The 52,620-nt window shown below is 58.6% G+C and carries 44 protein-coding genes and 3 tRNA genes; 29 read left to right on the top strand and 18 right to left on the bottom strand.

Annotated features, from left to right (window positions below; genetic code table 11):
* The first annotated feature begins 693 nt into the window (after positions 1-693).
* The 4 genes from ACED87_RS08435 to ACED87_RS08420 all read left to right on the top strand — a co-directional run bounded on the left by ACED87_RS08435 (position 694) and on the right by ACED87_RS08420 (position 4,424).
* Entirely contained in the window at positions 694-1,098 is a 405-nt protein-coding gene (locus ACED87_RS08435) for a hypothetical protein (RefSeq protein WP_449089921.1), read from the top strand.
* A gap of 12 nt (positions 1,099-1,110) precedes the next feature.
* On the top strand, positions 1,111-2,382 hold the full coding sequence (locus tag ACED87_RS08430; RefSeq protein WP_449089920.1) for an amidohydrolase: 1,272 nt from the start codon (positions 1,111-1,113) through the stop codon (positions 2,380-2,382).
* Between the two features lie 107 nt (positions 2,383-2,489).
* Positions 2,490-3,575, top strand: a complete 1,086-nt coding sequence (locus ACED87_RS08425) for an enoyl-CoA hydratase/isomerase family protein (protein ID WP_449089919.1) — start codon at positions 2,490-2,492, stop codon at positions 3,573-3,575.
* Positions 3,576-3,644: 69 nt separating this feature from the next.
* On the top strand, positions 3,645-4,424 hold the full coding sequence (locus ACED87_RS08420) for an enoyl-CoA hydratase (protein WP_449089918.1): 780 nt from the start codon (positions 3,645-3,647) through the stop codon (positions 4,422-4,424).
* 85 nt (positions 4,425-4,509) lie between these two features.
* Here the strand turns inward: ACED87_RS08420 and ACED87_RS08415 are convergent, their stop codons facing one another.
* Positions 4,510-5,415 carry a hypothetical protein gene (locus ACED87_RS08415; protein ID WP_449089916.1) on the bottom strand — a complete coding sequence of 302 codons (906 nt, stop codon included), beginning with the start codon at positions 5,413-5,415 and terminating at the stop codon, positions 4,510-4,512.
* A gap of 222 nt (positions 5,416-5,637) precedes the next feature.
* Between ACED87_RS08415 and ACED87_RS08410 the strand changes: the two genes are divergently transcribed.
* Entirely contained in the window at positions 5,638-7,380 is a 1,743-nt protein-coding gene (locus ACED87_RS08410) for a hypothetical protein (RefSeq protein WP_449089914.1), read from the top strand.
* A gap of 138 nt (positions 7,381-7,518) precedes the next feature.
* Here the strand turns inward: ACED87_RS08410 and ACED87_RS08405 are convergent, their stop codons facing one another.
* The 4 genes from ACED87_RS08405 to ACED87_RS08390 all read right to left on the bottom strand — a co-directional run bounded on the left by ACED87_RS08405 (position 7,519) and on the right by ACED87_RS08390 (position 11,147).
* A complete protein-coding gene (locus ACED87_RS08405; protein ID WP_449089913.1) occupies positions 7,519-8,091 on the bottom strand; it encodes a YdhK family protein in 573 nt (190 codons plus the stop codon).
* A gap of 92 nt (positions 8,092-8,183) precedes the next feature.
* Positions 8,184-10,466: a heavy metal translocating P-type ATPase gene (locus tag ACED87_RS08400; protein WP_449089912.1), complete on the bottom strand. Its 2,283-nt coding sequence runs from the start codon at positions 10,464-10,466 to the stop codon at positions 8,184-8,186.
* A 75-nt stretch (positions 10,467-10,541) separates the two neighbouring features.
* On the bottom strand, positions 10,542-10,757 hold the full coding sequence (locus ACED87_RS08395) for a heavy-metal-associated domain-containing protein (protein ID WP_449081446.1): 216 nt from the start codon (positions 10,755-10,757) through the stop codon (positions 10,542-10,544).
* Positions 10,758-10,811: 54 nt separating this feature from the next.
* Positions 10,812-11,147 carry a metal-sensitive transcriptional regulator gene (locus ACED87_RS08390; protein WP_449081444.1) on the bottom strand — a complete coding sequence of 112 codons (336 nt, stop codon included), beginning with the start codon at positions 11,145-11,147 and terminating at the stop codon, positions 10,812-10,814.
* A gap of 158 nt (positions 11,148-11,305) precedes the next feature.
* Between ACED87_RS08390 and ACED87_RS08385 the strand changes: the two genes are divergently transcribed.
* Positions 11,306-13,432 (top strand): glycoside hydrolase family 15 protein, encoded by a 2,127-nt coding sequence (locus ACED87_RS08385; RefSeq protein WP_449089911.1) that lies wholly within the window; start codon positions 11,306-11,308, stop codon positions 13,430-13,432.
* Here the strand turns inward: ACED87_RS08385 and ACED87_RS08380 are convergent.
* The 4 genes from ACED87_RS08380 to pta form a co-directional block, all read right to left on the bottom strand.
* Entirely contained in the window at positions 13,429-14,403 is a 975-nt protein-coding gene (locus ACED87_RS08380) for a bile acid:sodium symporter family protein (protein WP_449089909.1), read from the bottom strand. The two genes, ACED87_RS08385 and ACED87_RS08380, sit on opposite strands and share 4 nt — an antisense overlap.
* A 10-nt stretch (positions 14,404-14,413) precedes the next feature.
* Positions 14,414-15,820 (bottom strand): M48 family metallopeptidase, encoded by a 1,407-nt coding sequence (locus ACED87_RS08375; protein WP_449089908.1) that lies wholly within the window; start codon positions 15,818-15,820, stop codon positions 14,414-14,416.
* A 173-nt stretch (positions 15,821-15,993) separates the two neighbouring features.
* Positions 15,994-17,130: an acetate/propionate family kinase gene (locus ACED87_RS08370; protein ID WP_449081436.1), complete on the bottom strand. Its 1,137-nt coding sequence runs from the start codon at positions 17,128-17,130 to the stop codon at positions 15,994-15,996.
* 21 nt (positions 17,131-17,151) lie between these two features.
* Positions 17,152-19,263: a phosphate acetyltransferase gene (gene pta / locus ACED87_RS08365; RefSeq protein ID WP_449089907.1), complete on the bottom strand. Its 2,112-nt coding sequence runs from the start codon at positions 19,261-19,263 to the stop codon at positions 17,152-17,154.
* A gap of 224 nt (positions 19,264-19,487) precedes the next feature.
* Here pta and ACED87_RS08360 point away from each other — a divergent pair, with 224 nt between their 5' ends.
* The 5 genes from ACED87_RS08360 (at position 19,488) to ypfJ (ending at position 23,796) form a co-directional block, all read left to right on the top strand.
* Complete coding sequence (locus ACED87_RS08360; protein ID WP_449089906.1) at positions 19,488-20,174, top strand: DsbA family protein; 687 nt, start codon at positions 19,488-19,490, stop codon at positions 20,172-20,174.
* Positions 20,175-20,234: 60 nt separating this feature from the next.
* Positions 20,235-21,050, top strand: a complete 816-nt coding sequence (locus ACED87_RS08355; RefSeq protein ID WP_449081430.1) for a carbon-nitrogen hydrolase family protein — start codon at positions 20,235-20,237, stop codon at positions 21,048-21,050.
* Positions 21,051-21,074: 24 nt separating this feature from the next.
* Entirely contained in the window at positions 21,075-21,884 is an 810-nt protein-coding gene (locus ACED87_RS08350) for a spermidine synthase (protein WP_449089905.1), read from the top strand.
* A gap of 141 nt (positions 21,885-22,025) precedes the next feature.
* The gene (locus ACED87_RS08345; RefSeq protein ID WP_449089904.1) at positions 22,026-22,823 is read left to right on the top strand and encodes a di- and tripeptidase; all 798 of its coding nucleotides are present in this window, start codon (positions 22,026-22,028) and stop codon (positions 22,821-22,823) included.
* A 25-nt stretch (positions 22,824-22,848) separates the two neighbouring features.
* Positions 22,849-23,796, top strand: a complete 948-nt coding sequence (ypfJ, locus tag ACED87_RS08340) for a KPN_02809 family neutral zinc metallopeptidase (RefSeq protein ID WP_449089903.1) — start codon at positions 22,849-22,851, stop codon at positions 23,794-23,796.
* A gap of 94 nt (positions 23,797-23,890) precedes the next feature.
* Here ypfJ and ACED87_RS08335 read toward each other — a convergent pair whose 3' ends face one another.
* Positions 23,891-24,967, bottom strand: coding sequence for a hypothetical protein (locus ACED87_RS08335; RefSeq protein ID WP_449089902.1), 1,077 nt, complete (start codon positions 24,965-24,967; stop codon positions 23,891-23,893).
* A gap of 93 nt (positions 24,968-25,060) precedes the next feature.
* Positions 25,061-26,494, bottom strand: a complete 1,434-nt coding sequence (gene purB / locus ACED87_RS08330) for an adenylosuccinate lyase (protein ID WP_449089901.1) — start codon at positions 26,492-26,494, stop codon at positions 25,061-25,063.
* Between the two features lie 265 nt (positions 26,495-26,759).
* Here purB and ACED87_RS08325 point away from each other — a divergent pair, with 265 nt between their 5' ends.
* The 3 genes from ACED87_RS08325 (at position 26,760) to ACED87_RS08315 (ending at position 30,424) form a co-directional block, all read left to right on the top strand.
* Entirely contained in the window at positions 26,760-27,305 is a 546-nt protein-coding gene (locus ACED87_RS08325) for a hypothetical protein (RefSeq protein WP_449089900.1), read from the top strand.
* Between the two features lie 2 nt (positions 27,306-27,307).
* Positions 27,308-29,143, top strand: a complete 1,836-nt coding sequence (locus tag ACED87_RS08320; RefSeq protein WP_449089899.1) for a hypothetical protein — start codon at positions 27,308-27,310, stop codon at positions 29,141-29,143.
* A gap of 363 nt (positions 29,144-29,506) precedes the next feature.
* Positions 29,507-30,424 carry a spermidine synthase gene (locus ACED87_RS08315; protein WP_449089898.1) on the top strand — a complete coding sequence of 306 codons (918 nt, stop codon included), beginning with the start codon at positions 29,507-29,509 and terminating at the stop codon, positions 30,422-30,424.
* A gap of 85 nt (positions 30,425-30,509) precedes the next feature.
* On the opposite strand, the gene ACED87_RS08310 is transcribed toward ACED87_RS08315, so the two are convergent.
* Both ACED87_RS08310 and ACED87_RS08305 read right to left on the bottom strand, forming a co-directional pair.
* A complete protein-coding gene (locus tag ACED87_RS08310; RefSeq protein ID WP_449089897.1) occupies positions 30,510-30,932 on the bottom strand; it encodes a YchJ family protein in 423 nt (140 codons plus the stop codon).
* 166 nt (positions 30,933-31,098) lie between these two features.
* Positions 31,099-32,577: an NCS2 family permease gene (locus ACED87_RS08305; protein WP_449081411.1), complete on the bottom strand. Its 1,479-nt coding sequence runs from the start codon at positions 32,575-32,577 to the stop codon at positions 31,099-31,101.
* A gap of 220 nt (positions 32,578-32,797) precedes the next feature.
* On the opposite strand from ACED87_RS08305, the gene ACED87_RS08300 reads away from it, so the two are divergent.
* Both ACED87_RS08300 and ACED87_RS08295 read left to right on the top strand, forming a co-directional pair.
* The gene (locus tag ACED87_RS08300; protein ID WP_449089896.1) at positions 32,798-33,145 is read left to right on the top strand and encodes a DUF2218 domain-containing protein; all 348 of its coding nucleotides are present in this window, start codon (positions 32,798-32,800) and stop codon (positions 33,143-33,145) included.
* A gap of 438 nt (positions 33,146-33,583) precedes the next feature.
* Positions 33,584-34,990 carry an FAD-dependent oxidoreductase gene (locus ACED87_RS08295; protein ID WP_449089895.1) on the top strand — a complete coding sequence of 469 codons (1,407 nt, stop codon included), beginning with the start codon at positions 33,584-33,586 and terminating at the stop codon, positions 34,988-34,990.
* A gap of 92 nt (positions 34,991-35,082) precedes the next feature.
* On the opposite strand, the gene ACED87_RS08290 is transcribed toward ACED87_RS08295, so the two are convergent.
* Positions 35,083-36,447: a D-arabinono-1,4-lactone oxidase gene (locus ACED87_RS08290; protein WP_449089894.1), complete on the bottom strand. Its 1,365-nt coding sequence runs from the start codon at positions 36,445-36,447 to the stop codon at positions 35,083-35,085.
* A gap of 186 nt (positions 36,448-36,633) precedes the next feature.
* Here ACED87_RS08290 and ACED87_RS08285 point away from each other — a divergent pair, with 186 nt between their 5' ends.
* The 4 genes from ACED87_RS08285 (at position 36,634) to ACED87_RS08270 (ending at position 38,366) form a co-directional block, all read left to right on the top strand.
* Positions 36,634-37,665, top strand: coding sequence for a universal stress protein (locus ACED87_RS08285; protein ID WP_449081394.1), 1,032 nt, complete (start codon positions 36,634-36,636; stop codon positions 37,663-37,665).
* A gap of 367 nt (positions 37,666-38,032) precedes the next feature.
* Positions 38,033-38,105 (top strand) — tRNA-Glu (locus ACED87_RS08280).
* A gap of 51 nt (positions 38,106-38,156) precedes the next feature.
* Positions 38,157-38,230, top strand: a tRNA-Asp gene (locus ACED87_RS08275).
* A gap of 63 nt (positions 38,231-38,293) precedes the next feature.
* Positions 38,294-38,366 (top strand) — tRNA-Phe (locus tag ACED87_RS08270).
* 159 nt (positions 38,367-38,525) lie between these two features.
* On the opposite strand, the gene ACED87_RS08265 is transcribed toward ACED87_RS08270, so the two are convergent.
* Both ACED87_RS08265 and ACED87_RS08260 read right to left on the bottom strand, forming a co-directional pair.
* The gene (locus ACED87_RS08265; protein WP_449089893.1) at positions 38,526-39,329 is read right to left on the bottom strand and encodes an exodeoxyribonuclease III; all 804 of its coding nucleotides are present in this window, start codon (positions 39,327-39,329) and stop codon (positions 38,526-38,528) included.
* Between the two features lie 108 nt (positions 39,330-39,437).
* Complete coding sequence (locus tag ACED87_RS08260) at positions 39,438-40,883, bottom strand: glyceraldehyde-3-phosphate dehydrogenase (RefSeq protein ID WP_449089892.1); 1,446 nt, start codon at positions 40,881-40,883, stop codon at positions 39,438-39,440.
* 224 nt (positions 40,884-41,107) lie between these two features.
* Here ACED87_RS08260 and ACED87_RS08255 point away from each other — a divergent pair, with 224 nt between their 5' ends.
* The 9 genes from ACED87_RS08255 to mnhG all read left to right on the top strand — a co-directional run bounded on the left by ACED87_RS08255 (position 41,108) and on the right by mnhG (position 50,347).
* A complete protein-coding gene (locus tag ACED87_RS08255; RefSeq protein ID WP_449089891.1) occupies positions 41,108-42,052 on the top strand; it encodes a carbohydrate kinase family protein in 945 nt (314 codons plus the stop codon).
* 86 nt (positions 42,053-42,138) lie between these two features.
* Positions 42,139-42,663 (top strand): YbhB/YbcL family Raf kinase inhibitor-like protein, encoded by a 525-nt coding sequence (locus ACED87_RS08250; protein ID WP_449089890.1) that lies wholly within the window; start codon positions 42,139-42,141, stop codon positions 42,661-42,663.
* A gap of 10 nt (positions 42,664-42,673) precedes the next feature.
* Positions 42,674-43,498, top strand: coding sequence for an HAD-IIB family hydrolase (locus ACED87_RS08245; protein WP_449089889.1), 825 nt, complete (start codon positions 42,674-42,676; stop codon positions 43,496-43,498).
* A 218-nt stretch (positions 43,499-43,716) separates the two neighbouring features.
* Positions 43,717-46,851, top strand: a complete 3,135-nt coding sequence (locus ACED87_RS08240; RefSeq protein ID WP_449089888.1) for a Na+/H+ antiporter subunit A — start codon at positions 43,717-43,719, stop codon at positions 46,849-46,851.
* A 3-nt stretch (positions 46,852-46,854) separates the two neighbouring features.
* The gene (locus tag ACED87_RS08235) at positions 46,855-47,367 is read left to right on the top strand and encodes a Na(+)/H(+) antiporter subunit C (protein WP_449081381.1); all 513 of its coding nucleotides are present in this window, start codon (positions 46,855-46,857) and stop codon (positions 47,365-47,367) included.
* A 3-nt stretch (positions 47,368-47,370) separates the two neighbouring features.
* Positions 47,371-48,993, top strand: a complete 1,623-nt coding sequence (locus ACED87_RS08230) for a Na+/H+ antiporter subunit D (protein ID WP_449089887.1) — start codon at positions 47,371-47,373, stop codon at positions 48,991-48,993.
* Positions 48,990-49,574 (top strand): Na+/H+ antiporter subunit E, encoded by a 585-nt coding sequence (locus ACED87_RS08225; protein ID WP_449081377.1) that lies wholly within the window; start codon positions 48,990-48,992, stop codon positions 49,572-49,574. Before ACED87_RS08230 ends, ACED87_RS08225 begins: the two co-directional genes overlap by 4 nt.
* The gene (locus tag ACED87_RS08220) at positions 49,571-49,987 is read left to right on the top strand and encodes a monovalent cation/H+ antiporter complex subunit F (RefSeq protein ID WP_449089886.1); all 417 of its coding nucleotides are present in this window, start codon (positions 49,571-49,573) and stop codon (positions 49,985-49,987) included. The genes ACED87_RS08225 and ACED87_RS08220 overlap by 4 nt, the downstream gene beginning before the upstream one ends.
* 3 nt (positions 49,988-49,990) lie before the next feature.
* On the top strand, positions 49,991-50,347 hold the full coding sequence (mnhG, locus tag ACED87_RS08215) for a monovalent cation/H(+) antiporter subunit G (protein ID WP_449089885.1): 357 nt from the start codon (positions 49,991-49,993) through the stop codon (positions 50,345-50,347).
* On the opposite strand, the gene ACED87_RS08210 is transcribed toward mnhG, so the two are convergent.
* Together ACED87_RS08210 and feoB are read right to left on the bottom strand one after the other, a co-directional pair.
* Complete coding sequence (locus tag ACED87_RS08210) at positions 50,344-50,898, bottom strand: NifU family protein (protein WP_449089884.1); 555 nt, start codon at positions 50,896-50,898, stop codon at positions 50,344-50,346. The two genes, mnhG and ACED87_RS08210, sit on opposite strands and share 4 nt — an antisense overlap.
* A 4-nt stretch (positions 50,899-50,902) precedes the next feature.
* Positions 50,903-52,620: ferrous iron transporter B (gene feoB / locus ACED87_RS08205; RefSeq protein ID WP_449089883.1), on the bottom strand; the 1,718-nt coding region annotated here is incomplete at its 5' end.

Below are 52,620 nucleotides of genomic sequence, written 5' to 3'. Positions count from 1 at the left end.
CATATTTTTGCCGCGGGTGGGGCCGTTGTCTAGTTGGTGGGTGTGGGGTGCGTGTCTACTTTTGAATAAGCCTCAATGGCTATGAGTAATCTGAGGATTTTTCATATCTTTCACGATCTCCTCAGCAATGCTCTTGATTTTTGGGGGATTCAGATCAAACTGATCGCACAGAAAATCATCTGATTATTGCGTGGTTCTTATGGCATCACCACCCTACGATTGCTTTTCAACAGGTAGTAAAGCAGACCCAGGTCTCCGAGCTTGAAGCCCGGGAGCTTATGAGTTTCTTATCGGAGTTAAAGCTGCTTGAACCGATATCTCGGTACGAATGGGGCTGGGGCTCGGCTATGAGGGACTATGTTTTTCTGCCTTCTGGCGATGCTGCGCCTGTCAGTATGGAAACTTGGGTGCATGAAAAGGCAGGAAAGGGTGGAATAACTGCGGCTGAGGTCGCCCAAAAATACGGTGTGGAGCGATATGAGGTTACTTTACTCTTGAGGAAGATGCGAGAACAGCACCTGTTGATGATTGATCCATCTGGGTCTCAGAGGGGGCCGAACACACGATGGGTGCTCCTAAAAAATCATCATTCTTAGTCATATGGGAGAAAATCAGAGAAAGATATGCCACCTGAGCAAATTTGCTACTGAACCCGTAGACTGGTGGGGGAATTGGTTTTCAGGAGGAATGGTCTTGGCACAGAAGAGTGAATCACCCCGTGGCGGGTTTAAGGCCCAGGTGCGCGGCCCGCTGCTGATTGCGGCTGTCTTGGCTCTGGTGGCTTTCGTAGGTGTCATGCTTTTTGCAACCGGCGGTACGAAGAACGCCCCCAATATAGTGCTGGCCCTGACTATTGCAGGGACCGTTTTTGTGGCCACTCTGGTTATGTGTGCAACCCTGATTCTGGTGGAGCGCCCTAACGACCCTGACCTGGGTGAGGGCACCGGTATTAACCGGTCGTCCGCCCAACTCTACGCTGAGGCTCGCGCCCGCCGTGAAGCCGAGACCAAACGCCGTGAAGCTGAAGAGAAGAAGCACCAGGCCCAGTCTGCCCATGCAACTGAGGCACAACAGACCAAGAAAGAACCCGGAGCCTAAGGGGTAAGCGTCATGACTAATAACCTGCCTGCCAGCCTGATTCTGAGCGAGACCGCCATTGCGGATCAGATTCAAGAGTACAAGTACCTGCACCAGAACCCTGAGCTTTCCCACCGGGAGTACAAGACTGCAGACTATATTGAGCAGCAGCTAGCTGAGATGCCTTTAGCCCCTGGTGCTGACCGTCAGGTGCACCGTATCGGAGAAACTGGTGTGGTGGGTGTGCTGAGCCGCGGGGAGGGCGCAACTGTGGCCTTCCGTGCAGATATTGACGGTTTGCCCATCACTGAGAAGTCTGGCCGGGACTACGCTTCACAAGCTACCGCCGAGTACGAGGGTGCTACCAGTGGGGTGATGCACGGGTGCGGTCACGATACCCATATTGCTGCCGCTCTGGGCGCTGCCCGTCTCTTTGCCGCATCTGAGGCCTGGGAAGGGCAGCTGGTCTTTATCATGCAGCCTGCTGAAGAGGTAGCAACCGGCGCGGACGCCCTGCTTGAGGCTGGGCTCTGGGAGAAGGTTCCTCACCCGGTGGTGCTCTTTGGTCAGCATGTTTTCCCTTTACCTGCCGGGCATTTTGAGGTGTCGGCCGGGGAGTTTTTGTCGGCTGCTGATTCCTGGGATGTTACTGTGCGCGGGGTGGGCGGGCACGGCTCCCAGCCTGAGGTTACAGTTGACCCTATCGTGCTCGGTGCGGCCATGATTACCCGCCTACAGACGGTGGTTTCTCGTGAAGTTTCTCCGCTTGACTCGGCCGTGGTGTCTGTGGGTGTCTTCCAGGGAGGTTTGAAGAATAACATCATCCCTGATTCAGCACGCTTTACTCTCAATATCCGCACCTTTAGCCCTGAGACTCGGGAGCGGGTGCTCACCGCCGTAGAGCGCATTATTCGCGGTGAGGCTATGACCGCAGGCGCCCCTGAACCTATCATTGAGACGCAGGCGGGCTTCCCCGCCACTATTAACGATGCGGACGCCACCGCCCGGGTGCAGCGAGTGCTGGCAAGTACCTTTGGGGCTGAGAAAATATTTGCTGATGATACTCAGCGGCGTATGGGCAGCGAAGATTTCAGTAAGTTAGCAACGGCCCTGGGCATACCCTACGTTTTCTGGGGTTTTGGTGGCTATGACTACACCCGGATTGATGATCCAGCTTCCCTGCCGGGTAACCATTCCCCCTTCTTTGCGCCCGACCCAGAAATCACCCTGGCATCAGGCACCCACGCGGCGGTAGCCGTCCTGCTCGATGCCCTAGAGCACTATAAGGCCCCTCGTCAGGGTTAGAGAGGCAGTCAGCTTCACCAGACCCTGCCTAACTAGCCCGCCCCTTCCTAACTAGCCCGCCCCTGCCCGGTAGTTAGCCTGCCCCCGGTAATTTAAGGAGACCCACTATGACCCATACACCCGGCACCCAGCCTGACCAGAGCGTCCTGACCGAAAAACGGGGCACCTTGGGGGTTGTGACCCTGAACCGACCCCGGGCAGTTAATGCTCTCAACTACGAGATGACCCAGCTGCTCAACGCAGCCCTGGATAACTTCGAACAGGACCCTGAGATTACTGCGGTGCTCCTGCGCGGGGCAGGGGAGCGGGGCCTATGCGCCGGGGGCGATGTGGTAGCTATCTATAAGGCCACCGCTGATGAGCCGGCCGCGGGTGAAGAATTCTTCGGCGTGGAATACACCATGAATCTGCGGATTTCCCGCTTCCCTAAACCCTATATTTCACTTATGGATGGCCTGGTGTTAGGCGGCGGGGTGGGCGTCTCAGCGCATGGCTCTCACCGTATTGTCACCGAGCGTACCCGCACCGGCATGCCCGAAACCGTCATTGGTTTTTCCCCTGATGTGGGGGGCCTCAACATTCTGGCCCGCGCCCCGCACCAGCTGGGCACCTTCATGGCAGTGACTGGCTTGCATGTTACCGGGGCGGACGCGCTGGCAGTTGGCCTAGCTGACTACTTCGTCCCCTCTGAGAAACTCGATGAGCTAGCTACCGCCCTAGAAAATGTTGAGGGGGCGGACGCCGCCACCGGCATCATTGAGAGCTTCGCAGCTGATGCTGGGCCCTCCCAGCTCCTAGAGAACGCCTCCTGGATTGAGTGCGCTTTCGCCGCTGATTCTGTAGAAGAAATTCTTGGAAGAGTGCAGGCGGTCGCTGAGTCCGGTGGTGAAGGCTCTGACTATGCTGGGATCGTGCTGGCGGCTTTGCAGAAGAACAGCCCAACCGGTATGAAGGTGGCCCTAGAGGCTGTGCGCCGTGCTGCTCAGCAGACCTTAGCTCAGACCCTGAACCAGGATTTTGTGACCTCCTGTAATGCCCTGATTCAGCACGATATGCGTGAGGGTATCCGCGCCCAGGTGGTCGATAAGGACCGCAACCCACAGTGGTCCCCTGCCACCCTGGCGGAGGTCTCCCGCCAGAGCGTTCTGGCTTTCTTTGAACCAACACAGGCAGGGGAGCTAGGGCTGGCCTAGTTCCTGCCTAGCTCAGTTTCTGTCTAGCCCAGTTTCTGCCCCGCCTCGTTCCTGTTAAGGAGAAACACTATGACTACCTACGACAATATTCTGGTTGAAACCCGCGGCAGGGTAGGGCTGATCACCCTCAACCGCCCTCAGGCGCTCAACGCCCTCAATAACGCCACCATGGGCGAGGTCGTTGCCGCCGCAACCGACTTTGACCGTTCGCCCCAGGTAGGGGCTATCGTCCTAACCGGTAGTGAAAAGGCCTTTGCTGCTGGTGCCGATATTAAGGAAATGTCGTCCCAGACCTATGCCAGCATGCACGCCGCCAACTGGTTTGCCCACTGGGATAACCTCACCGGCCTGCGCACCCCCATCGTGGCGGCCGTCAATGGGTATGCTCTAGGCGGCGGGTGCGAGCTGGCCATGATGGCTGACATGCTGGTAGCAGGGCCTTCTACAAAGTTTGGCCAGCCCGAAATTAACCTGGGTGTTATCCCCGGTATGGGTGGCTCCCAGCGCCTGACCCGAGCCGTGGGTAAGGCTAAAGCCATGGACATGTGCCTAACTGGGCGGTTCATGGGGGCTGAAGAGGCTGAGCGGGCCGGTCTGGTCTCTCGCCTGGTAGAGCAGGATGCGGACGTCCTCCCCACCGCCCTAGCCATGGCAGAAACTATTGCCTCCACCTCAAAGTTCGTTGCCCAGATCTGCAAAGAGGCTGTTAATACTGCCTTTGAAACCACCCTGGCCCAGGGCATCGCCTTTGAGCGACGCACCTTCCACGCACTTTTTGCTACGGAGGATCAAAAAGAGGGCATGGCTGCTTTCATTGAGAAACGAGAGGCTAATTTTAAGCACCGTTAAAATCTCATGTGCTCTCCTTTAAAGAGTGAATCGCCCGTGCAGAGGTCTCTGTACGGGCGATTCTTGTATCTTGTGTGGTTTAAGGCTACTGGTCGCAAATATCAATACCGAAGGTGTGCTTAATCTCGGTGCGGATGTTGTGCCATACACGGCGGGTATCGCTAGGGGTGTTGGCCATGGTGCACTTGATGCCGGGGTAATCAGGGTGAGTGATATAGTCGTGGGTCTTTCCTGCGTGGATGTGGAAGCCGAGGCTCTTGAGGCGCTTTTCCATAGATTTCTTATCCTTGGGCAGGCTGATAGGCTTCTTTGCCTTCTGGCCAGACACCTTGATTTTAGGTGTTGCCGGTTCCGGGGGAACGGGGGCTTCCTGGAGGGTATCTAGCTGCTCGGCCTTAGTGAAGATATCCATGATCTGGTTATTGTTGAAGTCGATGCGGCAGAAGAGCTGATCATCTGCTGAATAGAAGCGTGTGATGCGGCCTAGCACCATGTCTTCTTTGAACTTGTGGGTGCTCAGTGCTTCAAGAATGTAATCCTTGGCCAACCCCAGGTGGTCAAGGTTATTAATGGCCTGCCCGGTGAAGGTGAGGCTGTACCAGCTGAGCTGGTCTTCTGCAGTCTCTTGCAGGTATTTTGGCTTGGTGTAGGTCAGCGGAGGGCGCTTGAGATTTTTGAGGTCAGCCGGTGAAGGAACGGCAGGTTTTTCGGTGCTAGCCTCTGCTTCTTTGCTGGGGGTTTCTACGTCTTCTGTGGTGTCTGTTTGTAGTAGCTCCTGAGAATCTTCTACTACAGCAGGCTGGGGGTGGAGGTTTTGTGGGGTACGCCCTGGGCCGTGAAGTTCAGCAGACAGGTTATCGGAGGCCTTGTTGTTGCTGGTTTGTGGGGGGTCTTTTTCAGGGAACCAGGTTTTGAAGATGAGCTGGCTTGCCGCTTTGAGCGTGTGATGTCGTCGCTGGGCGTATTTCTTGAGGGGGTCAAAGAATGACATTTCTTTCTCCTTCTGGAGTTGTGGGTTATTGATGATTGATGGTGGGGTCTTACGTCCGTGTAAGACTGTGTCTGCTGCCACCGATAAATAGGCTATCTACCGTTTATACATGATGGCAATCCGGTGCAAAAAGAAATATATTTAGGGTAAATATCCTAAATTGTGGTGGGCCTGCCAAGAACCCACCACCAACACCCCCCAGCACACAGAAAGACAAAACCCATGGGCAGACCCAAAGGATCCAGCGACCTCCACTTCTGGGAAGAATTCACCCAATGGCTCCACGAAGTAACAGACACCGAAAAATTCAAACTCAAAGGAGCCGCCACCAACTCCCTCAAAACACACAACAACAAGGCAATCGCCCAAGCCATTGAGAACGTCCTGAACACCTACGACCCCGAAACCTACAACGGCAACCAGCCACCCACAGACCGCCCCACCTACATCAAACCCGAACACATCTACGACTGGTTCAACGGGAAAAGAAAACCCCGCCTCCAGCTGCTCCCCATCCTGGCAGAAGCCCTACGCCACGAGAACCAAAACAAAGTCGAAGCTATCTTCCAGCTCTACCAGCGGCTAGGACTACTCGATGAAAACAGCCACCAAACCATCATCGAACTCATGGAAGAAAACGCCCGCCTGAGCGAACGCAAACGTAAAGAACAAAGAGACCTGCGAAACCTCCAGGTGCGCAAATACGCCATCGCAGCAGCCCTAGAACTACAAACCCTCACCGACGCCGTACTACGCAGCCGCACCTACGCCATGACCATCTGGCCAGCCCACGAAGGCCCCATGGAAGAGAACTACCGCATGACGGTCGCCCACCGGCTAGATTTCAAACGCCTTGACCGCCAAGACTTCGCCCCCCGAGAGCTACGCGAACACGAACTCATGGGGCCAGCCCTAGAAAACTCCCGAGCCATAGCATCAGAACGCCGCCCCCGCTGGTACCTGACCATCAAAAACCACGTTAACTATTTCGACCTGCCCTACACCGGCCTCACTCGCATTATTCCTCCCCATAAACTCAAAGAACCACCCTTCCAGCGCATACTCATTTACAGCCTGACCTCTCAAGGCTGGGTCGATGAAATTGGTGACTTTTTAGGCCGACTCCTAGGCCTACCTTTTACCTCCACCCGCTATCAAACCTATCTTCAAGAAAAAGAACAAACATCAGGAAACCGCATGGACTATATGCGCCGCTACCTGCAAGATAAAGCCCGTAAAAATCGCGATAAAAACACCTCAAACGCCCCACAAAAAGGAAAAATTGTTAGCTACTACGGCGACCTCGACCCAGAGATGGAAGAGCACGTCAGAGAACAATTCGACATGGTGATATGGATGGACGAAGACGACAACATCATGCACCATATCGCCCTCAAAAAACGCGATGATTCACACGACCCCCAAGAAGCCCACAAAGAACAGATCACAACCAAAGGGCAGCGCCTTAAAGAAAAACTCATCGCCAGCAGAAACCGCTATAAAGCCGACACCACCCTCCTCAATAAAAACACCCACCCCATGCCAGTAGAAATACTGCCCAGATATCACAAAAATAAACACGGAGAAGCAGTAGCAAATGTTACCGCCCGCTGGGAACGCGTTTTTAAAACAGTATTTGAAATTACCAGAATCCTCGAAGGCAATAACTACGGTGCTCTCTGTAACCCCTTTATCCGAGCCACCAAAACCATGCCCGCAGAAGAACAAAACACCAGAATCTTCGCCCTCTGGTTAGCTGAACAAATCATCACTGAGGTCACCGACCCCAGCACCAACCTCACACAAGACCAACGCAAAGAAGAACAACGACAACTCAACAACATCCTCTCCCAGCTCTGCACCACAGACATCACAGACTGGTTCAGCACCGACCCCCAGGCCAGAGAAAAGGCCCTCACGGCCCTGCGCTCCCAAGCAGATGCCATCTTCAAAGCAGACCCCTAAACCAGCCCCCTCACCCGTCCGCCCACCCCCAAAAAAACGCAGGCCGCAAGCGACACAAGGGGCTAACCCCTGCTGCCGCTTACGGCCTGCCAGGCTTCACAGCAATCTACCTAAGAGGCAAACTACTCCACCAGGGCCTTACTTAACCCCTTTAATCTCTGACTCAGTAACCCACTTGTGGTTCTTCATGGTCATACCCCCAGCGGTGAAATCAACCATGTACACAGTCTCATCGGTGGAGGACTCTACCGTGCCCTCCGCACCCTTCATACCGTCCATGTGCTCAGCCTCAATCGTCACCGGCGCACCGTCAGCAAGGCGCTCGCTACCGGCGTCCGCCAGTTCTTCCTGCACTACCCACTTGTGGTCAGTGACAGCCTCAGAGCCATCGGTGGGGGTGTAGTTCACCGAGTAAGTGTAGGTCTGGTAGGCACCCACCACGGTAGCGGTGGCTCCTTCCATGCCGCTCATGTGGTCAGCGTCAAGAATAACCTCGGTACCGACCGGGTAGGTGGGATTAGCTGCCTCGACCATGCCAGCGGGGGCAGCCCCACCATCAGCCGGGTGGTGGGCGTGATCTGCGTGCGCCGCAGCAGAAGAAACCGCAGTTTCTGCTTCTTCCTTCAGGTTTGACTGGTCTGCACCGCACGCTGATAGGCCTAGTAGGGCCAGGGTAGTAAGCGCCAGGGCGCGGGTGGGAAAGGTGTTCATTATTGCCTCCTTGAGAGGGGTAGGGGGTGGGTTTTATTTTCTTCAAAGGGGCCCACCATATAAGCGGCCCCCTAGGGTGAAGTTGTAGGGGCTTAGGTGAAGCGCAGGAGTCGGGTGGAATTGAGCACCACGAAAACTGAGCTAAGAGCCATGGCAGCTGCTGCAATCATAGGGTTGAGCAGGCCTGCCGCTGCCACCGGGATAGCAACAGTGTTATACGCAAAAGCCCAGAAGAGGTTGCTCTTAATAAGACGCAGGGTAGCCCGGGAGAGCCGAATTGCTGTGGGCAAGGAGCCCAGGTCACTGCGCACAATGGTCATATCGGCAGCTTCCATAGCCACATCGGTGCCTGAGCCCATAGCAACCCCCACATCGGCCTTAGCTAGGGCGGCGGCGTCATTCACTCCGTCACCCACCATGGCCACTCCGGCCCCGCCCTCTTGCAGGTCGGTGATGGTCGCTAGCTTCTCATCGGGGCTCACGCCTGCATAGACCTTCTCCGGGTCGATGCCCACCTGGGCTGCTACAGCTCGGGCAACCGGCTCAGCGTCCCCGGTCAATAGCACGGGGGTTAGGCCTAGGGACCGTAACTGGGCCAGGGCCTCAGACGCGCCACGCTTAGGTGTATCTTGTAGGGCCAGTAAGCCCGCAGGCTGCCCATCAAGGGCAAGGACGACGGTAGTGCGCCCCGCTTCTTGACCGGCGCGTAGGGCGCGAGCCTGGGCATCATCGAGTGGGATACCTTCGGCGGCAAGGAAGCTGGGCTGGCCTACCAGCACCGTAACCTCCTGGCTCTCACCTGTAGCGTCCTCTTCTCGGAGGGTTGCTCGCACCCCACCGCCGGGGGCGGACTCGAAATCGGTGACCTCCGGCAGGGTCTTTGCCTGCTGGGTCGCTTGCTCTTGTGCCGCCTGGCTAATGGCACGCGCAATGGGGTGCTCAGAGCGGGACTCTGCCGCCCCGGCTAAGGCCAAGAGTCGGTTAGTGTCTTGGTGTTCGACGTCGGTAAAGGGGGTGACCTCAGCCAGGGTGAGGGCCCCGGTGGTGACGGTGCCGGTCTTATCGAGCACCACGGTGGTCAGGTGTTTGGTGGATTCAAGCACCTGGGCTGAGCGAATCAGAATACCTAGCTGGGAGCCGCGTGAGGTGCCCGCCAGCAGGGCGGTGGGGGTAGCTAACCCCAGGGCACAGGGGCAGGCGATGACCAGCACTGAAACAGCGGCGGTGAAGGCGGCATTGAGGTCCCCGCTAACCAGTAGCCAGCCTGCCAGGGTGGCTAAGGCCAGGCAGATAACAATAGGAACAAAGACGGACGATACCCGGTCAGCTAGGCGGGCAATAGGGGCCTTGGTGGACTGGGCCTCAGCAACGGTACGGCTCATCTGAGCCAGCACCGTATCAGAACCCACCCGGGTTGCCTTCACCGTCAAGGAGCCGGAGGTGTTGACGGTCGCCCCCACTACGGCGTCCCCAACCCCCACCTCAACCGGCACGGACTCACCGGTGAGCAGGGAGGCGTCCACGGCCGAGCGTCCCTCAACGACCTGGCCGTCTACCGCAATTTTCTCGCCGGGCCGCACCAGGAAAAGGTCGCCAGGTAGCAGGTCTTTGACAGGAATCTGCACCTCGCGCCCACCGTGAAGAACCGTGGCAGATTTAGCCCCCAGATTCAGCAGGGCCCGTAGGGCCTGGGAGGAGCGTCGGGCGGTGCGGTGCTCAATCTGCCGGCCTGCCAGCAAGAAGAGGGTAATCATCGCGGCCGCATCGAAGTAGAGCATGTGGTCCATGCCGTGCCCACCGGCGGACGCCCCGTGCCCGGCATGGGCGGTCATGGCCGGGTCTATAGCCAACTGCCAGAGCGAAAAAGCGTAGGAGGCAATCACGCCCAAGGAGATGAGGGTGTCCATGGTGAAAGAGCCGTGCCTGAGGTTAATCCAGGCCGGGCGGTGGAAGGGCATGGCCGCCCAGGTCGCTACCGGCAGGGTCAGGGCGGCTACCACCCAGCCCCAGTGAGGGAACTGGAAGGTGGCAAACATAGACATGAGAAAGACCGGCAGGGTAAAAATGAGTGCCACCCACAGGCGGGGGGTGAGCGATTCCTGCTCGGTCTCATCGTCTTGGGTGGTGGCGTTCTGTTTGAGGCTGGCCGTGTACCCGGCTTTCTCGATAGTTTCGATGAGCTGCTGGTCGGTGATAGAGGCAGGTGCCACCACGCGGGCGGTTTCTAGCGGTAGGTTGACTGAGGGCTCTACCCCGATTTTTTTGAGTTTGCGTTCCACACGCCCCACGCAGGACGCGCAGGTCATGCCCCCTACCTTGAGGTTAACGATGCGGGTGTCACCGGTGAACATCTCAGCTGTGGGTTGGCTAGGCATGACTCCTTCTTTCACTTAGTTTGTAGTGTTTGGTGCCTGGCGGGGCGGACGCGTGTCCGCCCCCTGTATCGGTGATTAGCTGACGGGGGTGAACCCGGCTTCTTCGATGGCAGCTGAGACGGCGGCGCTGTCTAGGTCGCCGGTGTGGTTGATGGTGACGGTGGATTCGCCGCCTTTGACCACGTCGATTTCTACGCCGGTGACGTTCTCAATTTCTTCGATTTCTTCGCGTACGCTCATGGCGCAGTGGTTGCAGGTTAGGCCGGTTGCTTTGACGATGGTTGCGGACATGGGTTTTCTCCTTGGGAGTAAGGGGCGCGGACGCCCGTGGTTGGGGTATGGAGGCTAGCTTTTGAGGAGTCTGGTGATAGCTGCCATGGCTTCGCTGATTTTGTCATCGAGTGGGGCGGTGTCGCCGGTGGCTTCAGACTGGGCTGCGGCGTCAACGACGCAGTGGCGCACGTGGTCTTCCAGAAGCTGAACGGAGAGGCTGTGGAGGGCCTTGTTGATGGCGGCGACTTGGGTGAGGATGTCGATGCAGTAGACGTCCTCATCGACCATGCGGGCGATACCGCGTACCTGCCCTTCGATGCGGCGCAAACGTTTGAGGTAGGCCTCTTTGTTGGCGGTGTAGCCGTGGAGGTGCCCGTGCTCGTGGAGGGTGCATCCTGGTGTGCTCATATTTTTAACATATACCCCCTGGGGGTATATCTACAAGGGGTGCTTCATTGAAGGTAACGGAAACTTTCATTAGGTAGCGAAAAAGAAGGTAGCTATGAAAAATTCCCTTACTTTCAGCGTCCCCGGCTGATAGTAAGTGCCCTGTTAGACTGGGGGCTATGGCTTCTTTCATCGAGGACTACGCCCTCCTCTCAGACATGAACACCGGCGCCCTAGTCTCCCGCGCCGGTTCCATTGACTGGTTCTGCGCCCCACGCTTCGACTCCCGCGCAGTATTCACCGCCCTCCTTGGCGAACGAGAGCACGGACGCTGGCTCCTAGCCCCCCTCGAATCGGTCAACCCGGCCCCGCTAGAAGAAATCCGCACCGAGCGCTCCTACCGCGAAAACACTTTCATCCTGCAAACCGTCTGGTTCGTGGGGGAGGCCTCTGTTCGCGTCACCGAGTTCATGCCCCTTTCTGGCGGCACCACCATCGTCCGTAACGTGGAGGGCCTAACCGGCGAGGTCACCATGCACCACGAACTTGCCCTGCGCTTTGACTACGGTAAAACCATCCCCTGGGTCACCCACTACGAAGGGGTAGACGCCACCGGCGCCCCCGACCCCACCGCAGACATGCTAGTAGGCATGGCCGGGCCCCACGCCCTAGTCTTCCGGGGCGACTCCCTGCCCGAAGGAGACCCCGAATCTAAAGCCGAAACCTTCACCGTCTCAGCAGGTCAAAGCTACACGTTCACCCTCTCCTATTTCGCCTCTAACCATAACCCCCCTGCCCCAGTGGACTACCCCACCACCCTGACCTACACCCAGGAACAGTGGCAAGAATGGTCAGACCTTTACGACCCCCAAGACCCTCTCAACACCACTGACCACGAGAACGACAACGAGGACGCCATCCCCGCCCACCTGCCCCCTGAAGGGCAGGTGCCCACCGGCGTCCGCGCAGCTGAACAGGCAGCGGCTGAACAGACAGCAGAGGAACCTCTCTTTGCCATGCGCAAGGTGAGTGAGGCAGAAGAGACGAAAACCTCCTCCATCCTGCTAGAAACCGGGTCTAACACCGCCACCCCCGAGGTCGATGAAGCCACCTACCATGAGCTAGCCCAGACCGCTGCCAGCCAGGTGGTTACCCCCACCGCCCAAAACCAACGGGAAGAAGCCAACGCCCGCTACCGCGAAGCCCGCCTACGGTCCCTACTGGTACTACGCGCCCTCATTTCCCGTGAAACCGGTGCCCTGGTCGCCTCCGCCACCACCTCCCTGCCCGAGGTCATCGGGGGCAAACGTAACTACGACTTCCGCTTCACCTGGCTACGCGACGTCGCCATGGCCATGGATGTGACCCTCACCCACGGGCACGAACGAGAAACCGCCCAGCTACGCAACTGGATCCTGCGGGCCCTAGCTAATAACCCGCGCCGCATCCACGCCGTCTACGGGCTAGCCGGTGAAAAAGACGACATCGAGCGCCGCCTAGCCCTACCGGGCTACGAAGGCTCTCAGCCAGTCAGAAGCGGTAACGGATCAGGTGACCAGTTCCAAGGGGACGCCCTGGGGCAAGTACTGGTCACCTTCGCCAACCTGCGTGAGGCAGGCGTGGCAGAAGACCACCTTTCCTGGCCGATCCAGAAGGCCCTGCTCAATGCTGCCACCGAGCGTATCGGCGATACGGACCGCTCCATGTGGGAAACCTTCGGCGACCCGGCAGTCTACACACACTCCCAGGCCATGCTCTGGGCGGCCTTTGACGCCGGGGTTTCAGCTGTACGCGACTTCGGGCTAGAGGGGGACGCCACCACCTGGGAGCACTGCCGCGACGCCGTTGCCGACGACATTTTGAGCCAAGGCTTCAACACTGACCTGGGCTGCTTCGTCTCAACCTACGGCGGCACCGCCGTGGACGCCTCCTTGCTGCAGCTACCCCAGATTGGGCTTGTAGACTGGGATGACCCCCGCATGCTGGCCACCGTGGAACGTATTGAGGCCACCATCAGCCACCCATCGGGCATGATTTACCGCTACGACAACTCCGACTCCCAAGACGGCTTTGAGGGGCAAGATAACCCCCACTTCATCTCTTCCCTCTGGCTAGCTGAGCAGTACATCCGCTCAGGTAGGGAGGCGGACGGCCGGACCCTACTCGACACCGTCCTCACCTGCGCTAACGACCTGGGACTCATGAGCTCAGAATACGACTTCGACCAGCAGCGCCTGACCGGCAACTTCCCCCAGGCCCTAGCCCACATCTGCCTGATTCGGGCCGTGGAAGCCCTGGGGATTTAGTGCGACGCCTCAGCCTGCCTGCCCCAGCGGGCAGCCTTAGCCGCGCACACCATGAGCTGAACCTGATGAAAGACCATCAGCGGCAGAATCAGGGCACCAACCGCCCCACCCCCAAAAATCACCGCAGCCATCGGCAGGCCCGTCGCCAGCGACTTCTTCGAGCCGCAGAACTGAAGAGCAACCCGATCCCCATCATCAAAACCCAGCTTCTTGGCCATAGCCCCACTGAACCAGAGCAAAAACTCCACCAGGGCAACCGAGAGAAGAACCAGAAACAGAATCTGCCAGGGGCTGATACGAGTCCAGATACCCTGCACAATACCCTCTGAGAAAGCCGCATAAACAACCAGGGCAATAGAAAGCCGATCAACATACCTGGTCAGGCTCTTCCTCGCCAGCTCACCCACCCAGCGGCGCACAAACTGCCCCAACACAAAAGGCAGAAGCAACTGCACCGCAATATCACCAAAAACTGCCCCTGAGACAGTCAAATGATCACTACGCATCAGCAGCATAACCAGAAGGGGAGTAGCAATCACACCCACAATATTTGAGGCGCTGGCTGAGACAATCGCCCCCGCCACATTACCCCGAGCGATAGACGTAAAAGCTACCGAAGACTGCACCGTAGAGGGCACCAGCGTCATAAAGAGCAGCCCCAGGTAAAGCTCCTGACCGATAAGCCCCTGCAGAGGGTAGAGAGCCAACCCTAGCAGGGGGAAAACCAGGTAGGTAAACCCCAAAATAGTGCTGTGCAGCCGCCAGTTCTTCACGCCCTGCACAGCATCGTGGGTTGAGAGCCTGGCCCCGTAGAGGAAGAAGAGCAGACCGATAGCGATTTTGGTAGCTACACTCAACCCTCCTGCGAAGTCCCCCCGCGCCGGGGCAATAATTGCCAGGGCGACGGCGAGCAGAATCAGGGCAATGAGTGGGTCTGGGCGCCAGAGGCGCAATCTTTGGGATAGGGCCATTTAGCCCACTTTACTCCTGGGCGGACGCCGGGCGCTCGCCTGCCTGAGATTGGGTATCTGGGGTGTTGCTGGCGTCCGTACCGTGCTGGGAGGGTGCGGGGGCGGCAGGGGGTGCCTGCGGGGTCGGTGCACCGAAGTTGTTCCAGGAGGTGCGCTGGCGGTACTGCGGGGGCATCCAGCCGGTGTAGAGCATGTCATCTACAGTGCGGTCGCGGTACTGGGCTGGGGGCCGGTAGGTGGTGTTGACTGAGCCCCAGTGCTGGTTTTCGGCACGTTCGGGGTAGGTGGCCAGGTGGTCGGTGGCCTGTAGGGGGTCTGCCCAGGCTTCGGCGGGTTCTGCTGCCGGGATCATGGAGAGCGGGTAGGGCGGGTTGGTCTTGGGTCGCCAGACCAGGTGGCCTGGTTCGGTGCGGTCACGCAGGGCGTGGGCGCGCCAGGTAACTGGCGGGTGGGTGGTGGTGAGGTTGGCGAACCATGTGAAGAAGCCTCGCTCGTAGACGGCGCGGTTGGCTAGTTCGTGGAAGTTCACGTCATTCATCAGGTACTTACCGGCAGCGAGTACGGTGGTGGTGGTTTCGGCGCCGTCGGGGGCGTAGCGGTAGCCGAAGTTGTCGGCGGTGTATTCCTGGGTTCGGGAGAGCAGCTTGCCGAGAATCGGAATCTGTATGAAGAAGCTGGTGAAGACCAGGCGGAAGTAACTGGCATGACCGGCGGCGATGTGCCCGACTTCGTGGCCGATGATGAAGCGCAGGGCTTCGGGGTTGCGGGCTGCTCCACCGATTTCGAAGAGGTCGGAGTAGACGGCGATGAAGCGGCGGTGCCCGTGACCTGAGGCGAAGGCGTTGATTTGGCCGTTGCCCAGTACGACGTAGGCGTCGGGTACACGGCGTAGGCCGGCGGCTCGGGCGGCTTCTACGACCATCTGGTAGGCCTCGGGGAACTGGGTGGGGGTGATGCGTACCCCACTCAGGCGTAGCCCACCGTACATGAGGCCTCGGAGGAAGAAGATGCCCAAGGGGAGGTAAATAGCGATAGCTACTAGCTGCCCTAGCAGGTTGCTGAGCTGGTAGTTGGCGAAGTCATCATTGAGTAGGGCACTGAAGAGTGAGTAGAGCAGGTAGATGCCACCACCGACATACATCACGATGGTCAGCGCGTAGGCTGCGATGACCAGTGGTAGCTCAGCCGGGTGGCGGATGGCGTTGGCGAACTTGAAGGGCAGCAGGGATTGGAAGCCGAAGAGCTTTGGTGCAGGCAGGGGCGAGGTGGGCCGCTGGCGGGTGTCTTCGGGTAGCCAGCCGCCGCTGAGGTCGTTAGGTAGGGGGCTGGTCAGTCCCTGTTCTTGGCCGTGGGCGGACGCCTGCTGGCCAGGCTGCTGGGGGTAGGGTGGGGTGGCACCGGGGCGGTTATCACTCATATATGTTCCTGCTGGTTAGGCGGTGTGTTCTTATTCCACAGTAGCAAGAAATGGTCTGGGGCTGGTGGGTCTTATGGCCATGGCATAAACGAAATGCGGGGTTTCCGCCGAAGGAGCAGTGAGAGAACTGCACTTCGAAGGAAACCCCGCATTGAGCGGAGAGTAGCTAGAACTTAGGCAACCAGTTCTGCGGTAGCCTCAGCGATAGCCTTTTCTTCGTTGGTGGGAACAACCAGAACGGGGAAGGCTGACTCTTCGGTGGAGATCAGGCGGGGCTCGTCGCCGCGTACCTTGTTAGCTTCTGCATCGATGGTCAGGCCCAGGGCGCTCAGACGGTCGATGGTCAGCTGACGGAATACGGGTGAGTTCTCGCCGATACCTGCGGTGAAGATCAGGGCCTTAGCGCCGCCGACTGCTACGTGGTAGCCACCGATGTACTTAGCCAGGCGGTAGGAGGCCATGTCCAGTGCCAGCTGGGCGCGCTTGTCGCCGTTTTCTGCGCCGCTTTCAACTTCGCGCATGTCGCTGCTGCCAGCAATAGCGAGCAGACCTGATTCCTTGTTGAGGATGCGGTCCATCTCTTCGGGGGAGATGTTGCCACGCTGCATGACGTTGGTCAGGACGGAGGGGTCGATGTCGCCGGAGCGGGTACCCATGACCAGGCCAGCGAGGGGGGTGTAGCCCATGGAGGTGTCCAGGCACTTGCCACCTTCAACAGCGGTGACGGAGGCGCCGTTACCCAGGTGGGCGATAACACCGTTGAATTCTGAGCGGTCCATACCCAGGAATTCTGCGGCAACACCGGTGACGTAGTCGTGGCTGGTGCCGTGGAAGCCGTAGCGGCGGACGCTGTACTTCTCAACCAGTTCTTCGGGAACTGCGTAGCGGTAAACGTGCTCGGGCATGGTGCCGTGGAATGCGGTGTCGAAGACAGCAACCATGGGTACGCCGGGGTAGGTTTCCTGTGCAGCCTTCAGACCCAGTACGTGGGCGGGGTTGTGCAGGGGTGCCAGGGGTGAGAGTTCGTCAATCTTAGCGATAACGTCATCGGTGATGAGGACGGGCTCTGAGAAGACGTCGCCACCCTGAACGATACGGTGACCGATAGCGTCGATGGTCTTGCCGTGCAGGGGTTCTACCAGGGCCTTGGCCATGATGTCCAGGGCTTCGGTGTGGGTGGGGATCTCAGCGGAGCCGATGTTCTCGACCAGGCCCTTAGCGACGACCTGGTTCTCTTCGCCGGTAGCGGAGGTGTCGCGCACCTGGTACTTCACAGATGAGGAACCGCAGTTAATAACGAGTACGAGCATGTAAATGTTTTCCTTTGATTTTTAGAGGGTCTGGGCCTGGATTGCGGTGATCGCTACGGTGTTGATGATGTCATCAACGGTAGCGCCGCGGGACAGGTCGTTGACGGGCTTGCGCAGGCCCTGAAGGACGGGGCCAACTGCTACAGCACCGGAGGTCTGCTGAACAGCCTTGTAGGTGTTGTTACCGGTGTTCAGGTCGGGGAAGATGAAGACGGTTGCCTGACCTGCAACCTCTGAGCCGGGTAGCTTGGAGGATGCGATGGACATGTTGGAGGCCGCGTCGAACTGGATGGGGCCTTCAAAAGCGAAGTCGGGGTTGGATTCGCGCAGCTTCTCGGTAGCTTCGATGACCTGCTCAACGTCCGCACCGGAGCCGGAGGAACCGGTGGAGTAGGAGAGCATAGCGACCTTGGGTTCAACACCAAACTGGCGGGCAGTTTCAGCAGATGCCTTAGCGATATCTGCAAGCTGCTCGGGGTTGGGGTTGGGGTTCACGGCGCAGTCACCGAAGACCAGTACGCGGTCTTCCATGAGCATGAGGAAGACGGAAGAAACAACCTTGACGCCTTCACGGGTCTTGATGAATTCCAGGGAAGGACGGATGGTGTTAGCGGTGGTGTTCACAGCGCCGGAAACCATACCATCGACGATGCCCTTGTAGACCAGCATGGTGCCGAAGTAGGAGGGGTCCATCATGCGGTTCTGGGCAGCTTCCAGGGTGATGCCCTTGTGAGCGCGCAGTTCGGCGTAGGTTGCGGCGAAGTCTTCGGCGTATTCGTTGTTCTCCAGGTCGATGATGGTGACGCCGCGCTTACCGTCTGCTGCAACGGGCAGGTCGATGGACTCGCGCTGGCAGATTTCTGCAATCTTTTCGGGGTTACCGATTAGAACCAGGTCGCAGAAGTCACGGCGCACGATGATGGAAGCTGCGCGCAGGATACGGGGGTCGTAGCCTTCAGGCAGGACGATGGAGCGGCGGTTGCTGCGAGCCTTTTCAATCAGGTTGTGCAGGAAGCGCAGCGGAGTCATGGTGGCAGGACGCTCGAGTTCCAGACGCTCGAAGAGCTCGTTTTCGTCGACGTTGCGTGACCATTCGCCCAGGGCGGTTGCAATCTTGCGGGGCTGGCCCAGGGCTAGCTGGCCGCGGACGCGTGAAACAGCGCGACCTGACTTGAAGGTGTCAAGCTGGGTGGAGAAAACAGGGAAGGGTGCTTTCTCAACGAGCTGGCCGATGGCGGTGTCGCCCTTAAGGTCGCTGGCCAGGCCACCGGTCAGGAGCATACCTGAGGGGGCGGGGAAGTTCGGTGCCAGGGCAGAGGCCAGGGTGGCGACCATGATGTCTGAGCGGTCACCGGGGACGATGACGAAGTCACCGTCAGCGAACTGGGTGAGGAAGTTGGAGACGGTCATAGCCGCGATCTTGATGTCGTGAATATCGCGGTCCAGGAAGTCCTGGTCCATGCCGTCACGGTCGAGGTTGAGGTCGTTGACAACTTCAGCAACGGTCGGCAGAGCGATTTCGGGTAGCTCGGGCAGAACGTAGACGGGACGGTTGGAGGGGCTGCGCTTGACGCTCTGCAGAATCTCTTCGCGCTCTTCGGGGTTGGCGCGGTTAATCATGACGGCAAGGACGTCAACCTTGGCTGACTGAAGCTCGGTGCGGGCTACATCAACAGCGTTGACAGCATCTGCAACGGAGGAGTCCTGGGCGCCAATGACAGCGATGACGGGGGTGCCAAGGTCCTTAGCGAACTGGGCGTTGAGGTCGAATTCAACGGTTGCTGCGTTGTGGGCGACCAGGTCGGTGCCATCAACAACGATGACGTCGCACTCTTCAGCCATCTGGGCGTAGGTGGAGACGGCGATGGAAGACATTTCTTCGTGGTTGCCTGAGGCGAGAAGTTCACGGCAACGGCTCAGGGAGACACCACCGCGGGCCTGCTTCTCGGTGAGCTCGTACTTGGAGCGGACAAGGCTGATCAGAGGATCGTTAGCTTCAGTTTCACCATTGAAGACGGGGCGGAAGAAGCCTACACGGTCGGTTTTCTTGACGAGGGAATCAATGAGGCCGATGGCGATGAGGGACTTGCCTGAGCCCTGGTTCATCGCGGAAATGTACATGCCGTTGATCATCTGGGTCTACATCCTTTTGGCTGTGTTTATGGGTTACGGCGGCCCTAGAGCTACCGTAGGTTTACTTCTGAGTTTATTCGTTCGCCTGGGTTTAGGGGCGGTGCGCCGTGTATTTGTGTGCTATCTCATGAGAAGGACGTTTGTTGACAGCCTGTGACCGTAACAAGCGACCTCAAATTGCTAGGGTAAAAGAAGAAATAATCGACCTGAAAGAAGCCTTTCTTATGTCTATGAAAATGACACGCCGCACCCTCGTTAGCCTCCTGCCTGTGGCAGGTCTCGTAGCTTGTGGCACCTCAAAGGAAAATACTGGCGACGCTTCAGCTACTGCCAGCGCTCCCACTACCACCAGCCCTGCTGCTACCGGCGTCCGCACCGATGAGGGCTACCAGCTCAACTCTGTCACAGAGGGCGCCCCCACCGTCACCCTCTACACCGACTTGATGTGCCCCTACTGCGCCAAAGCTGACCCTACCTACCGTGAAGCTGCCTCCAAGCTCGATGGAATCATGAATGTAACAGTGCGTCACTTCCCCTTGCCGAAGCACGCCAACGCTGTGCCCGCAGCCCAGGCTGTGCAGGCTGCTGAAGCCCAGGGCGCCTACGTGCAGATGGCAGAGCACCTCTACACCCACCAGGAAGACTGGAAAGCCATCACTGACACCGACCAGTTCAACACCCTCATGGGCGATTACGCTCAGCAGCTGGGCCTAGACCGCACCCGTTTTGAGCAGGATCTGCCCAACGAAGAATCCCTGACCCTAATTAAGCAGGAATACCAGGAGGGCGTTGACGCCGGCGTTAAGGGCACCCCCAGCTTCGTTATCAACGGCACCGCCCTTGATAACGTCGATTCGGCAACTAGCGTCTCTGACATGGTGGCAGCCTTCAAGAAGGCTGCTGGCCTCTAAAACCCTTGGAAGGGGCGGGCACCTGGTCACAGCCGGGCCCGCCCCTTTAGAGTTAAAAATATGAAGATAGCTTTAGCCCAGATGCTCAGCACCAAAGACGTTGCTCACAACATTGAGATCATCCGTGAGTACACTGCCCTGGCAGCCCAGCGCGGTGCCCGCCTGGTAGTCTTCCCGGAAGCTGCCATGCTCAGCTTCGGCGGGCAGCTCTATGACGATGCGGCCCAGCATGAGCTGACCTTCCGCACCGCCCTAGCTAATATCGCTCGCGAAAACTATGTGACCGTGGTGGCGGGCGGGTTCGCCCCAGTGCAGCTATCTGATGAGTGGAACCTGCGGGTCTATAACAATCTCTACTGCCTAGACCAGAATGGGGTTGAGACGGTCTACACCAAGGTGCACCTCTACGATGCCTTCGGTTTTAAAGAATCTGAGGCGGTGAAGGCTGGCCAGCAGCTGATGACCATCACTGTGGACGGCACCACCATCGGCCTGGCCACCTGCTACGACGTGCGCTTCCCCAAGCTTTTTGCTGACTATTCTCGGGCTGGGGCTAAGGCTACGATTGTGGCCGCTTCGTGGGCTGGGGGAGAGGGCAAGGTAAACCAGTGGCAGATTCTCACCAGTGCCCGCGCCCTGGACTCCAACATGTTTGTGCTGGCCGTTGATCAGGCCTCCCCTGCGAGTGCTGACCCGCGGGCAGATATCACCCAGCCAACCGGTGTGGGCTACTCCCGGGTCGTTTCCCCCTTCGGTGTGACCTTAGCTGAGGCCGGTGAGAAGCCTGAGATTCTAGTGGTTGATCTTGACCTGGCTCAGGTCGATGATGCTCGCGCCAAGCTGCCGGTGCTGAGCAACGCCAGGCTGGGGTACTAGCGGTAAGGCGCTAGGCTAGAGAGCATGTCACGCACCATTCAGCTTTCTTTTTCTGGCCTCAGCGCTTCGGTTGCCCCCGATGGGTTCTCTAAGACCGGCCGTATTCTTGAAATTGGTGGGGCCGAGCAGTCCCACGTGGATTTAGCCCACCCCGACTTCATTTTCTACGAGTACCTTCGCCGTATCGGCAACCTGGTCGATCTTCAGGGCGAGGCAGGTAAGCCTCTGACCGCCGCTCACCTGGGTGCGGGCGCACTGACCCTGGTGCGCTATATTCAAGCCACTCGCCCCGGCTCAGCCCAGGTGGCTGTTGATATTGAGCGGGAACTGCCCGGTTTTGTGATGGAGCAGCTGCCCCTACCTGCTGGCACTAACTGTAAGGTGCTCATTGAGGACGCCGCCGCGGCAGCCCCCCGACTGAAAGAGGAGCTGGGTGCCCCTGCTGGCCTTGACCTGGTGGTCCTGGATATTTTTTCGGGCTGGGAGGCCCCAGCCCACCTGACTACCGCTGAGTTCTACACCGACCTGCGTAACTGCCTGGCCCCAGCCACCGGCGGTAGGGCGGGCGGGCTGCTTGCCGTCAATGTGGGTGATGACGCCGGGCTGAGCTTCTTCGTAGCCCAGGCCCGCACCCTCCTTGAGGTTTTTGAGCATGTTTGGTGTCTGGCGGATACCACCATGCTCAGCGGGCGCCATGCGGGCAACCTGATTCTGGTGGGCTCGCAGACGGCCCTGACGCAGGACGCTGCTACCTGCCTGGTTGCAGCGGGCCCGCACCCGGCGTCCGCTCTGGGCACCGATGAGCTAGTGGAGCTGCTTGACCAACTGGCTTAGGGCTAGCTGTCGGGTGATGCTACTTATTGTAGGAGCAGGTTTGTTCCTGGCAGGGTGAGGGTTGAAAGAACCTGCCACGCCCAGGGCATACACGATAGAAAGTAGACTGTGTTTAAGACGGTTTGTCGGTAAACTAGATGCATGTTCAACTTCAACGCATCAAGCGCCTTTGACGCTAACGGTCAGCCCAAGCCCGCGGTCACCCGCACTGTAGACACCGTGCTGAAGATTCAGCGCCCCCTGATTGTTTCCATGCTCAAAAAGATGCGTGAGAAGCACCCCCACGAAACCCCCGACCAAATCGCTCGCCGCCTTGAAAAGACCTACCTACGCGATGTGACAGTCGGCGGTGGAGCCGTGGGTGCAACCGCTTTCGTACCCGGCCTGGGTACCGCAGCGTCCGTCGGCCTCTCTGTTCTGGCAGTCGGCGGCTACCTCGAACGTACCGCCATCTTCGCCCAGGCCATGGCCGAACTGCACGGCGTGCACATAGAAGACCCCGACAAGGCCCGCCTGATGGTCATGGCCATCATGCTCGGTGAAGACGGCTCCGTGCTCATGAACTCTATCCTGGCCCACACCGGTAAGACCGGTGGTGTCTCCCGCAAGTGGGGCATGATGATGGGCTCTAAGGACTCAGGCAAGATTTTCAGTATTGAGCGCACCCTCCGCAACATGTTCATTAAGCGCTTTCTCACCCGCCAGTCCGGTGCCCTACTGGGCCGCGCCCTACCCTTCGGCGTGGGTGCGGTCGTCGGTGGCGGCGCCAACCTGGCCCTGGGCAAGAACGTGGTCAAGTCTGTAGAGCAGACCTTCGGCGCCTTGCCCCCTGTGTTCCCTGATGAGCTCAACCTGGACCGTGCCCCCAAGTTCCAAGGCGGTAGCGGCGCAGATAGCTCTGAAAGTGCGCAGGGCGAACCCGCCCAGCTTGAACAATAAGACAGAGAAATAAAGCAGGACTGACATGGGCTTTAACGACAACCTGAATAATAACTATTCGCAGCGCGGCTCATCAGGCGGCAACGACCGAGGCAGCGGTGGCGGTGGCGGGGGCATGAACCCGCTCATGATGATGCTAATGAGCAGCGTAGGCCGCAAGTTCGGCATCCCCGGTGTGCTGGTTGTCGCCGCCATCTTCTTCTTTGCCTCAGGTGGCTTAGGGGGCCTGACCGGCGGTGGAAACTCTAACTCCATGTACGGCAATGACGCCCAACAGAAGCAGGTCACCGGTGCCGGGAACTTTGAGCACTGCCAGACCTATGAGGACGCCAACCGCTACGACGACTGCCGTATTCTAGCGACCGGCGTGAGCCTGGGTATGGTGTGGGAAGAAAAACTCCCTGCCGAGGCAGGTATCTCCTACACGGCACCTGATCTGGTGCTGGGGGAGGGGCACATCTCCACAGGGTGCGGTACCGCCAATATCTCGCAGACCGGCCCCTTCTACTGCCCGGCTGACCAGACAGTGTACATGTCGGTTCCCTTCTTCGACCAGCTCAAAGCGATGGGCGGTTCCAATGGTGATTTCGCGGTCATGTACGTGACGGCCCACGAATTCGCCCACCATATCCAGCAGACCATGGGCACCCTAAAATACTCTGACTACCAGGACCCAGGCGCTGATTCTGGTGCTGTGCAGGTTGAGGTTCAGGCTGACTGCTACGCCGGTGTGTGGGCTTCTCAGGCTGATAAGGGCGAGAACGCCCTGCTTAATCCGCTGACTCAGAACCAGATTCAGCAGGCCATTGATACTGCCCGCGCCATTGGTGATGATGCAATTCAGCGTTCATCTGGCCAGCAGGTCAACCCTGATTTGTGGACTCATGGCTCCTCAGAACAGCGCGTCTACTGGTTCACCAGGGGCTACACCGAGGGCACCATGGCTGCCTGCAACCAGCCCTTTAACTCCTAGTCAGAGCTTTTAGCTAGGAGCAGTAGGGACCAGATTCCTCCCCATGTACTTCATGCCCACAGGGCATAGGGGAGGAATCTGGTCCCTCCTTCTTTTAACCCTTAAAACGAGAGTGGGCGCGGACGAAGGCACGGGCAGCTAGGCGGGCACCCTTAGCGCTTGCCCCGTCGGCTGCCGCCAGCTCTGCTTGGGTACTGGGCCGCACCTGGGTTTCGGTCACTACCGGGGCAGGCTCTTCAAGGGCGGACGCTGCCACCGGCTCAGGTGCCTCAATCTGAGAGGGTTCAACAGGTGCAGGCTCTTCCACCTGGGAGGGCTCAACAGGTTCCGGTGCCTCAAGGGCGCTGACCTCTTCAGCAGAGAGTTCTAGCAGGTCAGCATCATCATCCCAGGGTTCTGCCGGGGCAGCGCCCTCCTGGCTGGTGGCACTGTCTGCTGTGCTGGCGTCCTTACTTTCCTCTAAGACTGCGAGAGTGCTCTGAGATAAAAGGCTTGGGGCGGCCCCCAGGTTCTGCTCTACCTGGGCGATAATCTGTTGAGCAAAATCCCGGCGCATCTTCTGACTAGCAAAAACAGCGCCCCCTGCTTTGACCAGCTGTTCGCCGGCTTTGACCAGTAGCAGGGTTTGCGGGTTGCGCAGGCCGATGGCGGCTACGGCTCCTAGAATGTTCATCTGCTGCCCCTGGCGCACTCCGGTGTTGGGAATATTTTCGACCTGGGTGAGTAGCTCGTTGACGTCCTGACCCAAAACGGCCGCTGCTGCCTCGTCGTTGCTCTCAACCTGTAGGCCGTAGAGCAGGGCCATACCGTGCAGATAGGTTTTGATGGCCTGAGCGCTACCCACATGGGCGGTAGTTGTAATGCCGTGATGGGCGGCCCGGCTGTAGCTGGCCATGCCCTGCTGGACCGCCCCTAGATGGGCGGCTGCCTGGGTGAGCCCGGCAATGCGGCGGTTGCGGGTGACGCTACCGAGGACGTTGGGTGTTAGCTCTTGCGCCCCGGCCTGGGCTGAGCCGACCAGGGTGAAGTCGCGCACGAAGATTCCGCCCAGGCTTTCTGCCAGTTCTGCTGGGGTAGCGTGGGGGTGGCGGGCGCGGAGCTTGCGCAGGCGACGCAGGGCCAGCGGGGTTTGTTCGGGCGAGCTGTCTGCGGGGAGGGGGTTCTCGGTCATACCATCTATCCTAAAAGTGAAAACCTCTCGGGGCAGCAGAAAACCCCGCCAGATATGACGGGGTTTCCTTACGTAATCTGTTTGAGCCAGTTTTTAGCGGGTGGCGTGCTCTAGCAGTGAGGGGGCCAGGCCGATGTAGGTTGCCGGGGTGAGCTCTGAAAGTCGAGATTCGGCGTCCTTGCTCAGGCCAAGTTCGGCGACGAATTCCTTGAGGCGGGCAGCGTCGACGCGGTGGCCGCGGGTCAGCTCCTTGAGACGCTCATAGGGGTCTTCCATGCCGGGGGTGCCTGCGATAGCTTCGGCGCGCATGACCATCTGGATGGCTTCAGCTAGAACTTCCCAGTTCTCATCAAGGTCAGCGGCAATGACGTCGCTGGCGATGTCCAGGCGCTCTAGGCCCTTGACCACGTTGGAGATAGCCAAAATGGAGTGGCCGAAGGCGACACCAATATTGCGCTGGGAAGATGAATCGGTCAGATCGCGCTGCCAGCGGGACTGGATGAGGGTGGCGCCCAGGGTGTTGAGCAGGGCGTTGGAGATTTCGAGGTTGGCCTCAGCGTTCTCAAAACGGATGGGGTTGACCTTATGGGGCATGGTGGAGGAGCCGGTGGCACCTGCAACAGGAATCTGGCGGAAGAACCGGATGGAAATGTAGCTCCACACATCGGTGCAGAGGTTGTGCAGCACCTGGTTGAAGTGGGCGATGGAGGAGTAAAGCTCAGCCTGCCAGTCGTGGTTTTCGATCTGGGTGGTCAGGGGGTTCCAGTCTAGGCCCAGGCCGGTGACGAACTCTTCTGAAATTTTCTGCCAGTTGGCGGTCGGAACAGAGACCACGTGGGCGGAGTAGGTGCCGGTTGCACCGTTGATTTTGCCCAGGAACTCAGCCTGTTCAACGTGCTTAATCTGGCGGTTCAATCGGTAGGCGAAGACAGCTAGCTCTTTACCCAGGGTTGAGGGGGTGGCGGGCTGGCCGTGGGTGCGAGAGAGCATGGGCACCTCGCGGGCCTCTTCGGCTAGCTTCATGATCTGCTCGACCAGGCCACGGGCGGCAGGCAGCCAGACGTTGGTGACGGCGTCCTTAATACCTAGGGCGTAGGAGAGGTTGTTGATGTCTTCACTGGTGCAACCAAAGTGGACCAGGGGCTTGAGCTTCTCTAGGCCCAGGGGCTCGAGACGGCGGGCGATGAAGTATTCTACGGCCTTCACATCGTGGACGGTGACGGCTTCGATTTCTGCCAGTTCAGCGGCAGATTCTTCGGTGAAATCGGTGACGATGGCGCGCAGACCGGCACGCTGATCGTCAGTGAGGGGTTCGAGGCCAGGCAGTACCTGGTGGTCGCAGAGGTAGATGAACCATTCAACTTCAACGTGGATGCGGTCGCGGTTGAGGGCGGCCTCTGAGAGGTAGTCGACGAGGGGTTCGGTGGCGGCCTTGTAACGTCCGTCGAGGGCGCCAAGGGCCAGGCCTGCGCCGGTGAGGGAGTGACGGCCAGAGGGCAAAGTGGTGGAGTTTTCACGATGAGACATGACACTAGTTTCTCACGGCGAGGCGGACGGTGCACGTTTTGCGGGGTATGAGATGGGCTTTTATGGCAGCAGGTGGCCACCGTCAAGGGCTGTGGACTGCCTACGTCATCTTTGCGTCATAGCTGCACCGTTTGTGCGGTGGTTTAGACCAGATGCTGTGGCGGGTGCTTATCCACAGGCGGGTGTGGGCTGGTAGGTGGCAGGGCGTCGCTTTTAGGGTGTGTGCTAAGGAATCGTCGGTTTAGAGATGCAAGGAGAGAACGCAGTGCCTTCGGTCTATGAACTTACTGCCGCCGCAGGTAGGGCAGGTCTGGGGAGTCAGGGTGCAGCAGGGGCCTCGGCAGGTGCCCTGGGCCTGGCCCAGCGGGTACGAGAATGGTCAGCTGCTCTGGCGCAAGAGGTGCTGGGGCAGGCGGACGCCATCGGGCAAGCTGCCGGGCAGGCCCTTGCCGCCGGGCAGATAGAGTGGGAGTCTACCGCTGGCCGCGCCTTTCACAGTGCCCTAGCGGCAGAAGAGGCCACAGCTAGGGGCATGCGCGGGGAACTAGAGGCCAGCGCCCAGGAGGTGCGCCTAGCCGGTGAAGCTGTCGCCGCTGAACTTGAAGTGGTAGCTTCTGCTATTGGTCTTGCCGGGGCAGCTGTCGACACCGCCCTAGCCAGTATGGCCGTGCTGGAAGACATCGACCTTGATGACTTTATTGTGCACGCTGAACAAGCTAACCTCCCTGCCCTACACGGGGCCCTAACCTCCGCTATGAACAACCCCTTACTTACTCGCGTGAGTACCGCTTTAGCTACAGAGGGGTGGTAGACATGGCAGGCGCATATCTTCCTGCTACCGTAGGTGCCGCCCCCTCTAACGGCCGCATCTCGGTAGAATTCGCTGAACTTGAGCCCTTAGCCCAGCAACTCTCGGCTGTAGCAGGACGCTACGAAGAAAGTAGCCACGCGCTCGGTGGCCTCACTGCCCGCCTGGCCCTTCTGGCCTCCCTCGACTTTACAGGGGCAGGGGCCCGGGCCCTGGCGTCCTTAGGTACCAGTACCCTGACGCTCACCACCCTGGTCAGTGGCATGCACAACCTTGCCAGGGGGGTGCGCACCGCCGCTGAGAACTACCAGCAGGCCGAAGCCTTCGCCAACCACGTAATAACCCAGGCCGAACAAGCCCAGGCACGGGGCAAGGCGACGGTACTAGGTATCCAGTCAGCCTTTGGCTACCAGTTCGACCAGCTCAAACTAGTTGTTTCACAAGCAGCAGTGACCGTGGTTTCCCCCGCCAAGGACGCTTTTTTGCTGGCTCGTAGAACCCCTGAAGGGCGGCAAGAAATACGAAAATTCACCAATGGCATCAATAAACTGTCGCAGATTGCGGGGGCTAATGGGCGGCTACGTGCCACCCGCGACATGACTAACGAAATCAACCCCACCCAGGGCCAGTCGCAAGAACTGCCGCTCACTACCCGCGGAATCGCCGAGCACTTCCATCGCATGGAAGGCATCGAAAATCGGGGCGATGAGCTCTTTGAATCTGCCAACTACCAAGGTGCCTGGGACCACGTCATGGTTCAAACCCTTTACAACCCAGAAACCGGCCAAACCCAGTACCTCATCACAATCCCCGGTACCGATGGCGACCCCGAAAGAAACGGCTTCTTTCAACTCTGGCGCGGAGGCACCAACTCCTGGGCTGGTGCAGCTGGAAGCGCCGCTTCTGGCTACAACCCCGACCTCACCCCAGAACAGTACACCGCCCTGATGACCCAAGTAGAACGCACCTTGGAAGAAGCTGGCGCACCTGAGGGCAGCGAAATAATTCTAGCTGGCTTTAGCCAAGGTGGGCTGACCGCTGCTGCCCTGGCATCCAACACATCGTTTGGGTCCCGCTACAAGGTCAAGGGCCTCCTCACCCAGGCCAGCCCGGTAGATGACATTAAGGTCCCGGACTCTGTGATACACGTTGACGTCCGCTATGAGGCAGACCCTGTGCCTTACCTACAAGGCGACCGGGACGATTATGCCCCCGATGTGGCTACAGTGCTGCCCCATCGACCTGACGATGTAGGATTCCACGGCGCCGAAGAATATACGAAGATAGCGGCCGCAAACCCCGGCACAGATGAAGTAATACCCGAACTGGAAGAGCTCATGGGCGGCTACACCCTTGCAGACACCACCATTATCGCCGGGACAACCCAAAGACCCGGTATTACCCGCACCGAACAGGAACAGATGGCCCTACTAGGGGTCAGCAACGCCACCCACGCTGGGATCCAGAAAATAGGGGGCGGTCATCGCTTGATCCACAGTGCAAGCATCAACCCCTCAGAGCTCTACCAAGATACTGACTCAGTCCTGCGCACCATCGATACTGAAATCATCCAAAAAAGTGACCGCTGGCTCGATACACAGCTACGCAAGGTCAAAATCGGTGACCTACAACTGCATAACCCCACTTTCACCCCTCCCAGCTTTGGGGAAAAACCACCGGCACCCCTGCTAGATAGCAGCATCCAGGTCTACCAACCTACCGCCAAGCACCATGCCCGTAACCTCACCAACCTGGCAGGGGTAGGGGACCTCATCAGTGATGAAACCATTGACGAGGGGGTAAGTGTCTTTCTGCCTGAGAGCGCGAACTCACCCGGGTAAAAAGGGAGGCAGGGCCCATCGCCGGTGCCCAACTTCCATCAGCCACTGCCGGTACCCACCGGCGTCCGCCCGCCCCACCTTCCCTACTAAGACGGCAAAGGCAGCCCGTGAAACATGCGGGCTGTCCTCGCCGGGTACCAAGCACCACCGCACTGTACAGCCAACCCCTCAACCTCAAAACCCCGAGGCCGATAAAAACCTACCGCCCGATCATTGCCCACGATATACCAGAGATAAGCAGGCTCCTGCGGGTAAAGCACAGCATCAAAAAGAGCTTCCCCCAGCCCCGTCCTTTCACTCACTGTCACTGCCCTCTCACCCTAACAAGCCACACTGAGCCCGCCGACCCACTAGGCTAGAGAGGTGGCAAAACGCAGACGAACCCCCAAAAAACAAGTAGAAACCCCCACGGCCCTAGCCGAAGGAACCTACCCCATCGACACCGGCCTAGCCGAACTCATTGAAGACGACTACACCCCCGGCGGCTGGGTACTCGAAATCAACGGCATGGAATCCTCCCATATCGTGCTCGGCCAACCCCGCGAACTCGACTTTGAATACATGCGCTGGCTAGCAGCCGTCATCGAACCCTTCATCGACACCCACCTGAACCCCACCAAACTCCGCATCACCCACCTAGGCGGCGGAGCCTGCTCCATGGCCCGCTACCTAGCAGACCTCTACCCGGCCAGCCACAACACCGTGGTCGAACTCGACGGAAAACTCGCCAGCTACGTGCGCCAATGGTTCGACCTGCCCAAGGCCCCCACCATCAAAATCAGGGTAGGAGAAGCCAGAACCGTCACCGAAGGCTTCGCCGCTGCATCACGCGATGTCATTATCCGCGACGTCTTCGCAGGCTACATCACCCCCGAACCGCTCACCACGCTCGAATTCACCCAACTGGCCGAGCGCTCGCTAGCCCCTAATGGGCTCTACATCATTAACTGTGGGGACGACCGCTCCCTGGCCGGTGCCCGGGCTGAAGCTGCTGCCATTGCAGAGGTTTTTGAGCATACGTGTATTGTGGCTGACCCGGCCATGCTCAAGGGCCGACGTAAGGGTAACGTCATTATTGCCGGTTCGCATGCGCCCCTGCCGGTGGCTGGGGAGCTACTCACCGCTGCTATCACTAAGCGCCTGCTAGGTGGCGGCGTCCCCGCCCAATATAAGGACGATAGCTGGGTGCGCGATTTTGCCCGTTCAACTACCCCGCGCCGCGACGCCCAACCGGAAGTAGATCTGGCCCAGCTAGACGCTCAGCTTCGTGCCGGCCAATAAAATATCGCCCTATTCCTTTTCTCATAGCCCTAGAGATTATCTCGGGGTGAAGAGAGAAGGAGTAGGGCGAAAATGTTTGTTGGGGTTAGTTGACCTCACCGTCAACGTAGTACCAGGCCCCGTTTTCTTTGGTGAAGCGGGAGACTTCGGTTTGCACTCCGCGTACTTTTTCGGTGTCGGGTGTGCCAGGTTGTGACCGGTAGTAGGCGGCGAATTCTACCCCGCCGGTGGTGTCGAAGGGGCCGCCTGCTGCGCTGAGAATATCTAGGCGGTACCAGCGCAGGATGGGGTCAAGGTCTAAGGACGCTGGCCGGGTGCTGGGGTGCCAGGTGGCTAGTAGGTAGTCGGGTAGGCCGATTGCAAAGGCTGTGAAGCGTGAGCGCATGAGCGCCTCGGGGGTGGGCGCAATGAGGCTGCCGGTCTGGGCAAACTGGCAGTGGTAGCGTCCGCAGCAGGCGCTGTAGGTTTCGCCGGTGCCGCAGGGGCAACGGGTGTCGGGTTCAAGCATGTTTCTATTAAAACAGGTGGGAGGGCAGCTTGCCGGTGGGGGAGGGGGCTGGTGTCTGCCTGCTGGTGTCTGCTCTGGTGGTGCGTGTTAAAGGCAAATACCCCAGTTGTGGTGGTGCCCCGTCTAAGGGGCGCACTACAACTGGGGTAGTTGGAAGGGGTGTGGGTTAGGGGTGCATCCAGCCTTCGATGACGCCCATGCCGAAGAAGATAAGGAAGGCAGCGGAGACGATGTACATGATGGGGTGTACTTCTTTGCCGCGGCCCTGTACCAGGCGGATGAAGGTGAAGGCGATGAAGCCGGCACCGATACCGTCAGCGATGGAGTAGGTGAAGGGCATCATGATGATGGTCAGGAAGGCGGGGATGCCTAGGCCCCAGTCGGTCCAGCCGATGTGAACGGCCTGACGGACCATGAGGAAGCCGACGACAACCAGTGCGGGGGCGACAGCTTCGAAGGGCACGATGGAAACGAGCGGGGAGATGAAGACGGCCAGCAGGAAGAGGGCACCGGTGACGATGTTGGCGAAGCCGGTGCGGGCGCCTTCACCGATGCCGGTGGCTGATTCTACGAAGATTTGGTGGGCGGAGCTTGATGAGCCACCGCCGATGACGGAGCCTGCGGCGTCGATGAGGAGTACCCGGTCGATGTTCTCAATTTTGCCGTTTTTGTCGATAGTTCCTGCTTCGGTGGCTAGGCCTACGGAGGTGCCCATGACGTCGAAGAAGACTGCTAGCAGGATGGCGAACATGAGCATGGTGGCCCCTAGGGTGCCGATGGATGAGGCGGAGAACGCCCCGATCATGTCGACTGAGCCGATGAGGGAGAGGTCGGGGTGGCCGATCCATTGGGAGGGGATGCCGGGGATCATGAGTGACCAGCCGGTGGCTGAGTCTAGGGAGGAACCTGAGGGCCAGAGGGTTTCTAGGACGATTGCCAGGATGGTTGAGGCGACTACACCAATCAGAATCGCCCCGCGCACGTTGCGGATGAAGAGGGCGATGGTGAGGAAGAGGCCGAAGAGGAAGACGAAGATGGGCCAGCCTTGGAGGTGGCCGCCTGCGCCGAAGGAGACGGGTACGGTGGTGCCTGCTGCGTCGGGCATGCGGCGGACGATTCCGGCGTTGACCAGGCCGATGAGGGAGATGAAGAGGCCGATGCCTACGACGATAGCGGTTTTGAGTGATTCGGGGACGGCTTCGAAGACGGCGCGGCGGAAGCCGGTGAGTACCAGGATGGCCATGACGATACCGGCCCAGATGACGAGGCCCATGATTTGGGGCCAGGTGAGGTTGGGGGTGGTGGCGATGGTGGAGGCCAGCAGGGCGTTGACGCCCAGACCCGCTGCCATGGCGAAGGGCTGCTTGGCCCACAGGCCCATGATGATGGTCAGGACGCCTGCTACTAGGGCGGTTGCGGCTGCGACGCGTTCTACACCGAGGGTGTTGCCTGCCCCGTCTGGGCCGAGGCCCAGGATGAGGGGGTTGAGCACTACGATGTAGGCCATGGCGAAGAAGGTTGCTAGGCCACCGCGAACTTCGGTGGAGAGGGTGGAGCCGCGTTCGGTGATTTTGAAGTAGCGGTCGAGGGCGCTGGTGGGCGCCTGTGGTGCGGTTTTGTGAGCCGCGGTGTTCTCAGAAGACATTCGTGAAATCCGTCGATACTCGGGTGGGTTGTGTGGCCCAGGAACGAAGGCGCGCCGTCCTTTGGAGTGCGGACGGCGCTGATGTACCTCCCTAGTGTACGCGCCTGTGCTGGTATCTGGCGAGGGGAGCGGGTGTGACGCTATGCAAAGGTTGTTTGAGGGATTTACCTGCACCCTGCGGTAGTATTTAGGTGAACCTAACTTTCAAGAAAGGCTATCCGTGACTACTTCTCAATACCCCGCTATTGAAACACTGACCGTCCGCTCTCGTGCAGTGGTAGAAACCGACCGCCCTGCCCGCTATGCCAAGCAGCTGGCCAGCCACTTCGGGCACAAGATTACGGTTGAAGAGATTGAGGGCGGCCACCGCCTGACCTTTAACCGCGACGGTAACTTCGGGGGCTACGGCGATGTGCTGGTGCAGGAGGTGGACGGCGTCGAGCGTCTTGTCCTGCTGGCCTACGCCGCAACCGCTGAGGGTCGTGAGCGCCTTGAAGGCGTGCTGGGCCGCCACCTGGAACGCTTTGGTGAGAAGGACGGCCTCACCGTCACTTTCGTAGCCCTCTAGGGTCCTGGGGTGTGCGGGTGCATGTTTGAAACTGAATTTTTTCCCGCTGCACCGTTGGAGCGTTATGAGCATTGAGATGAGGTAGATGGGGCCTTGATCTGGTTCAACGGGCTGGTGCTGCTCTGGTGTGGTGGTTTCTGCCTGTGGGGCTGGGTGCTGCGGTATGAATTTTCCCAATTTACTGAAGATCATAGTGAATTGGTGCAGAGGCTCTTGCCCAGAGTGAGGAAATCAAGACCAGTATTTTCACTGCTCCTCAAGAATGTTTGGATGCTGGTTGGTCCCAGGCTGGAGCTATCTAACGCCCCTGCTCACGGTATTCCCAGGACTTACTCTGTCATCGGGGCGGCGACGTCCGCTCCAAACTCGGTAGACTAGAGCAGAACTAAAGTCCCAACCCGCCGTGCCTACCTATGCCCGGCGCCGAAAGGAAAACCCGTGTCAACCGAAGCCCCCCGCGCCCTGCGCGTTGCCGTGATCGGTGCAGGTCCCGCAGGTATCTACGCCGCAGATATCCTCACCAAAAGCGAAGAAGTCCGCACCGGAGCTGTGCCTGTAGCTATCGACATTTTCGACCGCTACCCTGCCCCCTTCGGCCTGATCCGCTACGGTGTAGCCCCCGACCACCCCCGCATTAAGGGCATTATTAACGCCTTGCACAAGGTGCTTGACCGCGGCGATATCCGCTTCTTCGGCAATGTTAACTACGGTACTGACGTTACCTTGGCTGATTTGCGTAAGCACTACGATGCCATCATCTTCGCCACCGGTGCTATTAAGGACGCCAGCCTGGATATCCCCGGTGTTGACCTGATTGGGTCTTACGGTGCTTCTGATTTTGTCTCCTGGTATGACGGTCACCCTGACGTTCCTCGCACCTGGCCCCTGGAGGCTAAGGAAATTGCTGTGCTGGGTAACGGTAACGTGGCTTTGGACATCGCCCGTGTGCTCTCCAAGCACGCTGATGACCTGCTGGTCACTGAAATTCCCGATAACGTCTACGAGGGTCTTAAGTCTTCCCCCGTCACTGATGTGCACGTTTTTGGTCGCCGTGGCCCGGCGCAGATTAAGTTCACTCCCCTTGAGCTGCGCGAGTTGGCTCATTCTCGTGATGTTGACATCGTGCTGTATGAGGAAGATTTCCAGTTTGATGATGCTTCTCGTGAGGCTATGGAAACTAACGCCCAGACCAAGGTCATGATGAAGACCCTCAATGGCTGGCTTGAGGCTCAGAAGGAGAACCCTGGTACTGCCTCCCGCCGCCTGCACCTGCATTTCTTGCAGTCACCGGCTGAGATTCTGGGTGAGCACGGTAAGGTCACTGGCATCAAGATGGAACGCACTGAGCTTAACGGTAATGGTGGTGTGAGTGGTACGGGTGAGTTTATTGATTACCCGGTGCAGGCTGTTTACCGTGCTATTGGCTATTTTGGTTCTGAGCTACCTGAGGTTGGCTATGACACTGCCCGCGGTGTGATTACCAATGTTGAGGGTCGGGTCATTGATGATAGTGAGGTTCCTGTTCCTGGTCTTTATGCCACTGGCTGGATTAAGCGTGGCCCTGTTGGTCTGATTGGTTCTACTAAGTCAGATGCCCTTGAGACCGTCACTCACCTGCTCGAAGACCGTGAGAACCTTTACACTGCTGAGGCTGCTGACCCGGCTGCGATTGAGGCCTTCCTTGATGAGGCTGGCGTCCGTTACACCACCTGGGAAGGCTGGCACCGCCTGGATGAGCATGAGAAGGCTCTGGGCGCTGAAGCCAAGGACGCCGCTGGTGAGCCGCGTGCCCGCGTTAAGGTGGTTGACCGTGATGAGATGACCGCTATTTCACGCGGCGAGTAGCGTCAGGTTCTTTCAGAAAAGACCATCTACATCAGAAAAATCCACCTAGTTGGTGGGTTTTTCTGATGTAGGTGGTACCTACCTGCGGGGCGTCACCGCATGAGCACCCAGTCTAGGTAGGGGTTGAGGAAGAGACCTGAGGGGTCTAGTTCTTCACGGAGTTCTACGAAGTTCTCGAAGCGGGGGTAGAGCTGGGAGAGGGCCTCTGCGTCCTGGGTGTGGTGCTGGCCCCAGTGGGGGCGGCCGCCGTGTGTTTTGAAGATTTCTTCGAGGGTGCCGAAGAGTTCTGTGTGGGGCTGACGCCAGTAGGCGCGGGCTGAGATATAGAAGGTTTCCCGGCCGTAGGCCTGGGAGAGCCAGATGTTATCGGCTGCTGCGGTGCGTATGACCAGGGGGTAGGCGCTCTGGCCGGGGTGTGAGGCTAGGTGGGTGCGTAGATCGCGCATGAGGTCAGCGAACTGGGGCATGCTGAAGGCGTATTCCATGTTGTTTTGTCGCACGGTGCGGTTAATGGTGAAGACGCGGGCTGAGTAGTCGGCGTAGCGGCGGTTGCCTTTGCCCCAGTTTGATACCTTGTTGAGCACTGGTTGCATGGCCGGTATTTTGGCGCCGGTGTAGCTGAGGGCTGAGAAGATTCCGTTGTTGAGTAGGTAGTCACCGCCGTAGCGGCGGGCCTGGCTGAGGGCGGCGCTGGCGGGCATGTAGCCGTCGGTCAGGAGGGCTAGGCGGGTGAGTCTGCGGGTGCGTACTTCGTTGGAGCCGGGGAACCAGCTGAATTCGTAGTGGTCGGCCCCGCGTGCCCGTTCTTCGAAGGAGTGGATGATGTCTTGGTAGGAGTGCCCGCGTTCGGCTGCGTGCAGGCGGAATTGTGGCACGAGGTTGAAGGTGATTTCTACGATGATGCCGAGGGCTCCTAGCCCGCAGAGGGCTGCTGAGAAGATTTCTGGGTTTTGCTGGGGTGAGCAGGTGAGTAGGGTGCCGGTGGCGTCTACGAGTTTGAGTTCGGCTACTTGGGTGGCGAAGGTGCCGTAGGTGAGGCCGGTGCCGTGAAAGCCGGTGGAGATAGCCCCGGCGAGGGTTTGGTCGTCTAGGTGCCCTAGGTTGGTGAAGGCTAGTTTGTAGTGGCCTAGTAGGCGGTTGGCTTCGCGCACGGTGGTGCCTGCTAGGAAGGTGGCGGTGAGGTTGTGGGGCTCTACTCGTATTAGGCCGGTGAGGTGTTCGAGTGTGAGTAGGGCGCCTGCGGGTTGCCCGATGGCGGAGGCGCTGCGTCCTCGTCCCATGACTTTGACTCTGGTGCCCTGTGTGGCGGCGTCCTGAATCTGTCCTTGTAGTTCGGGCGTTGAGCGGGGCGCGAGGACGCCGGTGGGCTGTGTGTTGTGTTGGTGTGCCCAGGTGCTCCACGAGGGGTTTGTCTGCGGGGTGGTGGCCATGATCTTCCTCGATTCTTGCTCTTTCATGCTTATTTTCGCATGGAGAGGTGGGTGCTGGCTGGGAGTTGGGTTTCCTTTCGAACTGTGTAGTTCAAAAATGAATAAATTTGGTAATGAAGCGAAATAAGTCATGTGGCTCACTCGGCCCGGACTAAGCTAGGGGTAGGCCCCGGCAGTAACGCCGACAATTCGGCTGGCAGAAGCGGGGTCATCATGAATCTTAAGGAGATGACCATGACCGAACGCGCCCTCACCTTCGGGGAAAAAGCAGTAGCTGCCCGCAACGACATTGCAGAAGTGGCCCAGGCCTCTGGCGAAATCATCGTTGGCCTTGACGGCTCAGATCAGAGCTATGGTGCCCTGCGCTGGGCTGTGCACGAGGCTGAAATCCGCAAGGTGCCTGTTCGTATGGTCACCGCCTACTCTCTGCCTGTTTTTACTGGTACCGGTTTTGATGCTGGTTACTCTATGGTCGATGAGCAGGCTCTGACAGATGGTGTCGCCCAGATTCTTGATGAGGCCCATTCTCGCGTTGGTGAAACCAGTGTGGAGCTTCGGGCAACGGTAGAGACTGGTGATGCGACCGCCGTGCTTCTGGAACTGTCTAAGCGCGCTGAGCTAATGGTTGTGGGTTCGCGTTCTCACGGGGGCTTCTTGGGCCGTCTGTTGGGTACGGTATCTACTTCTTTGCCTGCCCATTCTCACTGCCCCACGGTGGCTGTGCCTCATTCTTATGCTGAGAAGATTGAGGCTAATCCTGAGATTTTGGGTGGGGGCCAGTCTGTGGTGGTTGGTTCGGACGGCTCTGTTGAGGCTCGTTTGGCTATGATGCAGGCAGCGGATGAGGCCAGCCGCCGCGGTGTTAAGCTCACCTTGGTCAATGCTCTTGCCCCTTACACTGGTGCCCTGAACTGGGTTCCTGCGGCTGTTGATTTTGAGGCCTTGTACCGTGAGATTGCTGATTTGCAGCGTAAGGCTGCTGAGTGGATTCGTGGTTACTTCCCTCAGCTGGAAATCGAGTTCAAGCTCATTGATGGATCCCCGGTGCAGGTGCTGCTTGAAGCTGGTAAGGCTGCCGATCTGATTGTGGTCGGTACTCGTGGCCGCGGTGGTCTTGCGGGCATGTTGTTGGGTTCTACTTCTCAGGGTATTTTGCACAATACTCAGGTGCCGGTCATGATTGTTCCTGAGATTGAAGACCCCCGTGTTGAGCAGGCTCCTGAGGCCGGCTTCACCTGGGGCTAAGACTTGTGCTAGCCAGCTCCCTGGTAGGGGAGTAGGCTGGGTGTAAGAGAAAGGCAGGATAGCTCCCGCCGAAGCTCCTTTTGAGGCTAAAAGGGGCTCCGACGGCGCTATCCTGCCGTCTTTTTTAAAAAAGTTGAAAAATTTTTTGGGCGGACGCCTGTAGCGGCTCTCTTGGCTTTGACTAGGCAATCTGTGTGTAGCCATGGTTACCATGCGGTGAATTTTGTGGCACAAGGCACCCAATTTTTGCCCTTAAAGGGCTCCTGTTGGTGCTTTTCGGTTTGCGCCCCTGTTTGAAGTCGCGTAATGTATTACTTGTTCGAGCGACGGGCTGAGGAAACAAAGCCGGTCACGAAATAGCGAACTAGCCCCTATCGTCTAGCGGCCTAGGACGCCGCCCTTTCACGGCGGTAACACGGGTTCAAATCCCGTTGGGGGTACTGTGAAACTTTTAGTTTCACGGCCATGTGAGAATTTTTTATTCTTGCTTTGGCCCCGTAGCGCAGTTGGTTAGCGCGCCGCCCTGTCACGGCGGAGGTCGCGGGTTCAAGTCCCGTCGGGGTCGCTCCGACCGCGTAAGTTCTCACTTGTGGGAAGGCGCGGTTGTGGCATATCTAAGGGTATGCCTGGCTCTGTAGCTCAGTTGGTAGAGCGTGCGACTGAAAATCGTAAGGTCACCGGATCGACGCCGGTCGGAGCCACGAAATCCACTCTCTAGGCTTCTACATGAGAGTGGGTTTTTTACTTTAAAGAATAAGAGCCCCAGCCTCTAGGTTTTACCTGGCTGGGGCTCTTTCTCTATCTCAACCTCTTCACAAGCCCGCCCCAACTCTAGGGGGTAGGGGCGGGCGTCCGCTGGGCTAGCTGATATCAACAATCACCGGGGCATGATCTGAGGCGCCCTTGCCCTTGCGTTCCTCACGGTCAATCTCAGCGCCCACAACCCGCTGGGCCAGGGCAGGGGAGTAAAGCTGAAAATCAATGCGCATACCCTCATTCTTGGGGAAACGCAGTTTAGTGTAGTCCCAGTAGGTATAGGGCACAGTAGTGTGCTTACGAGCCACATCAACTAACCCCAAGGGCTCATCGAGAAAAGCCTTAAAGGCCGCCCGCTCAGGCTCCGTCACATGGGTCATCTGGTTCTCTCTAAAAAAGTCGATATCCCACACATCTTCGTCCCGTGGGGCAATGTTGAAGTCCCCCACGAGGGAAAATTGGGCGTCAGGGTCCTGCTCTAGCCAGGTCGCAGCCTCCTTGCGTAGCTCCTTAAGCCAGGCCAGCTTGTAGGGCATGTGGGGGTCATCGATAGCACGACCATTGGGCACATAAAGACTCCACACCCGCACCCCACCACAGGTAGCCCCAATAGCGCGAGCCTCAACGGTAGCCTCCTCGCCGGGTTTACCGAAGGCCGGCTGGTTGGTGAAAGTGCGCTGAATATCCTCTAACCCCACACGAGAAGCGAGAGCCACCCCGTTCCACTGCGACAGCCCAAAATGGGCCACCTCATACCCCAAATACTCAAAGATTTCGTAAGGGAAAGTCTCATCGGTGGCCTTAGTTTCTTGAAGGGCCAGCACATCCACATCGTTGCGCTCTAGCCAATCTTCCACGCGGTCAGCGCGGGCACGAATAGAGTTCACATTCCAGGTAGCAATTTTCATGTTCCTAGCCTAACAACCGCCCTGCCTGACCCCCACCACAAAGTGCCCCCGGCTCATTCAGCCGGGGGCACCTAATCGTGGGGCGGGGCGTCCGCACCCTCAGAGTTCTTAGGCCTCTGCGGGGAAGCTCTGCAGCTGGTCGCCCACCATGGTTTCTAGCACGCGAATTACCTGGCAGGAGTAACCGAACTCGTTATCGTACCAGACGTAGAGAATGGCGTTATTGTCGCCAGAAGTGATAGTTGCCAGACCATCTACCACGCCAGCAGCACGGGAACCAACGAAATCGGTTGAAACAACCTCGTGAGAGTCAGTGAAATCAATCTGACGGCGCAGGTGTGAACGCAGTGAGCGCTCACGCAGCAGGTTGTTGAGTTCTTCCTTGGAACCTACGGGCTTATCAAGCTGCAGGCTCAAAATAGCCATGGATACATCAGGGGTGGGGACGCGGATAGCGTTACCAGTCAGCCGGCCTTCAAGCTGGGGCAGGGCCTTAGAAACAGCCTTCGCTGCCCCGGTCTCGGTAAGAACCATGTTCAGGGCAGCAGAGCGCCCGCGGCGGTCACCCTTGTGGAAGTTATCAATCAGGTTCTGGTCGTTAGTGAAGGAGTGGACGGTCTCAACGTGACCGCGCTTAACACCGAACACCTCGTCCATGACAGCAAGCACGGGGGTAATAGCGTTGGTGGTGCAAGAAGCTGCTGAGAGCACGGTGTCGTTATCGTCGATGATGTCATCATTGACACCGCAGACGATGTTCTTCACGCCCTTACCGGGGGCAGTGAGCAGGACGCGGGCAGCGCCCTTGGCCTGCAAGTGGCGGGAGAGGCTGTCCTTGTCGCGCCAGCGACCGGTGTTATCCACCACGATAGCGTTATCAATGCCGTAGGCAGTGTAGTCAATCTCAGAGGGGTCAGAGGCGTAAATGAACTTGATGGGGGTGCCGTTGGCAATGATGGTGGAGTTCTCTTCATCAACGCGGATAATGCCCTTGAAAGCACCGTGCACTGAATCGCGGCGCAGCAGTGAAGCACGCTTGTAGAGGTCATTGTCGGTGTTCTTGCGGACAACAACAGCGCGCAGCTGGGGGCCAGGGCCGGTAGAGCGCTCCAAGAGGATGCGGGCCAGCAGGCGGCCGATGCGACCAAAACCGTAGAGCACAACGTCCTGAGAGTCAGCGTCAATCTGACCCTTCTTACCGATGACAGGAGCCAGCTCCTGCTTGAGCCAGGCCTCAAGGTCGCTTGCCTCGGCTGCCTCAAACTTGCGTTGCAGGCTAGCTAGATCTAGGGAGCAGGCGCCCAGGTCGAGGGTGCTGGCAATCTTAAGAATTTTTAGAGAATCAGCCGGGTCTAGCTCAATATCATCAATCTGACGGGCAAAACGGTGAGCCTTCAAAATCTGAACTACAGATTTGTTAATGAGGCTGTGCCCATGAATTGAGATAACTACCTTGTTCTCTCGATTCAGGTGCCCAATCAGGGGAATCATAGCTTCGGCTTCAGCCTCAGAGGCAAGCCATTGCTTGTGAGCGTTATCGGCAGAAATAGTCATAGTGTGACCTCTTCCTTGATGAGTAGCGTCATTGAACTCATCAGTTAGGCAGCGCAACGATGCGCCGGTAGCTAGTAACTGGCGGCCCACACCTTACGCTGCGCCGTCTGGGGCGGTAGGCTGGTGGGCACTCCAGACCTAAGTTTATAGTTTGTTCTCTCACAAGTGGAATTTGTGACACGAAACCTCGCTAAGGTCAGAGCCACAACCGGTAAAATGAGTTTATGCTCACTGTCATTGGCGAAGCCCTCGTAGACCTTGTCCAGCGCCCCGGCGTAGAATCTTACGCCCACCCCGGCGGTTCCCCCATGAACGTCGCTGTGGGTGTCTCCCGCCTGGGCCACCAGGCCCAATTCATTGGCCGCTACGGCCAGGACGCCTACGGCCAGATGATTGACGCGCACCTGCGCGACTCGGGCGTCCTTGTGCCTGTGGAAGCAGATACCAAGAAAACCTCAACCGCCCAGGCCACTATCGGCCAGGCCGGTACTGCTCACTACGAGTTCGACATTGACTGGTCACTTGATGCCGCCCAGGCGGCCCTAGAAGAAGCGGGCAAGAGTTCTACTGCCCTACACGTGGGTTCTATTGGCGCCATGCTAGAGCCAGGGGCCTCCGCTGTGCTCAAGACGGTCAAGCAGGCTGCCGCCCACGCCCTGATTTCTTATGACCCGAACTGCCGCCCTGCCATTGTTCCTGATGCTGCTGGCGCTCGCGCCTGGGCTGAGAGCATCGTGCGGAATGCAGATGTGGTGAAGGCTTCTGATGAGGATTTGCTCTGGCTTTACCCCCACCGTAGTTTAGAAGAATCTGCCCAAGTCTGGCTGGATTTGGGGGCATCCTTGATGGTTGTTACCCGCGGTGAGATGGGCCCCTGGGCTATTACCCACAAGACCTCACCTGATGGTGTTGCCCTGCCTGCCTATCGGGTTGAGGTTGCCGATACTGTAGGTGCCGGTGACTCTCTGATGGCTGCCCTGATTGCGGCCCTGCTAGATCGCGATATTCAGGGTGAGGGTGCCCGTGCCGCTATTGAGTTGCTGAGTAAGGACGACCTGAAAGAAATCTTGGCTTTTGCTACGGTTGCTGCGGGCATTACGGTTTCTCGTGAGGGTGCTGATTTGCCGAGCCGTGATGAGCTGAACGCTGTGCTCTACCCTCAGGGCTAGGTTTTCAGGTTCCTTTTCACCGGGGAAGATAGTCAGTAAACTGGGTATTGTCTAGTTTAAACCACTCACCTCCCAAGGAGGCCCCCGTGCTCAACCGCCAACCCTACGCAGACCTACCGGAACTACCCACCTTTACCCTCACCTCCACCGACATCAGCGAAGGCCAGACCCTGCCCCGCGCCCAGGTCTCTGGAACCATGGGCGCAGGCGGGCAAGACCTCTCACCCCAGCTCTCCTGGGAGGGCTTCCCGGCAGAAACCAAGTCCTTCGTAGTCACCTGCTTTGACCCGGACGCCCCCACCCCCTCAGGCTTCTGGCACTGGACCGTCTCAAACATCCCCGCAACAGTCACCGAGCTACCTACAGGGGCAGCATCAAACCTGCCCTCTGGCGCCCTGGCCCACCTGAATGACGGTGGCACCCGCGAATTCCTCGGTGCCGCCCCGCCCGCAGGCCACGGGCCCCACCGCTACATCTTCTGCGTGACCGCCGTAGACGTTGAAAAACTCGACCTCGATGAAGACGCTAGCTGCGCCGTAGTCAACTTCAATCTCTTCTCCCACGGCATCGCCCGGGCCTTCCTGACTGCCACCTATGAAGAAGAGAACTAGAATGTAGAGCATGATTAAACTGATTGCCAGCGACCTGGATGGCACCCTCATTGGGAGCGACTTCAGGTTCCGCCCCCGCACCCTGCAGGCCCTGCACGCGGCGGCGGAGGCTGGCGTCCGCATCGTCTTTGTCACCGGCCGCCCCCTGCGCTGGATGGGTCCGGTCCTCGAACAACTCGGGGAAGAATGGAACGGCGAGAACTCCTTTGTTTTCTGTTCTAACGGTGCAGTAACTTTCGATATAGCCCGCTCACAGGTCGTTGCCACCCGCCCCATCAGTGGAGCCACCACCCATACCCTGCACACGGAGCTAGAGCAGGCCTTCCCCCAGGCCCTCTATATTGCTGAAACCCTAGAGCATGTCTATGTTCAAGGCACCTACGAGCCACACGTTCCAGAAGATATGAGTAAGGTCTTCCAAGGCCATCTGGGGCAGGTTTTAACTCCTGAGATAGAGGTCGTGAAGTACCTGCTGTTTCAGGACGGCGCTGTGCCAGCAGACCTTCTGGCTCAGGTGCAAGAGCTGGTGGGGGAGCGGGCCTCTGTCACCCGCTCCGCCCCCTACCAGCCCCTGGTCGAAATTGCTCAACGGGGCTTAAACAAGGGCCGGGTGCTAGCTGACTTTGCCACATCGCTAGGGGTCAAAGCGGGTGAGGTAGCTGCTTTTGGTGATATGCCCAATGATTTTGAGATGCTGGACTGGGCAGGCCAGGGCTATGTGATGGCATCGGGCCTACCAGAGCTTAAAAACCGGGTAGGGCGTATCTGCCCCGGATTTGAAGAGGACGGCGTCGCTCAAATGATCGAGCGTATCTTGGCTAAAGGCGAGGGCTAGTGGGGATTAGCTGGTGTGGTAGCTGACAGGGAAAAAATATGTATCAGGGTTTGCACCAGGCGAACTGTATAAAAATACATGAAATATCACAGATCCTATGAGATGGGAGCATGGACAGGTAAACTGAGTAGGCCTGCTCTTTTTAAAAGGAGAGAGTCCTGCCGTCCTAGCCCTAGCGTGTGACGGCTTTTACCGCCGCCGACCCTAAGGGCCGATACGTGACCATAGTTCTTGCGCTTTTCCTACTTGTATCCATAGTGACCCCCTGGCTTTACCGCCGAATGGGCACCTCAACCTTCTACCTGCTGGCAGCTATCCCCGCCGCCGTCCTGGCCCTGGTGCTGACCAAAACCGGTCACATACTTAGCGGCACGCCCTGGGAAGAAGGCTACCGCTGGATCCCTCAGCTAGACCTAGACATCACCTTCCGCATGGACACCCTCTCTTGGGTCATGAGCCTGCTAGTGCTGGGCGTCGGCTCCCTGGTGCTCTTCTACTGCGCAAGCTACTTCAAACACTCCACCGGTGACGACGGCCAATTCGCCGCCTATCTTTTCGGGTTTGCCGGTGCCATGTTCGGCCTGATTACCGCTGATGACCTGATTCTCATGTTCATCTTCTGGGAAATCACCACCATCCTCTCCTACCTGCTGATTGGCTACTCCCGCCACCGCCTCTCAGCCCGCCGCTCTGCCCTGCAGGCCCTAACGGTCACCACAGCCGGCGGTCTGGCCATGCTGGTCGGTATCGTCATGCTGGGCTACAGCCTCGGCACCTACTCACTGGCTGAGCTGGTGCAACTAGGGCCAGGCGTCCTCACCTCTGCCCAGCAGGGAAGCGGATCGTTGAGCATGGGCATGCTCTCAGCCGCGCTGGTACTCATTCTCTGCGGTGCTCTCTCTAAATCAGCACTCTTCCCCGCGCACTTCTGGCTCCCTGGGGCCATGGCCGCACCAACCCCCGTCTCGGCCTACCTGCACGCAGCGGCCATGGTTAAGGCCGGTATTTACCTTCTGCTGCGCCTGGCCCCCGGCTACGGCCAGGTGCAGATCTGGCAGGACGTCCTCGTCATCTTCGGTGCCTTCACCATGGTTTTCGGCGGCTGGGCCGCCCTCAAACAGACCGACCTGAAGCTCATTCTGGCTTACGGTACTGTCTCTCAGCTAGGTTTCTTGGCCCTGGTCATCTCCGGTGGCACCCCGGACGCCATCTACGCGGCTATGGGGCTCATGGTGGCTCACTCCCTCTTCAAGGCCACCCTCTTCCTCTCGGTCGGTATCATCGACCACCAATCCGGCACCCGCGATATTCATAAGCTTTCAGGTATATACCGCAGGGCGCCTAAACTGGCTATTGTCGCTACTATCTCAGCGGCCTCCATGGCCGGCATCCCACCCCTGGCCGGTTTCGTAGCCAAGGAAACGGTGCTCGAAACCTACCTCTCCCACACCACCGGCTGGCAAGGGGCAACCACCCTCATTGCTATCGTTCTGGGCTCTATTCTTACGTTCGCATATTCAGCTCGCTTCGTCTGGGGGGCCTTCGCCGTCAAACCCTACGCCTACATGCACAAGGAAGGCGTGAAGTACTGCCGTGTAGAAACTGGCTCTGGCGAATGTGAAAGCGATGAATGTGAAACCGTGGATAACGGTGAGGTCGATATCAACACCCGCAACTTTGACCGCAACCGCCGCGGCCAGAAGCTCAGCCCCGATACAGCCTTCCACCCCATCTCCTACACTTTCATCTTCGCCCCGGTGGTGCTGACTCTCCTCACCATCGTCTATGGCCTCTACCCCGAACCGGTCCACCTCTTCGTCAAGCCCTTCCTTGCGGCCTTCCCCGCAAGCGCCCCTGACCTTGAGCTGCACCTGGCTCTCTGGCATGGCATCACCCCGGCCCTGCTGACCTCCCTAGTTATTATGCTGGTCGGTGCCCTGCTCTTTATCTTCCGCCGGCAGATTGAAGAGCTGCAGAACACCCTGCCCAGCACCCCGGCGGCCTCAGTGGTCTACCGTGACACCCTCGATGGACTTGACCGCCTAGCGGTATGGGTCACCGGTATGACCCAGCGAGGCTCCCTGGGCTTCTATCTGAGCGTCATTCTGGTCACCGCCGTTGTGGTGCCCTTCGCCGCCCTCTTTATCAACGAAACCCCGCCGCTGGCTAACCTGCGTGTCTCGGAGTCCCCGGCCCAGTGGTCCATCGTGATTGTCATGATTGTGGCAGCCCTCGTGGTGGTCTTCGTCCGTAAGCGCTTCTTGGCGATCATGATGGTCTCTGTCACCGGTTATGGTATGGCTATCCTCTTTGCCCTCCGCTCTGCCCCCGACCTGGCAGCCACCCAGCTACTGGTTGAAACCATTGTGCTGGTGGCCTTCGTGCTGGCGATGCGAGTGCTACCGCGCCGCATCCCCCACATCCGCTCCAAGGACGGTAAGGACGGTGCCCGCCGAACCCTGCGCGTCATTATCGGCCTGGGGTTCGCCACTCTCATGATGGCCCTGGCCATGTTCACCTTCTCCTCTCGTTCCCTGCTGCCCATCTCCCTTGATGCCCCCCAGCTGGCTTACGAGATTGGCCACGGCTACAACGTGGTCAATGTGACCCTGGTTGATATGCGTGGCTGGGATACCTTCGGTGAAATCTCGGTACTGGCCCTGGCCGCTACCGGTGTTGCCTCCCTACTCTTTATTGAAGGACGCGCCGACTCAGGCTCCGCCCGCAGGCTTGACACCACGGCCATGAAGAAAATTGAGATTTCTTTTGCCCAGCGCACCCAGATTACTGTAGCCCAGCGGGTGGCCGGTCAGTTCTCCTCGGTAGAGCGTGACCCCTTCATCGTGGCAGGTCGTACCCTGCCGCCAGAATCCCGCTCAATTCTGCTAGAAGTGATGACGCGTCTGCTCTTCCACACCCTGATTGTGGTCTCCCTCTACATGCTGATTGCTGGCCACAACCTGCCCGGTGGTGGTTTCGCCGGTGGTCTGATGGTGGGCCTGGCCTTCGTTGTCCGCTACCTGGCCGGTGGCGGTGCAGAACTGCGGGCTGCCTCCCCCCTCTCAGCCGGTACCTTCCTAGGAATGGGCCTGGGTATTGCCGCCCTCTACGCCCTGGCACCGGCCCTATGGGGTGACCCCATTTTCTCCAGCTACGTGCTGGACTTCTGGTTGCCCATCTTCGGTGACGTCCACTTCGTCACCGCCACCATCTTCGATATTGGCGTCTACCTGCTCGTTATCGGCCTGGTGCTCGATATCCTGCGCAGCCTAGGTGAACGTATCGACCTCAAGCTAGTGTATGAGCGCCGTAAAAGAGATAAGCAGGCCCGCGACAAGGCAGGAAAGGCATAAACCATGATTATTGACCTCAGTCTTATTCTGGTCATGGGCGTGCTCTACGCCGTGGGGGTCTACCTGATCCTTGACCGCTCCATGACCCGCGTACTCCTGGGCCTGATGCTCATGACCAACGCGACCAACATCCTGATTCTGCACGCTGGCGGCCCAGCGGGCCTAGCCCCCTTCTTCAACAAGGACATCGCCGCTGAAGACTACTCCGACCCCCTGCCACAGGCCCTGATCCTGACCGCTATCGTCATTTCCTGTGCCGTGACCGCCCTGATTCTGGGTATCATCTACCGCTCCTGGCTGCTCTCTAAGGCCGACGAAATTACGGATGACGCTGAAGATATTCGCGTTGCCGAGCAGGACTCTTTCGACAAGGAAGAGGACGCCGCCGCCGAAGTTGAAGCCTCAGAGTTCGACGCCGATGAGGCCACCCGTAAAAAGGAATTCACTCAAGCGGAAGAGAAAAAGAAAATTAGCCAGACCACCAGCCACCCCCTCGTGGACCAGAAGGGAGAGTAGAACATGGATATCGCTACCGCCCAACTGGCGCCGCTGTGCATTATCATCCTCTTTCTATCGGCAGCTATCACCTTCATCTCTAAGAAGGACTCAGTTCAGCGTTTCATCGCCTTCGCCGCAGTGACCCTGACCCTCATCTTTGAGGCGCTACTCCTCGCTACCGTCTGGGGCGCGGAACCCCAAACCGTTCACCTGGCCGGCTGGCCTGCCCCCTTCGGTATCACCATGGTGGCCGATCAGCTCTCAGCCCTGCTGCTAGTTGTCTCATCGACCATCTCCCTGGCGGTTCTCATCTTCGCAACCGGGCAGAACCTCTCTGATGAGGACGACGAAGTACCCATCTCGGTCTTCTACCCCACCTACCTACTGCTACTGGCAGGCGTCTCAAACGCCTTCCTGGCAGGGGACCTCTTCAACCTTTACGTGGGCTTTGAGATTCTGCTCATGGCCTCCTACGTGTTGATTACCATGAACGCCAACACCCCGCGTATTCGCGCTGGCGTGACCTACGTGGTTGTTTCGGTTGTCTCTTCCATGCTCTTCTTGACCGCCATCGGTTTCGTTTACGCCTCCGTAGGCACCATCAACATGGCCGACCTGTCGCTCAAACTCGGCACCCTGCCTGAGGGCACCCAGATGCAGCTGCACCTGATGCTTCTGATTGCCTTTGGTATCAAGGCTGCGGTCTTCCCCCTTTCCCTCTGGCTACCTGACTCCTACCCCACAGCCCCGGCCCCGGTGACCGCTGTGTTCGCGGGACTGCTCACCAAGGTGGGTGTCTACGCCATTATCCGCACCGAGACCCTCCTCTTTCCCGAAGGAGGCCTCGACACCCTCCTGGGTGTTGTTGCCGGCTTAACCCTGCTGGTAGGTATCCTAGGCGCCCTCGCCCAGGGTGATATTAAGCGTCTGCTCTCCTTTATCCTCATCAGCCACATCGGCTACATGATCTGGGGCATCTCACTAGGAAATAAGCTGGGCCTGACCACCGTAGTCTTCTACATCGCCCACCACATCGTGATTCAGACCGGCCTCTTCATGGTCGTTGGCCTGGTAGAACGACGCGGCGGCTCCACCAACGTCCGCCGCCTGGGCGGTCTGATGACCACCGCCCCCATCCTGGCCCTGCTCTACTTCATCCCTGCCATCAACCTCGGCGGCATCCCGCCCTTCTCCGGCTTTATCGGTAAGGTGGGCTTCATTGAAGCAGCCGTCGCAAACGGTGGGACCCTAGCCTACGTGAACTCAGCTATTGGTGTGTTGGTCTCCTTGCTGACCCTCCTAGCCTTGGCCCGCGTCTGGAACAAAGCCTTCTGGCGCCCAGCTAAGGAAGCCGAAGAACCTACCGCTGATTTGGTCATGGCAGAACATTCCGATGACTCAGCTAGCTATGAGACTAAGCCGATTCCAGCCTCCATGATGGCTGCTACCGTCTCCCTCGTGCTGGTGGGTGTGATGATTACAGTCTTCTCCGGCCCACTCTTTGAACTAGCTGAGAACGCCTCAACCAATCTCTTCAACCCCGACCTCTACATCAGCTCAGTCTTTGGCGACCAGGCACCCGCCCGCGCCCAGTACCTTGAACAGCAAATCGTAGAGAACCGCTCCCAGGAAGTGAACCAGTGAAAAAGCCCCCCTTTTCCACCCAGAGCCTGATTCACGCCATACCCCCCTTCCTCTGGCTGGTCTTTGTCTGGTGCGCCCTCTGGCAGGACTTCTCCCTACGCTTCATCGCCTTCGGTATGGTGCTAGCAGCACTGACCATGTCAGTCTTCCGGCTGCCTACCCTCTACCTATCAAACCGGTTCAACATTTTCTACGCTGCCCGGTTCACCGTGGAATTCTTCTGGAACATCGCCAAAGCCTCCGTAGAGGTCATGTGGCTAGCTGCCACCTTCCGTCCACCCCTGCGTAACTCTATAGTGGCCGTGCAGTTGCGCACCCAATCAGACCTACTGCTGACCGCTATTTCCCACACCATGTCCTTAATCCCTGGGTCTGTGGTGGTAGAAGTAGACCGCTCCCTTTCCGTGCTCTACTTCCATGTGCTCAACGCCTCGACCCCAGAAGAAATTGAGCATTTCACCGACCAGGTAGCCTACTTTGAAGAGCTAATTATTAAGGCCGCCGGTAGCCGTGAAGAATACGAGGCACTTAAAGAAGATCAGAAGGCCGACCGGGCCACCAGCCGAAAGGAGCACGCATGACCTGGGCTATCTGGGCCAGCGGACTAATCCTGACCCTAGCAACCTGGGGCGCGGTCTACCGTATCTGGAAGGGCCCTGCCCTCTTAGACCGGGTACTAGCTAGCGACGTCCTCATCTCAATTCTGACCGCCGCCCTGTGCATTCTGATGATTCACACCAACAGCCAGTTCTTCCTGATCCTGCTGGTATCTCTTGCCATGATTGGTTTCGTCGGGTCAGTAACGGTGGCACGATTTGCCGATAACTCCAAGGCCAATGAAGCCGCCCCAGTCTCTAGCCTGCCAGAACGGCCTGCCCGCCGCTCCCGCAAAAAAGGCAAACATACCGCCTCAGATACCTTGGCAGAAGACACCGATAAACGAGGCGACGACCAGGCCCATCCGGTACGAGCCAGCAAAGACCAAGGGGAATAAACCATGAATCTTGATACCATTTTTAATGTTCTCACCATGGTGTGCATGGTCTTTGGTGCAGCCCTGTCTCTGGGGGCCGCTATCGGCCTGATGCGTTTCCCTGACCTGCTCACCCGCCTACACTCAGGTACTAAGCCCCAGGTTCTCGGCATGATTCTTATGCTGCTGGCGGTGGCTTTTCATTTCCGCTCCCTAGCGCTGCTGCCTGTTTTGCTGGTGATTCTGCTCTTGCAGATGCTCACCATCCCTATCTCTGGGCACATGATGGCCCGCTCAGGCTACCGTAATAAGCACTTCCGCAAGGACGACCTGGGCCACGATGACCTGCGCGCCCTAGTAGATGAGGTCGAAGGCCACTAAAGACGGCATCTCTCTTCACGCACCTTGACCCCCGGTAGGGTTCGGTTGAGTTCGCGCTCAAACCGCTGCTGGAGGGTAAAGGACGCCGCCGGGCAGCCCCGGCAGGCGCCGTCAAGGTAAACCCAGACGGCACCATCAGCAATTCTTGTAATTTCAATTGTTCCGCCGTGGGCGCCAGCTAAGGGGCGCACGTAGCGCTCCAAAACCTGCGGCGCTACATCGGCCAGCAGCGCAGAATCCTGGGCACTGAGCGCCGAGTTAGAACTTTGCTGCTGCGCCCCTGCCCTGGCCTCTATGACCGGGGCAACGGTATCCTCAACAGCTCTACGCACCTGACCGGCAATATCTTTCCAAGCCTCAGGGCTATGCGCCAGAGTAGAAATCGCACCGGCAGACCCGGTGGCGCTCACCAGAACCCCGCCAGCTACAAGCTCAGCCAGCGGGGAGTCAGGGTGGGCGGCCACCATAGCCAAATCACCGGGGTAATCCGGTAAAACCCAGCGCACCTCAGCCGGGTTATCGGTGGCCTCCGGGTGTAAAAGAACCCGCATGAGATTACCCGAGCCACCAGACGGTGATGGTGCGAGCCAGCCAGGCCCCCACCCAGGCTAAGACAAACATATAAACCAGGGTGAATGCCGGCCATCTCAGGGAGTTAGTTTCACGGCGCATCACTACCAAGGTAGAGACACACTGCATGGCAAAGGCATAGAAGACCAGCAAAGCAACCAGGGTGGGGGCCGTCATCACCTTTTCACCAGCATGTTCGCCAGAGGTGTAGGTCATAGCAGCTAGGGCGTCGCTAGGGTCCTCAATATCTTCAGCGGCAACAACCTGGCCCATGGTTGAGACAAAAACCTCACGAGCAGCGAAAGAACCGATGAGACCCACGTTGATACGCCACTCAAAACCTAGCGGCTCAAAAATGGGTTCCACGGACTTGCCGATAGCCGCAGCGTAGGAATGATCGAGCACGTAGGCGGCAGCTTCGGCATCGCTCATACCCTCAGTAGCTTCAGTCTGGGCAGGGAAGGACATCAATCCCCACAGTATGGTTGTGGCAACGAGAATGATAGTGCCGGCCTTGCGGATGAACATCCATACTGGCACCCACACTGCGGTAAGGAGCGCCCGCGGGGCAGGCAGACGGTAGGGTGGCATCTCTAGGTAGAAGGGGAGGGTGCCGCGGCGCAGAATAGTCGATTTAAAAAGAGCTGCTACCAGCATGGCCGCTAACCCGCCGAGCAGGTACATGGCAAAGAGTGCCACCCCCTGGGTGCTAAAGGGCCCGACACGAGAATCAGCTGGTATGAGTAACCCAATGAGAAGCACGTAGATGGGTAGGCGGGCTGAGCAGGTCATCAAAGGTGCAGAGACGATGGTAGCCAGCCGGTCACGAGAGGAGGGCATAGTGCGGGTTGCCATGATGCCAGGTACTGCACAGGCCATGGACGAAAGCATCGCCACAAAGGCGCGGCCGTCTAGCCCTGAGTAGGCCATGACCCGGTCCATCAAAAATGCCGCACGCGACATATACCCTACTGATTCCAGAATAGAAATCAGCAGATAGAGCAAGAGGATCTGCGGGATAAAAACCAAGACCCCACCCATACCCCCAATGAGGGCTGTATTCACAAAATCAGCCAGTACCGGGTGAGTGATATGGGAGCTGGCGGCCTCACCCAGAAAAGCAAAGAACTGCTCGATGGCGTCCTGGGCGGGGGCGGCTACCGCAAAAATGGTCTGGAAGAAGAGGAACATGACCGCAAAGAAAATGATGCTACCACCTACCGGGTGCAGCAGGTAACGGTCAATACCGCGGGTGATGCGGTTGGGGGCAGGTGGGCGGTAGTCAGAGACTGAGAGGACGGAGTCAATCCAGATGTTGAGTTCTTGCGGGTCGTCAACGGGCGGGGGTACCAGGAGCGTGGGCCAGGCCGGGATGTCTGCTAGGAGGGCGCGGACGTCCTGCACACCTCGGCCGCGGTGGGCAACGACCTCAACGACCGGCACTCCCAGGGCTTGGGCGAAGCGTTGCACATCGAGTTCACCGCCACCGGCTCGAAGCTCATCAACCATGGTGAGTACCAGGGCTGCGGGCTTACCCAGGGCTAGGGCCTGGGAGAGGAAGGTGAGGGAGCGGCGCAGGGTGGTTGCGTCTGCTACCAGGAGCAGAGCATCTGGTATGGCTTCGCTCCCAGGGCTAGGGCCTGGGAGAGGAAGGTGAGGGAGCGGCGCAGGGTGGTTGCGTCTGCTACCAGGAGCAGAGCATC

This window comes from Rothia sp. 32237D007AR, from assembly GCF_053544675.1.
This window is presented reverse-complemented; position numbering and strand designations above follow the sequence as displayed.

Coding starts and splice junctions, on each gene's coding strand:
- ACED87_RS08230 (WP_449089887.1), top strand. CDS start 47,371: ATGGATATCGCTACCGCCCAACTGGCGCCGCTGTGCATTATCATCCTC.
- ACED87_RS08370 (WP_449081436.1), bottom strand. CDS start 17,130: ATGCTCGTACTCGTTATTAACTGCGGTTCCTCATCTGTGAAGTACCAG.
- ACED87_RS08375 (WP_449089908.1), bottom strand. CDS start 15,820: ATGAGTGATAACCGCCCCGGTGCCACCCCACCCTACCCCCAGCAGCCT.
- ACED87_RS08355 (WP_449081430.1), top strand. CDS start 20,235: ATGAAGATAGCTTTAGCCCAGATGCTCAGCACCAAAGACGTTGCTCAC.
- pta (WP_449089907.1), bottom strand. CDS start 19,263: ATGATCAACGGCATGTACATTTCCGCGATGAACCAGGGCTCAGGCAAG.
- ACED87_RS08320 (WP_449089899.1), top strand. CDS start 27,308: ATGGCAGGCGCATATCTTCCTGCTACCGTAGGTGCCGCCCCCTCTAAC.
- ACED87_RS08305 (WP_449081411.1), bottom strand. CDS start 32,577: ATGTCTTCTGAGAACACCGCGGCTCACAAAACCGCACCACAGGCGCCC.
- ACED87_RS08420 (WP_449089918.1), top strand. CDS start 3,645: ATGACTACCTACGACAATATTCTGGTTGAAACCCGCGGCAGGGTAGGG.
- ACED87_RS08410 (WP_449089914.1), top strand. CDS start 5,638: ATGGGCAGACCCAAAGGATCCAGCGACCTCCACTTCTGGGAAGAATTC.
- ACED87_RS08335 (WP_449089902.1), bottom strand. CDS start 24,967: ATGACCGAGAACCCCCTCCCCGCAGACAGCTCGCCCGAACAAACCCCG.
- ACED87_RS08255 (WP_449089891.1), top strand. CDS start 41,108: ATGCTCACTGTCATTGGCGAAGCCCTCGTAGACCTTGTCCAGCGCCCC.
- ACED87_RS08210 (WP_449089884.1), bottom strand. CDS start 50,898: ATGCGGGTTCTTTTACACCCGGAGGCCACCGATAACCCGGCTGAGGTG.
- ACED87_RS08265 (WP_449089893.1), bottom strand. CDS start 39,329: ATGAAAATTGCTACCTGGAATGTGAACTCTATTCGTGCCCGCGCTGAC.
- ACED87_RS08385 (WP_449089911.1), top strand. CDS start 11,306: ATGGCTTCTTTCATCGAGGACTACGCCCTCCTCTCAGACATGAACACC.
- ACED87_RS08405 (WP_449089913.1), bottom strand. CDS start 8,091: ATGAACACCTTTCCCACCCGCGCCCTGGCGCTTACTACCCTGGCCCTA.
- ACED87_RS08380 (WP_449089909.1), bottom strand. CDS start 14,403: ATGGCCCTATCCCAAAGATTGCGCCTCTGGCGCCCAGACCCACTCATT.
- ACED87_RS08360 (WP_449089906.1), top strand. CDS start 19,488: ATGTCTATGAAAATGACACGCCGCACCCTCGTTAGCCTCCTGCCTGTG.
- ACED87_RS08260 (WP_449089892.1), bottom strand. CDS start 40,883: ATGACTATTTCTGCCGATAACGCTCACAAGCAATGGCTTGCCTCTGAG.
- ACED87_RS08345 (WP_449089904.1), top strand. CDS start 22,026: ATGTTCAACTTCAACGCATCAAGCGCCTTTGACGCTAACGGTCAGCCC.
- ACED87_RS08390 (WP_449081444.1), bottom strand. CDS start 11,147: ATGAGCACACCAGGATGCACCCTCCACGAGCACGGGCACCTCCACGGC.
- mnhG (WP_449089885.1), top strand. CDS start 49,991: ATGAATCTTGATACCATTTTTAATGTTCTCACCATGGTGTGCATGGTC.
- ACED87_RS08395 (WP_449081446.1), bottom strand. CDS start 10,757: ATGTCCGCAACCATCGTCAAAGCAACCGGCCTAACCTGCAACCACTGC.
- ACED87_RS08415 (WP_449089916.1), bottom strand. CDS start 5,415: ATGTCATTCTTTGACCCCCTCAAGAAATACGCCCAGCGACGACATCAC.
- ACED87_RS08290 (WP_449089894.1), bottom strand. CDS start 36,447: ATGAAAGAGCAAGAATCGAGGAAGATCATGGCCACCACCCCGCAGACA.
- ACED87_RS08350 (WP_449089905.1), top strand. CDS start 21,075: ATGTCACGCACCATTCAGCTTTCTTTTTCTGGCCTCAGCGCTTCGGTT.
- ACED87_RS08235 (WP_449081381.1), top strand. CDS start 46,855: ATGATTATTGACCTCAGTCTTATTCTGGTCATGGGCGTGCTCTACGCC.
- ACED87_RS08220 (WP_449089886.1), top strand. CDS start 49,571: ATGACCTGGGCTATCTGGGCCAGCGGACTAATCCTGACCCTAGCAACC.
- ACED87_RS08310 (WP_449089897.1), bottom strand. CDS start 30,932: ATGCTTGAACCCGACACCCGTTGCCCCTGCGGCACCGGCGAAACCTAC.
- ACED87_RS08285 (WP_449081394.1), top strand. CDS start 36,634: ATGAATCTTAAGGAGATGACCATGACCGAACGCGCCCTCACCTTCGGG.
- ACED87_RS08400 (WP_449089912.1), bottom strand. CDS start 10,466: ATGCCTAGCCAACCCACAGCTGAGATGTTCACCGGTGACACCCGCATC.
- purB (WP_449089901.1), bottom strand. CDS start 26,494: ATGTCTCATCGTGAAAACTCCACCACTTTGCCCTCTGGCCGTCACTCC.
- ypfJ (WP_449089903.1), top strand. CDS start 22,849: ATGGGCTTTAACGACAACCTGAATAATAACTATTCGCAGCGCGGCTCA.
- ACED87_RS08430 (WP_449089920.1), top strand. CDS start 1,111: ATGACTAATAACCTGCCTGCCAGCCTGATTCTGAGCGAGACCGCCATT.
- ACED87_RS08425 (WP_449089919.1), top strand. CDS start 2,490: ATGACCCATACACCCGGCACCCAGCCTGACCAGAGCGTCCTGACCGAA.
- ACED87_RS08245 (WP_449089889.1), top strand. CDS start 42,674: ATGATTAAACTGATTGCCAGCGACCTGGATGGCACCCTCATTGGGAGC.